Here is a 55,262-nt window from a genome sequence, read left to right on the forward strand (position 1 = left end):
AGATAAAAGAGAGAAAAAAAGAGAAAAAATAAGAGGCGGGGGATTCGGTAAATTCAGCGATAAAGTAGGTAAAGAAGGTCTTCAGTGTGGCAGCGGTGGGTTAATTAAATCATATTGTATGTTGGTCTAGATTTGTAATGTTGGAACTGATATCGGTTATGGCATGGCGTATTTCAACAGGGTAAATTTCTCATGCATAGGAAAAAGCAGATCGGTTTGCTGTCATTTCCTGATGCAGCTGATCGTGGTTTAGGTATTATTAATATCTATTATTAAGCGGGCTAATTATCTGATGAAGTTAAATATTGACGCATGCATTTCCTTTCTGGGCAAGAGTGCTTGGTTTTTTGTTATTGGTACAGCGGTGCTGCAAGTGGTAAGTGTCGCCCTGTTTATTTACTCGCTCTTTACCGGCATGGATATAGACAGACTGATTCTGGCTTCCGCAATCTTGTTTGTTGCGGTAGTGCTGTTTGGTATCTCTAAGTATGCAATTAAAATTCGCGCTCTGGATGACGCGGGTGGACCACAAGCCTATTATGACCAACAGATAGAATGGCCGCTAACACAGTTCTATATCGATCTGATAGAAGAGAGTGATGTGAAACCAGAGTTCGACGCCTGGGTTAAAGACAAAGACAAACCTCTGACGCTCGGCCAATTAGATGACGGGTTAGCTAAAGCGATACAAACAGCATATTCATTACCGATGGGGAAGGATTTACCAGATACCCAGATTATTAAACTCATTGTATATCGACATGGAACGCCTGTCTTAAAGTGGATGAGTATTGGTTTCTTCCTCCTGAGTGGAGTGCTCGGCCTTATCCTGCTTAATCCGCAAAACACACTGGCGGAAGGCATTCCATTCATTATGTTCACGCTACTTCTGGCATTGGTTTTTAGGTTTCTGCGGAGCAAGCTTCAAGCAAAAGCACAGGCTATAGTTCTCAACAGACCCCTCACAGTGGAACAGGTAGCAAGTTTAATGACATTAGCGGCCAGATTGAAAGTCCATTCCGAATTTTGCCAGCTCTTACGCAGCCCAGAATGCCCCTGGCACAGTTAAAGAAGCACATACATGGATAGTTGATCACGCCAAAGTTCTAGTTTCCGAACACACTACGTTCCTCGGTTAATCTCAAACCCCGGCTTCATGTGAAATAACGAATTCTTGCATTCCCGCCTGATAATTGTATAAAGTATGGATATATATACAGCCCCCACCACGGTGGGGGGTTAGCACGTTACCCTTTCTCGGGGATTTATTATTATGAACATCGCACAAACCTTCCATCGCCTGGAAGATGACTTGGCGTTGCTCAATCGAGTGCTGGCGGAGAAGTCTCCGCTATATGCACGCGTTTGCGTTATACCGCCAGTGGCCGATGGTGAAGAAAACCTGCCGGTTGCCCGTATTGAACCGATTCTAATGTATGGCGCTCAAGCCATCGAGCAGGCCCAAAAAGCTTACACCGATCTGCATATTAAGGATGGGCTTTCTCAGAAATCGACGCGTCGAACTGCCGGTGTACTTTGGTACGCGGATGACAACCCAGAATTCTCAGCTGAAGTCATGGCGCTGATCACGGCCATTAACTTTAGTAAGCAGTCTATACAGGACCACATCATCAGTGAGTTCGGTAATCAGAATGCGCGCTTTTCTGCACTACATAATGCGTGTCCTGGTGTTATGACTCTACATCTGTACCGCCAAATCCGTGCCTGGCATAATGCCGACCTTCAATCTGTCCGCTTCTCATGGCAACGCAAATCGCTACTGCGGATCCCAGACAAAACTAAATTGCTGGCATCTATGCAAACGGATGTCATTGACAATAGTGCCGTGAGCTTACCTGTCGGTAATCTTGCCCAGAAAATTGCAAATACCCCTCAGGAAAAGTTGCGCCTGCGTCGGCCAGCCAAAATACAGCCTGTGGCAAACATCGTATTTCGTAATGAAGATGGTGCAGCGACTGCCGCATTGAAAACCGTAACCGCTTTGATGCCCTATATTGTCATTCAAGATCAGCGTCTGGATATTAAGCCACTTCAAAACTATGCACCGCGCGATATCCAGCGTAACAGTGACCGCCTGGCAACTGAGGTCATAGGTACTTATCATGGCGAAACCATCGAAGTGCTGCTTGTGTGAGGTATTTTGCTTGGAACAGCAGAAATCAAATAATCAATAATTCGAGATAATCATCATGTTTTTAAGTAAGCTGAAAAATCATATTATCAAGAACCATATTTTGGATGAACAGCGTAAAATCCAAGAAATGAATTATGAGAAATTCAACAGAATTATTGCTGTGGGGCAGTCAATCGGAGGGAGGTCAATACCGTTGCTAATCAATGCCATCGGAAGAAACATTCAAAGTGACTTACTGATAGCGGTAGCTGAAGAAGGTACGGATGCACGCTCTGATGACTTTGTTAACCCATATAAATTCTTTTTCTCAGATATTTTTGATGTACTTGATTATGATGCTCTACAGTCATGTTTAACCCACGAAACGAGCTATGTTGCTGATCTATCTACATCATTAATATTACCTTGTCCTTGGAACTACAATCGTTATGTATCCGCATTATCTTCCATAGGGTTCCATGCGGGAAACCCTTGGGAGCAGGATGAAATGAACTACCGAGTAATGATTTGGCTTCCCTGGAATATAGCTTTTGTATTCGGTGGAAACCATTCAATTACTGCTGGTGTCCTCGCCAATGAAGGCATGATAATTCCAGATACTGTCTACGACATGTCACCATTATTCTCTCAAGTAAAGACCGATGGAAAATTTTGGTACCGGAATGGCACGGTCTTTGACAAAGTAACATGTCATCGCCGTGCTGCATTGTTTGAGCTTGGTAGGATGCTCACATCAGCAACAGAATGAATATGGCAATACTTACTTCGTAACCTTCTGAATCTGCCTCTTTCTTTTTCAGTCCCAATTTCGTCACCTGACGCCTACCCATTACCATAAGCAAACCTTAGGTAATACAGCCTAAGGCCTTTGGTGAGAAAAAGCATGAATTATTTCGAAAGTACGCTTCGCTTAAGGATTTCGTCCTACGACTTATACCGGATACATCAGCATCTGGATTATTTCATTCAGGAACAGTGCAAGGCAAAACTCCCATACTCGTTTTCCATTCAACCGGGCACCGGCAATGATACCTACATCTTGTTGCGCACAGCACAAGCCGTTGGCGTGCCGGGTGAGGTTAAAAAAAGCGTGTATTTTTCAGAAGGGCAGGAAGTCACAATCACAGGGACTATTGCAGCGGTTCGGCGTGAAGTTTTAAACGGCCGCAAGCGTGAAACTTGCCCCCCATCCGAGGAATTGCCGGATTTTGTAAAATACCGCTTAGATCGTGCTGGCTTGACTCCCCACCATGTCGGGGTAAACAAAATGGATAATTTAATCGTAAAAAAGGCTGACCAACCTACGCAAAAAGGGCACAGGATCCATATCCCTGCCTGGGGTCGTCTCAGAAAACGGAAAATAAAGCACGCTAAGCCGGTGGCAGCGGTCGCAATGGCCTAAACTTCCCCGCACCGACCTTGGCGCTGCTGCGCCATAGGTAATCGCCGGTCAGGTTGATGTGCTCCCACCCCAGCGGCGACAGATATTGCAACAATGTGTCGTCCAGCGCCGTGCCGTTGCCACGCAAAGCACTGGTGGCACGCTCCAGATATACCGTGTTCCACAACACGATGGCCGCCGTCACCAGATTGAGGCCGCTGGCCCGGTAGCGCTGCTGCTCAAAACTGCGGTCGCGGATTTCACCCAATCGGTAGAAGAAGACCGCCCTGGCCAGCGCGTTGCGCGCCTCGCCCTTATTCAGCCCCGCATGGACGCGGCGGCGCAGCTCCACGCTTTGCAGCCAATCCAAAATGAACAGCGTGCGCTCGATGCGCCCCAGCTCGCGCAACGCCACGGCCAAGCCGTTCTGGCGCGGGTAGCTGCCGAGTTTGCGCAGCATCAGCGAAGCCGTTACCGTGCCTTGCTTGATGGAGGTGGCCAGCCGCAGAATTTCATCCCAATGGGCGCGTATTTGCTTGATGTTCAGCCTGTCGCTGCTAATCATCGGCTTGAGCGCGTCATAGGCGGCATCGCCCTTGGGGATGAATAGCTTGGTTTCGCCCAAGTCACGGATACGCGGCGCGAAGCGAAATCCCAGCAAATGCATCAAGCCAAACACGTGATCGGTGAAGCCTGCCGTGTCGGTGTAGTGTTCCTCGATGCGCAAGTCCGACTCGTGGTACAGCAGGCCATCAAGCACGTAAGTTGAATCACGAATGCCCACGTTGACCACCTTGGCACTGAAGGGCGCGTACTGGTCGGAGATATGGGTGTAGAAAGTCCGTCCTGGACTGCTTCCATACTTCGGGTTGATATGACCAGTGCTTTCTGCTTTGCTGCCGGTTCTGAAGTTCTGGCCGTCCGACGATGACGTGGTGCCGTCACCCCAGTTGCCGGCGAAGGGTTGCCGAAACTGCGCATTCACCAGCTCGGCCAGCGCCGTCGAATAGGTTTCATCGCGGATGTGCCAGGCTTGCAGCCAAGACAGCTTGGCGTAGGTGGTGCCAGGGCAGGACTCGGCCATTTTGGTCAGACCCAGGTTGATCGCGTCGGCCAGGATCGTCGTCAACAGCAAGGTTTTGTCCTTGGCCGTGTCGCTGGTCTTCAGGTGTGTGAAGTGGCGGGTGAAGCCCGTCCATTCATCGACCTCCATCAGCAACTCGGTGATTTTGAGGTGCGGCAGCAGCATAGCTGTCTGGTCGATCATGGCTTGCGCGGCGTCTGGTACTGCCGCGTCCAGCGGCGTGATCTTCAGGCCTGACGCGGTGGTGATGATGGCATCCGGTAAGTCGTTGGCCGCAGCCATGCGGTTGACTGTGGCGAGTTGCGCCTCCAACAATTCCAACCGGTCATGCAGGTATTGGTCGCAGTCGGTGGCCACTGCCAGCGGCAATTCGCTGGCCAGCTTCAAAGTGGCGAACTTCTCGACCGGCACCAGGTATTCGTCGAAGTCCTTGAACTGGCGAGAACCCTGCACCCAGACATCACCGGAGCGCAGCGCGTTCTTCAGCTCCGACAGGGCGCATAACTCGTAGTAACGCCGGTCGATGCCGTCGTCGGTCAGAACCAGCTTTGCCCAGCGCGGCTTGATGAATGCGGTTGGCGCATCGGCGGGCACCTTGCGCGCGCTGTCGCTGTTCATGCCGCGCAGCATGTCGATGGCATCGAGCACACCCTTGGCGGCGGGCGCTTATCCATAGTATAATGAATAATAGTAGTTAAAGTAGTTTAGGAGGGGGATATTAGGGAGGTTTTTACTTTAAATAAAAATTAACAAGGTCTATAATTTATAGTAGTTAAAGTGGTTAAAGAGAGGTGGGAGGATGTGAAGGTTCAAAGGATAAAAGTGGAGAATAAGCCATATCCATTGTATTTATTGCTAGATGAAGAATATCAGGTAATAGAACCAGTAATGAGGTTTATAAAATATCTAGATAATACTGGTAAGTCACCAAATACCATTAAAGCATACTGCTATCATTTAAAGTTGCTATATGAGTTTATGGAACAGAGGGGGATTACCCTTAATGATATTAACTTTGAGAAATTAGCAGATTTTGTAGGTTGGTTGAGATACCCAACAGCAGCAAATGTAATTGATCTCTAGTCAAAAGAAGCCATAAGAGAAGAAACGACAGTGAATACAATTTTAAATGCTGTTATGAGTTATCTGGAATATTTAAGTAGATTAGGAGAATTTAAGTCAATTGATGTATTTAAACAAGCAAAGGGGAGAAATTTTAAGGGGTTTTTACATCATATTAATAAGGGTAAATATCAAAAGAATATCTTAAAGTTAAGGGTTAAAAAGAAGCAGATAAGAACACTAACATCAGAGGAAGTTAAGCAAATTATTGATGCTTGTCATACGAAGAGGGATAAATTAATTTTAATGCTTATGTATGAGGGTGGTTTAAGAATCGGTGAAGTGTTATCGCTAAGGCTTGAGGATATTGCCACTTGGGACAATCAAATCCATTTAACACCCAGAGACGTTAATGTTAATGAGGCCTATATTAAATTAAGGAAGGAAAGAACAATACATGTGAGTAAAGAACTTATGGCACTTTATACAGATTATTTGGTATATGAGTATGGTGAGGACTTGGAGCATGATTATGTTTTTATTTCTTTAAAAGAAGGCTATTTTGGAAAACCACTAAAGTACCAAAGTGTTCTTGATCTAGTTAGAAGAATAGTTAAAAGAACTAGAATAGAGTTTACGCCGCATATGCTACGCCACACTCATGCAACGCAGCTAATTAGGGATGGATGGGATGTTGCACACGTTCAAAAGAGGTTGGGCCATGCACATGTTCAAACAACGTTAAATACCTATGTTCATCTTTCAGATCAAGATATGAAAAATGAGTTTAATAAATATCTTGAGAGAAAGGAACATAAGAAATGAATGATTCTAGTAAAAGGAAAATTATCAGTCAGAGTGAGATCAGTAAGAAAATAGCTGCAATGAATGAAGAATTGCAGGGATTTTGGGCTAATAATAGTTGGGATATAAGGAAATGTCCGCATCCTTCTGCCATAGAATTAAGTAAGAACCCTACTTTAAGAAATCGGTGGGTTCGTTTTGAACGTGTTAAAAATCTGTGGTTAAGAACAGAATTGAAATATTTTTATTTTTACCATTTAAATAATGGAATATGGAATGCAAAAACTGTATGGATTAGAAAAGGAACTGTAATTAATAGAATGTTAGATTTTTTAGATTTAAAGTATCCTAACATTACTTCAATTACTGAAGTTCCTATTAAAAAAGCAATGACGGAATATAGGACATATTTGACAGAACAGGGTGTTAGAATTACCACTACTAATTATAAGATTACTGCTAATCAAGAAAAAATAGCTGTAGAAGCTAATTCTTACTATGTTACTAATTTAAAACAATTTATGGAGTTTTATGAGGACTTTTATTTTGATGGGGAGGAGTGGGATAAAGACATTTGGGATAGACGTAAGTTACCTTTGCCAGATGATAAGGTTAATCCGACACAATATGAATATGTAATTAACTTTAAAGGGGTTCGCAATACGTATTTTAAACAACTCGTAAAAAGATATTGTAAATTGAGATTAAATACGGATAGCTTTTCCTATGTATGTGATATCGCCCAAAAACTTAAAGAGTTCTTTAATTTCTTGGACATGAATTTTAAACACGTTCAGAGAATAAACCAATTAACGAGAATGGAAATTGAAGCATATTTAAGCGAATTAAATATGATGGGGATAAAGCCTAGCACAATAACTGGGAGGATCTCTATATTGGAAGGACTATTTAGTACCCTTCTAAGGCTAGAATGGAATGATATTCCTTCCAAGGTGTTAATCTATCCAGAAGACTATCCCAAAATACCGAGAGCAAAACCTCGTTTTATAGATGAATACGTTCTGGAGCAATTGAACAGTCATCTTGATAAATTACCCGAATATATAGCTACGATGACTATGATAGTCCAAGAATGTGGGATGAGGATAAGCGAATTGTGCACCTTGAAAAAAGGTTGTCTATTAGAGGACAAAGATGGAGATTACTTTTTAAAGTATTATCAATGGAAAATGAAAAAGGAGCATATAGTTCCAATATCAAAAGAGGTAGCTTTATTGATTAAAGTTCGGGAAGATAAAGTTTCATGGGAGTTTCCAGATAGTGAATACCTCTTTCCAAGAAAAGATGGATCGCCATTAAAACAAGAAACATTTAGAGACGAGTTAAACAAATTAGCTTATGAGCAAAAAATAGTCGATAAATCAGGCGAGATTTATAGATTCCATGCCCATGCCTTTCGCCATACAGTAGGAACAAGAATGATTAATAACGGAGTACCGCAGCATATTGTACAAAAGTTTTTGGGTCATGAAAGTCCTGAAATGACAAGCAGATATGCTCATATTTTTGATGAAACCCTTAAAGCTGAATTTACAAAATTCAAAGAAAAACTGGTAACTAATAATGGAGATATAATTGAGTTAGATAATGACAATGAAGTCGATGATGTTGATCTTCAATGGTTCAAGAAAAATATTAATGCACAAGTTCTTCCAAATGGTTATTGCCGATTACCAGTAATAGCAGGTTCTTGTCCACACGCCAATGCTTGTTTAGATTGTACTCATTTTTGTACAAGTAAGCAGTTTTTATCGCAGCATGAGGAACAGTTAAATCGTACTGAGGAGTTATTGGCAGTCGCTAAGGAAAAGCAATGGCAAAGGCAAATAGAGACTAATAACCGTGTTAAAGAGCGACTAGAGCAAATAATTGGCAGCCTGAAGGGGATTAGTTAGATGGTTAAACAGGTACGAAATACAGAGGAAATTGTGCGTTTGGCAAAGCAAAAGTCCAGGCGGACTAGAGAAAATGTAGACAAGGTTATCTCTAAACTATCGCTTGAAGGTAAGACTATTAATTTTAACACAGTTGCAAAGGAAGCTAATGTTTCTAAATCATGGCTTTATAAGGAACATGATATTAGGCAAAGGATTGAATCTCTCCGAAAACAGCAAAAAACAGAAAATGTAATATCAAAACCCAAGAAAAGCTCCCGTTCTGAAGAAGTCCTTATTAAAACCTTAAAAACAAGAGTAAAGGAATTAGAAGAGGAAAATATAAGATTAAGGAACCAGATCCAAAAATTATACGGAGATTTGTACATTAGAGAATAGTTAATCTATGAGTTTCACCAACTTGTGCTTTGAACTTTGAAGTGTTAAAATTAATATACTATTAATCGAAAGGAGAGATGGGTGGACAATGAAGAACTAATCTAATTTTTAACAAATGAAATAGTATATTTCAGTTTAAAAACTTAGGATTAGTCTGCCCATTTTTCCATATACTAAATAAATGTAAGACTGAATAGCTAAAAAGGCTAAATAGTTTTATTTGAGTGTCTTAAAAAGTGACATGACTAATCCTTCCAACATTATTTGGGAGGATTTTTTATTTCTCCCTGAATCAAAATAAAGAAAGAAGGAATCGAATTGTTAAAACAAAAGGAACTAATGGCAAGGGTTAAGGAACTTGTCCAGTCAGATGAACGAATATCTGCTTGTATGATGTATGGCTCTTTTACAAAAGGAGAGGGAGATCAATACTCTGATATAGAATATTACGTTTTTCTAAAAGATGATACAATTTCCACCTTTGATTCAGCAAAATGGCTAAATGAAGTCGCTTCCTACACTTTACTCTATCAAAATGAGTACGGTACGGAAGTAGTAATTTTTGAAAATCTAATACGTGGTGAATTTCATTTCCTTTCCGAAAACGAAATGAATATTATTCCTTCATTCAAAGAATCAGGCTACATTCCTGACACAAAAGCAATGTTTATTTATGATGAAACAGGACAACTAGAATTGTATTTATCAGAGTTGGAAGGTCCGGGACCAAATAGACTTACAGAAGAAAACGTAAATTTTTTATTGAATAATTTTTCCAACCTATGGTTAATGGGGATTAATGTTCTTAAAAGAGGGGAAAATGCACGTTCACTGGAACTTTTATCTCAATTACAAAAAAATATACTACAACTCATTCGAATTGCGGAAGAAAATGCCGATAATTGGTTTAATATGACAAAGAATCTTGAAAAAGAAATTAGTCCTGAAAACTATGAAAAGTTTAAAAAGACTACTGCCCGATTAAATGAATTAGAACTATATGAAGCCTATAAGAACTCTTTGCTTCTCGTTATGGAACTTCGAAATCTCGTTGAAAAACAGTATCAATTAACCATTAGCGATGATTTTTTAGGCAAACTGTTTAATTATATGAACGAATAAATAAAAAGCCTGTATCTCAAGTGATAACTAAGATACAGGCTTTAATTGTTATTTACTTTAAATACATGTTCTCAAAGTGAAAGTATTGATTTTAATGGATTTTTAATAGTTTACTCTTGATAAATTTGCAGCCCGCAATTTGAGCACGCCCAGGAACTGCGGCGCGTAGCGGCGTAGCGTGGCATAGCTTTCACCGATGTGGTGCAGGAAATCAAAGTCGGCAGGCCGCGCCAATGTTTGCGCTTCGGTGACGCTGGCGGCGAAGGTGTCCCAGGGCATAACGGCCTCGATGGCGGCGAACGGATCGCTGCCGCTTTGCTTGGCCTCAATCAACGCTTGACCGATGCGCCCATACATCCGCACCTTGTCGTTGATCGCCTTGCCGGAAGCCTGGAACTGCTGCTGATGCTTGTTCTTGGCCGCGTTGAACAGCTTGCCGATGATGCGATCGTGAAGGTCGATGATTTCATCGGTGACGGTGGCCATGCCTTCGATGGCCAGCGCTACCAGCGTGGCATAGCGTCGTTGCACCTCGAACTTTGCCAGATCAGCAGGCGTCATCTGGCCACCTTCACGAGCGATTTTGAGCAGGCGGTTCTGGTGAACCTGCCGCTCGATGCCTGCGGGCAGATCAAGTGCTTGCCAGGATTTCAGGCGCTCAATATGTTCGAGCATGTGGCGAGAGTTCGGTTTGGCAGGCGACTGGCGCAGCCATGCCAGCCACGTCACTTTACTGCCGTCCTTGCGCTTGAGAAGTTCGTCCAGGCGCTGACGGTGGGGTGATAACAAAGAATCGGTCAGCGCCGCGTAAATGCGTCGGTTGGCACGGGTGATGGCCTCGGCGCTTGCGCGCTCGATGGCATTCATGGCGGGCAGGATAATGCTCTGCCGCCGCAGATTCTCGACAAGTGCGCTCGCCAGCACGATGCCTTTGTCGGTCTGCAAGGCCAGCTCGGTCAATGTATGCACGGCTTGCCGATAGTGGCTCATGGTGAAGGGCTTGAACCCAAAAACCGTTTGCAGCTCGACCAAGTGCTCCCGCCGTGTCTGTTCGCGCTGGCCGTACTCGCTCCAACTTTCCACTGGCATCTTGAGTTGCGCGGCCACCATGCGCAACAGGGGCGGAAACGGAGGCTCATCGACGCCCAAAAAGGTGCCAGGGAATCGCAAGTAGCAAAGCTGCACAGCGAAGCCCAATCGATTCGCGGCGCCGCGACGCTGACGGATCACCGACAGGTCGGTTTCGTTGAACGTGTAGTGCCGTATCAGTTCGTCTTTGGCATCTGGCAGTGCCAGCAGGCTTTCGCGCTCGGTGGCGGACAGGATTGAGCGGCGTGGCATGGTCAGTCTTCCCGCAGGTACTGGTACAAGGTTTCGCGGCTGATGCCGAAGTCACGGGCCACCAAGGTTTTTTGGTCGCCTGCCGCAACTCGCCGTTTCAACTCGGCAATTTGTTCGCTGTTCAGCGATTTCTTTCGTCCCCGGTAGGCACCGCGCTGCTTGGCCAGCACGATTCCCTCGCGCTGACGTTCGCGGATCAGGGCGCGCTCGAACTCAGCGAAGGCTCCCATGACCGACAGCATCAGATTGGCCATCGGTGAGTCCTCGCCGGTGAACTTCAGCCCTTCTTTGACGAACTCCATGCGCACGCCCCGTTGTGTCAGCCCTTGGACGATGCGGCGCAGGTCATCAAGGTTGCGTGCCAGCCTGTCCATGCTATGCACCACCACGGTGTCGCCCTCGCGGACGAAGGCCAGCAGCCTTTCCAGCTCGGGACGCTGGGTGTCCTTGCCAGAAGCCTTGTCGGTGAACACCCGCGCCACCTGAACACCCTCCAATTGCCGTTCCGGGTTCTGGTCGAAGCTGCTGACGCGGACATAGCCGATGCGTTGACCTTGCAAGATGCCTCCAAAGGCAAAAGTGTCAGGATGAAATCTATTACCTTTGACGGAATATGTCAATCAATAGGAAATTTAACTCTATTCTGACATCGTTTGCACATGGTGTCGTTTTCAGAAGACGGCTGCACTGAACGTCAGAAGCCGACTGCACTATAGCAGCGGAGGGGTTGGATCCATCAGGCAACGACGGGCTGCTGCCGGCCATCAGCGGACGCAGGGAGGACTTTCCGCAACCGGCCGTTCGATGCGGCACCGATGGCCTTCGCGCAGGGGTAGTGAATCCGCCAGGATTGACTTGCGCTGCCCTACCTCTCACTAGTGAGGGGCGGCAGCGCATCAAGCGGTGAGCGCACTCCGGCACCGCCAACTTTCAGCACATGCGTGTAAATCATCGTCGTAGAGACGTCGGAATGGCCGAGCAGATCCTGCACGGTTCGAATGTCGTAACCGCTGCGGAGCAAGGCCGTCGCGAACGAGTGGCGGAGGGTGTGCGGTGTGGCGGGCTTCGTGATGCCTGCTTGTTCTACGGCACGTTTGAAGGCGCGCTGAAAGGTCTGGTCATACATGTGATGGCGACGCACGACACCGCTCCGTGGATCGGTCGAATGCGTGTGCTGCGCAAAAACCCAGAACCACGGCCAGGAATGCCCGGCGCGCGGATACTTCCGCTCAAGGGCGTCGGGAAGCGCAACGCCGCTGCGGCCCTCGGCCTGGTCCTTCAGCCACCATGCCCGTGCACGCGACAGCTGCTCGCGCAGGCTGGGTGCCAAGCTCTCGGGTAACATCAAGGCCCGATCCTTGGAGCCCTTGCCCTCCCGCACGATGATCGTGCCGTGATCGAAATCCAGATCCTTGACCCGCAGTTGCAAACCCTCACTGATCCGCATGCCCGTTCCATACAGAAGCTGGGCGAACAAACGATGCTCGCCTTCCAGAAAACCGAGGATGCGAACCACTTCATCCGGGGTCAGCACCACCGGCAAGCGCCGCGACGGCCGAGGTCTTCCGATCTCCTGAAGCCAGGGCAGATCCGTGCACAGCACCTTGCCGTAGAAGAACAGCAAGGCCGCCAATGCCTGACGATGCGTGGAGACCGAAACCTTGCGCTCGTTCGCCAGCCAGGACAGAAATGCCTCGACTTCGCTGCTGCCCAAGGTTGCCGGGTGACGCACACCGTGGAAACGGATGAAGGCACGAACCCAGTTGACATAAGCCTGTTCGGTTCGTAAACTGTAATGCAAGTAGCGTATGCGCTCACGCAACTGGTCCAGAACCTTGACCGAACGCAGCGGTGGTAACGGCGCAGTGGCGGTTTTCATGGCTTGTTATGACTGTTTTTTTGTACAGTCTATGCCTCGGGCATCCAAGCAGCAAGCGCGTTACGCCGTGGGTCGATGTTTGATGTTATGGAGCAGCAACGATGTTACGCAGCAGGGCAGTCGCCCTAAAACAAAGTTAGGCCGCATGGACACAACGCAGGTCACATTGATACACAAAATTCTAGCTGCGGCAGATGAGCGAAATCTGCCGCTCTGGATCGGTGGGGGCTGGGCGATCGATGCACGGCTAGGGCGTGTAACACGCAAGCACGATGATATTGATCTGACGTTTCCCGGCGAGAGGCGCGGCGAGCTCGAGGCAATAGTTGAAATGCTCGGCGGGCGCGTCATGGAGGAGTTGGACTATGGATTCTTAGCGGAGATCGGGGATGAGTTACTTGACTGCGAACCTGCTTGGTGGGCAGACGAAGCGTATGAAATCGCGGAGGCTCCGCAGGGCTCGTGCCCAGAGGCGGCTGAGGGCGTCATCGCCGGGCGGCCAGTCCGTTGTAACAGCTGGGAGGCGATCATCTGGGATTACTTTTACTATGCCGATGAAGTACCACCAGTGGACTGGCCTACAAAGCACATAGAGTCCTACAGGCTCGCATGCACCTCACTCGGGGCGGAAAAGGTTGAGGTCTTGCGTGCCGCTTTCAGGTCGCGATATGCGGCCTAACAATTCGTCCAAGCCGACGCCGCTTCGCGGCGCGGCTTAACTCAGGTGTTAGACGGCAAGAAAAGGTTCCACGAACTCTGATGAAAAACTACTTTGACAGCCCTTTCAAAGGGGAGCTTCTTTCTGAGCAAGTGAAAAATCCAAACATCAAAGTAGGCCGTTATAGCTATTACTCTGGCTACTATCACGGCCACTCATTTGATGAATGCGCGCGATACTTGCATCCAGATCGTGATGACGTTGATAAATTGATCATTGGCAGCTTTTGTTCTATAGGAAGCGGGGCTTCCTTCATCATGGCTGGCAATCAGGGGCATCGGCATGACTGGGCATCATCCTTCCCCTTCTTCTATATGCAAGAGGAACCTGCTTTCTCAAGCGCACTCGATGCCTTCCAAAGAGCAGGTGATACCGCCATTGGCAATGATGTCTGGATAGGCTCGGAGGCAATGATTATGCCCGGAATCAAAATTGGAGACGGTGCCGTGATAGGTAGTCGCTCGTTGGTGACAAAAGATGTAGTGCCTTATGCCATCATCGGAGGAAGTCCCGCAAAGCAAATTAAGAAGCGCTTCTCCGATGAGGAAATCTCATTGCTCATGGAGATGGAGTGGTGGAACTGGCCACTGGATAAAATTAAGACAGCAATGCCTCTGCTGTGCTCGTCAAATATTTTTGGTCTGCATAAGTATTGGCGCGAGTTTGTCGTCTAACAATTCATTCAAGCCGACGCCGCTTCGCGGCACGGCTTAATTCTGGCGTTAGCCACCAAGAAGGTGCCATGAAAACATTTGCCGCATATGTAATTATCGCGTGTCTTTCGAGTACGGCATTAGCTGGTTCAATTACAGAAAATACGTCTTGGAACAAAGAGTTCTCTGCCGAAGCCGTCAATGGTGTCTTCGTGCTTTGTAAAAGTAGCAGTAAATCCTGCGCTACCAATGACTTAGCTCGTGCATCAAAGGAATATCTTCCAGCATCAACATTTAAGATCCCCAACGCAATTATCGGCCTAGAAACTGGTGTCATAAAGAATGAGCATCAGGTTTTCAAATGGGACGGAAAGCCAAGAGCCATGAAGCAATGGGAAAGAGACTTGACCTTAAGAGGGGCAATACAAGTTTCAGCTGTTCCCGTATTTCAACAAATCGCCAGAGAAGTTGGCGAAGTAAGAATGCAGAAATACCTTAAAAAATTTTCCTATGGCAACCAGAATATCAGTGGTGGCATTGACAAATTCTGGTTGGAAGGCCAGCTTAGAATTTCCGCAGTTAATCAAGTGGAGTTTCTAGAGTCTCTATATTTAAATAAATTGTCAGCATCTAAAGAAAACCAGCTAATAGTAAAAGAGGCTTTGGTAACGGAGGCGGCACCTGAATATCTAGTGCATTCAAAAACTGGTTTTTCTGGTGTGGGAACTGAGTCAAATCCTGGTGTCGCATGGTGGGTTGGGTGGGTTGAGAAGGAGACAGAGGTTTACTTTTTCGCCTTTAACATGGATATAGACAACGAAAGTAAGTTGCCGCTAAGAAAATCCATTCCCACCAAAATCATGGAAAGTGAGGGCATCATTGGTGGCTAAAACAAAGTTAAACATCATGAGGGAAGCGGTGATCGCCGAAGTATCGACTCAACTATCAGAGGTAGTTGGCGTCATCGAGCGCCATCTCGAACCGACGTTGCTGGCCGTACATTTGTACGGCTCCGCAGTGGATGGCGGCCTGAAGCCACACAGTGATATTGATTTGCTGGTTACGGTGACCGTAAGGCTTGATGAAACAACGCGGCGAGCTTTGATCAACGACCTTTTGGAAACTTCGGCTTCCCCTGGAGAGAGCGAGATTCTCCGCGCTGTAGAAGTCACCATTGTTGTGCACGACGACATCATTCCGTGGCGTTATCCAGCTAAGCGCGAACTGCAATTTGGAGAATGGCAGCGCAATGACATTCTTGCAGGTATCTTCGAGCCAGCCACGATCGACATTGATCTGGCTATCTTGCTGACAAAAGCAAGAGAACATAGCGTTGCCTTGGTAGGTCCAGCGGCGGAGGAACTCTTTGATCCGGTTCCTGAACAGGATCTATTTGAGGCGCTAAATGAAACCTTAACGCTATGGAACTCGCCGCCCGACTGGGCTGGCGATGAGCGAAATGTAGTGCTTACGTTGTCCCGCATTTGGTACAGCGCAGTAACCGGCAAAATCGCGCCGAAGGATGTCGCTGCCGACTGGGCAATGGAGCGCCTGCCGGCCCAGTATCAGCCCGTCATACTTGAAGCTAGACAGGCTTATCTTGGACAAGAAGAAGATCGCTTGGCCTCCCGCGCAGATCAGTTGGAAGAATTTGTTCACTACGTGAAAGGCGAGATCACCAAGGTAGTCGGCAAATAATGTCTAATAAAATGTTAACCTCTGAGGAAGAATTGTGAAACTATCACTAATGGTAGCTATATCGAAGAATGGAGTTATCGGGAATGGCCCTGATATTCCATGGAGTGCCAAAGGTGAACAGCTCCTGTTTAAAGCTATTACCTATAACCAATGGCTGTTGGTTGGACGCAAGACTTTTGAATCAATGGGAGCATTACCCAACCGAAAGTATGCGGTCGTAACACGTTCAAGTTTTACATCTGACAATGAGAACGTAGTGATCTTTCCATCAATTAAAGATGCTTTAACCAACCTAAAGAAAATAACGGATCATGTCATTGTTTCAGGTGGTGGGGAGATATACAAAAGCCTGATCGATCAAGTAGATACACTACATATATCTACAATAGACATCGAGCCGGAAGGTGATGTTTACTTTCCTGAAATCCCCAGCAATTTTAGGCCAGTTTTTACCCAAGACTTCGCCTCTAACATAAATTATAGTTACCAAATCTGGCAAAAGGGTTAATAAAATGTTAGGCATCACAAAGTACAGCATCGTGACCAACAGCAACGATTCCGTCACACTGCGCCTCATGACTGAGCATGACCTTGCGATGCTCTATGAGTGGCTAAATCGATCTCATATCGTCGAGTGGTGGGGCGGAGAAGAAGCACGCCCGACACTTGCTGACGTACAGGAACAGTACTTGCCAAGCGTTTTAGCGCAAGAGTCCGTCACTCCATACATTGCAATGCTGAATGGAGAGCCGATTGGGTATGCCCAGTCGTACGTTGCTCTTGGAGGCGGGGACGGATGGTGGGAAGAAGAAACCGATCCAGGAGTACGCGGAATAGACCAGTTACTGGCGAATGCATCACAACTGGGCAAAGGCTTGGGAACCAAGCTGGTTCGAGCTCTGGTTGAGTTGCTGTTCAATGATCCCGAGGTCACCAAGATCCAAACGGACCCGTCGCCGAGCAACTTGCGAGCGATCCGATGCTACGAGAAAGCGGGGTTTGAGAGGCAAGGTACCGTAACCACCCCAGATGGTCCAGCCGTGTACATGGTTCAAACACGCCAGGCATTCGAGCGAACACGCAGTGATGCCTAACCCTTCCATCGAGGGGGACGTCCAAGGGCTGGCGCCCTTGGCCGCCCCTCATGTCAAACGTTAGATGCACTAAGCACATAATTGCTCACAGCCAAACTATCAGGTCAAGTCTGCTTTTATTATTTTTAAGCGTGCATAATAAGCCCTACACAAATTGGGAGATATATCATGAAAGGCTGGCTTTTTCTTGTTATCGCAATAGTTGGCGAAGTAATCGCAACATCCGCATTAAAATCTAGCGAGGGCTTTACTAAGCTTGCCCCTTCCGCCGTTGTCATAATCGGTTATGGCATCGCATTTTATTTTCTTTCTCTGGTTCTGAAATCCATCCCTGTCGGTGTTGCTTATGCAGTCTGGTCGGGACTCGGCGTCGTCATAATTACAGCCATTGCCTGGTTGCTTCATGGGCAAAAGCTTGATGCGTGGGGCTTTGTAGGTATGGGGCTCATAATTGCTGCCTTTTTGCTCGCCCGATCCCCATCGTGGAAGTCGCTGCGGAGGCCGACGCCATGGTGACGGTGTTCGGCATTCTGAATCTCACCGAGGACTCCTTCTTCGATGAGAGCCGGCGGCTAGACCCCGCCGGCGCTGTCACCGCGGCGATCGAAATGCTGCGAGTCGGATCAGACGTCGTGGATGTCGGACCGGCCGCCAGCCATCCGGACGCGAGGCCTGTATCGCCGGCCGATGAGATCAGACGTATTGCGCCGCTCTTAGACGCCCTGTCCGATCAGATGCACCGTGTTTCAATCGACAGCTTCCAACCGGAAACCCAGCGCTATGCGCTCAAGCGCGGCGTGGGCTACCTGAACGATATCCAAGGATTTCCTGACCCTGCGCTCTATCCCGATATTGCTGAGGCGGACTGCAGGCTGGTGGTTATGCACTCAGCGCAGCGGGATGGCATCGCCACCCGCACCGGTCACCTTCGACCCGAAGACGCGCTCGACGAGATTGTGCGGTTCTTCGAGGCGCGGGTTTCCGCCTTGCGACGGAGCGGGGTCGCTGCCGACCGGCTCATCCTCGATCCGGGGATGGGATTTTTCTTGAGCCCCGCACCGGAAACATCGCTGCACGTGCTGTCGAACCTTCAAAAGCTGAAGTCGGCGTTGGGGCTTCCGCTATTGGTCTCGGTGTCGCGGAAATCCTTCTTGGGCGCCACCGTTGGCCTTCCTGTAAAGGATCTGGGTCCAGCGAGCCTTGCGGCGGAACTTCACGCGATCGGCAATGGCGCTGACTACGTCCGCACCCACGCGCCTGGAGATCTGCGAAGCGCAATCACCTTCTCGGAAACCCTCGCGAAATTTCGCAGTCGCGACGCCAGAGACCGAGGGTTAGATCATGCCTAGCATTCACCTTCCGGCCGCCCGCTAAATATCTCCTTTTGGGTTGTTAATAAAACATCCAATAAGTTGACTGTGCGTGAAAAAGAAAGTTTTGTGTGATGGCGTTGAAGATCGCACCGTTAAGCTCTTATGTGGGATGGTGCAGAGCTCGACGACTACCGATAAAACGCAACCGCCGCAAACAGACAAGAAAAAGCCCCAACTGATAACAGTTGGGGCTTCAGTATTGTGATTGGTGGAGCAATAGCACCCTGAACCCAAAACCTTCTCGCTCAACCGGTAGTGGCTGATAACAACTCGTGAGGGCTATTGCGGGTTAAGCATTTAGCGATGTCTAGGGCCAGACTGGACGTCTGAACGCAAGCCGCTGATACTGTACATAACCACAGTATCAGCGGAGGATACCCATGTCGCTGGCAAGGAACGCCACGGCGAGTCAATCGCCCACTCAAACAAACGGTTACGAACGCCACCAACCCGACCAGACGCTGCTCTACCAGCTGGTTGAGCAGCACTACCCAGCCTTCAAAGCCTCACTCGAAGCCCAAGGTCAACACCTGCCTCGCTACATCCAACAAGAATTCAACGACCTCCTCCAATGTGGCCGTCTGGAGTATGGTTTCATGCGGGTTCGCTGCGAGGATTGTCATCACGAGCGTCTGGTCGCCTTCAGCTGTAAACGACGCGGCTTTTGCCCTAGCTGCGGTGCCCGCCGGATGGCCGAGAGTGCGGCGCTGCTGATAGACGAAGTCTTCCCCAAGGAGCCCATTCGCCAGTGGGTGCTCAGCTTTCCTTTCCAGCTACGCTTTTTGCTGGCTCGCCATCCCCAGCTGATGGGCCAGGTCTTGAGTATCGTCTATCGTACACTCTCAACTCATCTGATCAAAAAAGCCGGTTACACCAAAGCCTCTGCACAAACTGGCTCAGTGACTCTTATCCAACGCTTTGGCTCCGCGCTAAATCTCAATGTCCACTACCACATGCTGTTTCTCGATGGTGTCTATGCCGAAGATGACTATGGCAAGCAACGCTTCCATCGTGTCAAGGCACCCACTTACGATGAGCTGAATACGCTCGCTCACACCCTCAGCCATCGCATCGCTCGCTGCATGGAAAAGCGTGGGATTTTGGAGCGTGATGCCGAGAATACGTGGTTGACACTGGAAGAGGGCGAAGACGATACGCTGACTCAATTACATGGTGCTTCGGTTACGTATCGCATTGCCGTCGGCCCCCAGCAAGGGCGCAAAGTCTTCACCCTGCAAACCTTGCCAGGGCGTGAGGATAAAGCCGACTCAAGCAGTCGAGTAGCCAACCATGCTGGTTTCTCGCTACACGCCGGTGTGATGGCCGAAGCGCATCAGCGGGATAAGCTTGAGCGCTTGTGTCGCTACATTAGTCGGCCAGCGGTTTCAGAAAAACGTCTGGCATTAACCGCCAATGGGCAGGTGCGTTACGAGCTCAAAACTCCGTACCGCAATGGCACCACCCATGTGATCTTCGAGCCGCTGGACTTCATCGCCAAACTCGCTGCGTTGGTACCTAAGCCGCGAGTCAACCTCACACGCTTCCACGGCGTCTTTGCACCGAACAGCAAACACCGAGTTCAAGTAACACCCGCCAAGCGGGGCAAGAAGCCCGACAAATCGGAAGGTCTCGATACTAACTGGCGTGACAAGAGTCCTGCAGAGCGCCACCGCGCCATGACCTGGATGCAACGCCTCAAGCGAGTCTTCAATATTGATATTGAAGTCTGCGAACACTGCGGCGGTCACGTCAAAGTGATTGCCAGCATCGAAGATCCGAAGGTCATTGAGCAGATTCTCAAGCATCTGAAACAGAAAACAGCCAAGGCGAATGCCGCCAAGCAGCGTGAGCTGCCACCAGAACGAGCGCCGCCACTGACTCCCAGCCTGTTCGATCCATCACAGAGTCGTCTCTTTGACTGACGACCCCAAATCCAACACTGCTCAACACTGCCAACTTTTAAACGGGGCGGTGGGGCAGTTTGTATCTCTCGAGCTATCAGGCTAGAGATTTTACCGCCAAATCGAACCTTATTAGAGCGGTTTAGGCTGGACCGGCAGTTAAAATTGGGGCTTGAGCGGTAAACGAGTGAGGGAATTTCAGGTAAGATACTTCGGATGAGGAGCAAAAAGGTGGTTTATACTTCCTATACCCAACGCCAACCCCATGCCGCCGGGCAGCGCGCCTTTGGGGGTCTTGGCGTCGAACAAGATCAAGTCCGCCGCCCCGGCATAGGCTGCGGCGCGTGCGACATCGCTGGCGCTGGCGACGGGCAGCGCCTTCCACACCGGCTTGCCAAACCGCGCGCGCAACTGGGCCACGCGTTCGGGCGATTCCGAACCGTGCAGCTGCAGCGCGTTCAGCTTGGCTGCCACCAGTGCGTCGGCGATGACAGCATCATCCGCATCGACGAACAAACCGACCATGGCGATCTGGCCAGCTGCGCGCGATGTCAAAGCGCCCGCGACATTCGACGTAACCGCACGGGGCGACGCTGGATAGAACACCAACCCGGCATAGTCCGCCCGCGCCGCGATGGTCGCATCGAGCGCCTCGGGTGTGCTGATCCCGCAAATCTTGATTTTCGCGGGCATGCGGTCAGTCGGGGTTCTGGATCAGCCGCACCAGCGTGCAGTCGGGATCGATCAGGTAGCCGATCCTCAGGCCGCTCGCCTCCAGTTGCGGAGCTTTGAAGCGCGGCCAGCCGGTGCTTTTTTCCTCGGCTCCCGCCGCGTTCACCAATGCCACCATGGCATCGAGATCATCCAACCGCAGGCAACAGCCGAACGAGCTCGTAGCTGGGTCGAGGTCAGGATAGGGGAAGAATTCGAGCTGCAAACCGCCGCGCTGCAGGATCATCCAGCCGCGATCCTTCCAACTCGTCGCAAAGCCCAGCTTCGCATAAAACGCCTCTGTCACATCGAAATCGCGCGATGGCAGATTGGGGGTGACGTGGTCAGCCATGGCTCAGCGCAGCTTGTCGGCCATGCGGGCCGTATGAGTGATTGCGGCGCGGCTATCGGGGGCGGAATGGCTCATCACGATCATGCTGGCCTTGGGGAACGCCGCACCAAACGCGCGCGCTGACGCGGCGTAGTGCTCAGTGTCGGCATCACCGAGATTGCCGAGCGACTTGGCCTTGCTGTCCTTGATCAGGCAGCCACCAAAAGCGATGTCGGTGCCGTCGATCCCAACGGTGATATTGTCACTGGTGTGGCCGGGGCCGGGGTAAAATACCTTGAGCGGGCCAAAGTTGGGCGCGGTTGCTGGTTCGACCCAGCCATTGGCGGCGAAAGTCAGGCTGTGTTGCGCCGCAACCATCCCCTCTTGCGGGGCAAGCTGGTTCGACAACGCATTGGCATAAGTCGCAATCCCCGCCGCATGCAGCGCGTCCATACCGCCCATCTTGTCCTGATGCGCGTGAGTCACCACCGCCAGCGCGACCGGCAGGTTGATCTCCTGCTTGATCCAGTTGAGGATCTGGGCGGTCTGGTCATCGGTCCAGGCGGTATCGACCACCAGCACGCGGCCGCCATCCCTGACGATCAAACCGTTGGAAGCGACTGCCCCGAAACCCGGCATGTCGAGATAGGAAGTGTGCTGCCAGACATTCGGTGCGAGCTGGCGGAAAACCAGATCGCCAAACCGTTGGTCGCCAGTTTCCATTTGCTGGCCAATCGTCGGGCGGATTTCACCGGGCATGCACCCGCTCAGCATCAATGCAGCGGCTAATGCGGTGCTCAGCTTCGCGACCGGGTGCATAATATTGGGCAATTCCATCAAGTTTTCCTTTTATTCAGCATTAAAAACCCCGCAAATGCGAGGCCTAGTAAATAGATGATCTTAATTTGGTTCACTGTAGCAAAAATATGGGGCGAATTCAAACATGAGGTGCGACAGTTTCAAAAGCCATATGATAATCAACAAGCTGAGCAAATTTCTCTAATGGTGTAAGCCAATCTAACGCCTTTCTAGGACGAGTATTCAGTGACATGGCAACTTGATTTAAATAATGCTGATCTGCTGGCAATCAGGGGCATCGGTACGACTGGGCATCATCTTTCCCGTTCTTTTATATGCAGGAAGAACCTGCATTCTCAAGCGCACTCGATGCCTTCCAAAAAGCAGGTAATACTGTCATTGGCAATGACGTTTGGATCGGCTCTGAGGCAATGGTCATGCCCGGAATCAAGATCGGGCACGGTGCGGTGATAGGCAGCCGCTCGTTGGTGACAAAAGATGTGGAGCCTTACGCTATCGTTGGCGGCAATCCCGCTAAGAAGATTAAGAAACGCTTCACCGATGAGGAAATTTCATTGCTTCTGGAGATGGAGTGGTGGAATTGGTCACTGGAGAAGATCAAAGCGGCAATGCCCATGCTGTGCTCGTCTAATATTGTTGGCCTGCACAAGTATTGGCTCGAGTTTGCCGTCTAACAATTCAATCAAGCCGATGCCGCTTCGCGGCACGGCTTATTTCAGGCGTTATGCAGCCAAATCCCAACAATTAAGGGTCTTAAAATGGTAAAAGATTGGATTCCCATCTCTCATGATAATTACAAGCAGGTGCAAGGACCGTTCTATCATGGAACCAAAGCCAATTTGGCGATTGGTGACTTGCTAACCACAGGGTTCATCTCTCATTTCGAGGACGGTCGTATTCTTAAGCACATCTACTTTTCAGCCTTGATGGAGCCAGCAGTTTGGGGAGCTGAACTTGCTATGTCACTGTCTGGCCTCGAGGGTCGCGGCTACATATACATAGTTGAGCCAACAGGACCGTTCGAAGACGATCCGAATCTTACGAACAAAAGATTTCCCGGTAATCCAACACAGTCCTATAGAACCTGCGAACCCTTGAGAATTGTTGGCGTTGTTGAAGACTGGGAGGGGCATCCTGTTGAATTAATAAGGGGAATGTTGGATTCGTTGGAGGACTTAAAGCGCCGTGGTTTACACGTCATTGAAGACTAGTCCTTTGCATAACAAAGCCATCAAACCGGACGCCAGAGATTCCGCGCCTGTTGCGCATGGCTTCGCCATTTTATGCGCAATAGGCGCGCCACCCTGTCGCCGTTTATGGCGGCGTTAGATGCACTAAGCACATAATTGCTCACAGCCAAACTATCAGGTCAAGTCTGCTTTTATTATTTTTAAGCGTGCATAATAAGCCCTACACAAATTGGGAGATATATCATGAAAGGCTGGCTTTTTCTTGTTATCGCAATAGTTGGCGAAGTAATCGCAACATCCGCATTAAAATCTAGCGAGGGCTTTACTAAGCTTGCCCCTTCCGCCGTTGTCATAATCGGTTATGGCATCGCATTTTATTTTCTTTCTCTGGTTCTGAAATCCATCCCTGTCGGTGTTGCTTATGCAGTCTGGTCGGGACTCGGCGTCGTCATAATTACAGCCATTGCCTGGTTGCTTCATGGGCAAAAGCTTGATGCGTGGGGCTTTGTAGGTATGGGGCTCATAATTGCTGCCTTTTTGCTCGCCCGATCCCCATCGTGGAAGTCGCTGCGGAGGCCGACGCCATGGTGACGGTGTTCGGCATTCTGAATCTCACCGAGGACTCCTTCTTCGATGAGAGCCGGCGGCTAGACCCCGCCGGCGCTGTCACCGCGGCGATCGAAATGCTGCGAGTCGGATCAGACGTCGTGGATGTCGGACCGGCCGCCAGCCATCCGGACGCGAGGCCTGTATCGCCGGCCGATGAGATCAGACGTATTGCGCCGCTCTTAGACGCCCTGTCCGATCAGATGCACCGTGTTTCAATCGACAGCTTCCAACCGGAAACCCAGCGCTATGCGCTCAAGCGCGGCGTGGGCTACCTGAACGATATCCAAGGATTTCCTGACCCTGCGCTCTATCCCGATATTGCTGAGGCGGACTGCAGGCTGGTGGTTATGCACTCAGCGCAGCGGGATGGCATCGCCACCCGCACCGGTCACCTTCGACCCGAAGACGCGCTCGACGAGATTGTGCGGTTCTTCGAGGCGCGGGTTTCCGCCTTGCGACGGAGCGGGGTCGCTGCCGACCGGCTCATCCTCGATCCGGGGATGGGATTTTTCTTGAGCCCCGCACCGGAAACATCGCTGCACGTGCTGTCGAACCTTCAAAAGCTGAAGTCGGCGTTGGGGCTTCCGCTATTGGTCTCGGTGTCGCGGAAATCCTTCTTGGGCGCCACCGTTGGCCTTCCTGTAAAGGATCTGGGTCCAGCGAGCCTTGCGGCGGAACTTCACGCGATCGGCAATGGCGCTGACTACGTCCGCACCCACGCGCCTGGAGATCTGCGAAGCGCAATCACCTTCTCGGAAACCCTCGCGAAATTTCGCAGTCGCGACGCCAGAGACCGAGGGTTAGATCATGCCTAGCATTCACCTTCCGGCCGCCCGCTAGCGGACCCTGGTCAGGTTCCGCGAAGGTGGGCGCAGACATGCTGGGCTCGTCAGGATCAAACTGCACTATGAGGCGGCGGTTCATACCGCGCCAGGGGAGCGAATGGACAGCGAGGAGCCTCCGAACGTTCGGGTCGCCTGCTCGGGTGATATCGACGAGGTTGTGCGGCTGATGCACGACGCTGCGGCGTGGATGTCCGCCAAGGGAACGCCCGCCTGGGACGTCGCGCGGATCGACCGGACATTCGCGGAGACCTTCGTCCTGAGATCCGAGCTCCTAGTCGCGAGTTGCAGCGACGGCATCGTCGGCTGTTGCACCTTGTCGGCCGAGGATCCCGAGTTCTGGCCCGACGCCCTCAAGGGGGAGGCCGCATATCTGCACAAGCTCGCGGTGCGACGGACACATGCGGGCCGGGGTGTCAGCTCCGCGCTGATCGAGGCTTGCCGCCATGCCGCGCGAACGCAGGGGTGCGCCAAGCTGCGGCTCGACTGCCACCCGAACCTGCGTGGCCTATACGAGCGGCTCGGATTCACCCACGTCGACACTTTCAATCCCGGCTGGGATCCAACCTTCATCGCAGAACGCCTAGAACTCGAAATCTAACGTCCGTTCGGGCATCGAGGTCCATGTCGGGGTGGGACGGGCCCGTGGCTTCAAGATCACTTGCAGTCCGACCGCGATGTCTTGGTTGCGCGAGAGGTTGTCGACAGGCCATGCTGAGTGTGCGATGGTTGATCGCTTCCTCGCCGCTCTCCACGGCGACGATGGCCGCCGCCATCAGCAAGTGCGCCAGTTCCCCTATGGTGCCCTCGCTGCGTGTGAGCAGGTAGCGAGCCATGTCCAGCGTGGCAATTGGGGAAGGCCGGCGCAGCGGGAGCGAAGCGGCGAAGCTGGCCAGCAGTGAGCAGCAATCGTCGTTGGCCTCCCATACCGGCAGCATCATCGGCTCGAAGCGATTTTCCAACTGGTCATCGGAGCGGATGGCTAGGTAGGCGTCGCGCGTGCCTACCCCAACCAACGGGATGCGCAGTTCGTTGCCGAGGAAGCGCAGCAGGTTGAGGAATTCCCGGCGGTTGACGCTGTTGCCGGCCAGCACGTTGTGCAGCTCGTCGATCACCAGCATGCGCACGCCGACCTTGCGCAGCAGTGCCAGAGCCAGTTGCTCCATTTCCGGCAACCGTGGGCGTGGGCGCAGCGGCGCGCCCATCGCGGCGAGCAGCGCGACGTAGAAGCGGATCACGGACGGCTCGGACGGCATCTGCACGACCAACACCGGGATGTGCTCCTGGTCGGCGTCGGAGCTGGCCGGGTGGGTGCGGCGGAACTTCTCGACGATCATCGACTTGCCATTGTTGGTCGGGCCAACCAGCAGCAGGTTGGGCATGCGTTGCTTGTTTGGCCACGCATAAAGGGCTTCCAGCCGGTTCAGCGCCTCGACTGCGCGCGGATAGCCGATCCAGCGGTCGGCGCGAAGGCGCTGGATGCGCTCGTCCGCCGGAAGACGGGCCAAGCCCTGGGCCGCCGGCAGCAGGTGGGACAGGTCGATGATGGGATATTCGTCCACGGCTACCACTCCTCAATCTGGTCGAACGGTTTGGCGGGTGGCAAGTTGTCTGCCTGCGGGTCGGCAATATCCGTATCCGGCGGAACGGGCTTGTCCGGCCGAGCTGATGTCTTGAGGTGCTGGCGGCGATCCGCGTCACGCCGCGCCTTGCGTGTGGCCTTCTGCGCGCTGGTCACAATCTCACGCATCTGGCCGATCATGCGGAACAGCGCCGACTCATCCACCTGTTCGCGCCCTTGCTGCCGCAGTTTCGCCAGCGCCTGCCGTTGTTCCCAGAGGGTGACAGCCGGATGCGACAAGGTACGGTAGGGAATTTCCAGGTAATGCTGTCCCTCCGGTTCCAGGACCCAGATACGGCTGATGTCGCGCGGATCGCGCCGGATCAGAAAGGACGGCCAGCGTTCACGCCGCGCAATCCACGGCTTGAGCGCATCGGCGGGCACTGTTGCAAAGTTAGCGATGAGGCAGCCTTTTGTCTTATTCAAAGGCCTTACATTTCAAAAACTCTGCTTACCAGGCGCATTTCGCCCAGGGGATCACCATAATAAAATGCTGAGGCCTGGCCTTTGCGTAGTGCACGCATCACCTCAATACCTTTGATGGTGGCGTAAGCCGTCTTCATGGATTTAAATCCCAGCGTGGCGCCGATTATCCGTTTCAGTTTGCCATGATCGCATTCAATCACGTTGTTCCGGTACTTAATCTGTCGGTGTTCAACGTCAGACGGGCACCGGCCTTCGCGTTTGAGCAGAGCAAGCGCGCGACCATAGGCGGGCGCTTTATCCGTGTTGATGAATCGCGGGATCTGCCACTTCTTCACGTTGTTGAGGATTTTACCCAGAAACCGGTATGCAGCTTTGCTGTTACGACGGGAGGAGAGATAAAAATCGACAGTGCGGCCCCGGCTGTCGACGGCCCGGTACAGATACGCCCAGCGGCCATTGACCTTCACGTAGGTTTCATCCATGTGCCACGGGCAAAGATCGGAAGGGTTACGCCAGTACCAGCGCAGCCGTTTTTCCATTTCAGGCGCATAACGCTGAACCCAGCGGTAAATCGTGGAGTGATCGACATTCACTCCGCGTTCAGCCAGCATCTCCTGCAGCTCACGGTAACTGATGCCGTATTTGCAGTACCAGCGTACGGCCCACAGAATGATGTCACGCTGAAAATGCCGGCCTTTGAATGGGTTCATGTGCAGCTCCATCAGCAAAAGGGGATGATAAGTTTATCACCACCGACTATTTGCAACAGTGCCTTCAAACCAGTGACAGCATTACTCATTCAATCTTGGAACTCATCAACAATATGTTGATTGATCTTCTGGCAACAATGGCCCGCCTAGACAATGAGAAACGTATAGAACGTATTAAGCAGGGCCTGGCACGTTCGGGTTACAAACCAACAGGCAAGAAGGCAAATGAGGCTAAACATAAACGAATAAAAGAATTGCTAGTAGTTGGCAATATGACTAAGGAAGAAATTGCCAAAGCAGTGAATTGTGGAGTTGCAACTGTCTATCGAGTTGCTAAAGTTATCTAAAAGAGGCTTATCTCAACGCGCCCCCAATGGGGCACCGCTGCATTCAGGTTACTTCACATAAGAAATTTTATGTTAAATGATTGTTAGAAATGCCCCTTGATCGAGGCATTTTCTATAAAGAATACTAAAAACTAATTAAAGCCAACCAAGTTTCAAAACAAGGCAGTTCTCAGCAATCATATTTTTAAATTATATAACTCCCAACTGAGCTTTTGCTCCAACGATAAGGCTTTCATTTTGAGTTTCTAAGGCAAATAAACCATACATCAAAGGAGAGGCCGCTGCTCTTTCTAAAGTCTGTTCATATAGTTTATTCCAAACTTTACCCCCTAGTTTTTCATACTCGATGATTAGAGTTTTGAGGCTTTCTTCTCCAAACAAAGTTACATGCCCAGCAAAATCAATCGCTGGGTCATCTATATGGGCTGTTGACCAATCAATAACGCCTGAAACAGCTCCATCCTTTGAAGCTAGTACATGCCCAGCATATAAATCGCCATGTATAAATTGGGTGAAATCTGCCCATAGAACATCATTATCCAACCATTTTCTGTAGCGGGTTTCCAATTGCTCACTTATACCAATTTCAGATTTTACTAACTGCAAATTGTTTGCTATTTCAGGTCTTAAATCTGAAGGTTTCATAATTTTCAAATCATTTTCCCGAACTTCTTTTTCAGGAATACTATGGATTTCAAATAAGGTTTTTGCCAAAGATGTTATGTATTTCGGGCTATCTTTGTCCATATTCCAAATTATTTCATAGGTTTCAGCATCCAAATTTAAAACAGGATTATCTTTAAGTATGGGATAAGCCACTAATTCTGTAGATGAAATTCTCCAATCAGGAACCTCTACAGAAAGATGTTTTTTTACCAATTCTAAAATGCGTTTTTCTTTCTTGATTTGTTCCCTCATGCCATCACGACGAGGAATACGCAGCAACCATTGTTGCCCCTTTGTATCAAGAGCAAAAACGACCTTAAAATCAATGCCCATTTCATTGAAATTCATTTTGTCCGTAAGCAACAAGCCGTGTGCTTCAGCAAGTGATTGAATATCTTGAATTGTCATTTTTAATTTCCTTTAAAGAGTTCAATAATTAATGTTCGGATTAGATTGGCTATCATTAACAATCTCTCTCAAAAGTCTTGATGATTTTGTGGTCTTTGATCTCGTAGATAATGTCAGCAATATTATCGACCAATTGCTTGTCATGAGATACGAAGATAATAGTTCCTGCATAGGACTTCATCATTGTTTCTAATGCGGCAATACTTTTTAGGTCAAGATAGTTTCCTGGTTCATCCATAAGCAAAATATTATATTTTCCTAAAAGCATTTTGGATAAAAGCAGTTTGATGATTTCACCTCCCGATAAGTCGGATAAGTTTTTTTGAATATCATTCGCTCCGATCCCCATTGAAGCCAATACTGCACGAATTTCCGCAACTGTGTACTCGCACTCTTCCTGCATAAAGGAGAGCACAGATTTATGCGTGTTAAATTTATATCCTGTTTGTGTAAAGTAGCCAATTTCAGCTTTTGGAGATATGGTTAATCCATCAGCACGTTCTGATATCATTTTTAACAAGGACGTTTTCCCTGTTCCATTCGATCCAGTTATAGCGACTTTAGCGCCAAGCGGTATTATAAAGTTAGCGTCATCAAAGATAGTACGGCTACCAAATTTTAAGCTCAGACCATCTGCCGTAATCGGGAACTTATTGTGCAGTTCTAGGGCTGAACTTTGACGAAAACGAATAGAACGCAAATGCTCTGGTGCTTGAATATCTTCTAATGCAGCCAAACGCTTTTCCATACTCTTAGCTGCCTGATACAGTTTTCTTTGCTTGGTGCCAGTCATTTTTGCATGCCCAAGTCGTCCAGCACTTTCGGTAGAGTTTTTGGATTTTTCTCCTTTTTTCTTATTGTCTAATCGATTAGCTTGCTGGCGTTTTTCTTGCACAGCAGATTCTAATCGCTCCCGTTCCTTCATCATCAGCTCATATTCTACGGCTTGGTGTTGTCGCTCTTCTTCTTTTTGACGCAAGTAATCCGAGTAACCACCCCAATATTCCGTAATTTTACCGTCTTTTAACTCCCATATCTTGTCTACAACCATATCAAGAAAATATCGGTCATGACTGATAACAAGTAATGCTCCATCAAATGCTTTAAGTTGACCAATAAGTAGATCTATTCCATTGAGATCAAGGTGGCTGGTTGGTTCATCCGCTAGAATGCCATGTACTTGTTGGGAAAATGCGGCAGCAATTTTTGCACGAGTTTCCTCTCCGCCACTCATTGTGTCGTTTTGTACATTGGAAACACCAAGGCGAGATAACATTGCCCGGTCTTCGACCGTTTCTATTTCGATTCCGCCCAGTTGGCTGATATGTGCAAAATCACCAAAACGCTGTAATGTCGCTTCGGCTAAAACAATTTCGCCATTAAGTACTTTGAGTAAACTACTCTTTCCTGCTCCGTTATCACCCACAAGACCAATACGGTCATAAGAGTGAATTTCCAATTCATCAATATCCAAAACATCACGCCCAGCATAATCCAAGCGTATGTTTCTCGCTTTAATAATTAAACTCATTTTTATTTACTCCTGTTTAGCTCTTGAAATTTTTTATGCAGCAAACAGGATTTAGGTGAAAACAAAAGCTAGCATCACAGTGTCCTCCCAAAAAAAAAGCTATTCATCCACAGGGTGGACAAATAGCTAGTCAATTAAGTTATAACTGGAAACTATGCACTAAAAGCATACTTATAAATTAAGCATACTTTTACTTTATATATCCGCATATATTCTTAAAGACACAACAAAAGCCCACCATTATAAAATAGTGTCACTATGCAAATAGTTGTGTCTTAACGAATGCGGATAGAATGCATAAACTTACCTAAAAAATAAAATTCAGTTTTATGATAACTTTACTGTTAAAAGAAGTCTAGACAACCTTGTTTTATGCTTGGATATAAGGCTTATTTTAGGCACTGTTGCAAAGTTAGCGATGAGGCAGCCTTTTGTCTTATTCAAAGGCCTTACATTTCAAAAACTCTGCTTACCAGGCGCATTTCGCCCAGGGGATCACCATAATAAAATGCTGAGGCCTGGCCTTTGCGTAGTGCACGCATCACCTCAATACCTTTGATGGTGGCGTAAGCCGTCTTCATGGATTTAAATCCCAGCGTGGCGCCGATTATCCGTTTCAGTTTGCCATGATCGCATTCAATCACGTTGTTCCGGTACTTAATCTGTCGGTGTTCAACGTCAGACGGGCACCGGCCTTCGCGTTTGAGCAGAGCAAGCGCGCGACCATAGGCGGGCGCTTTATCCGTGTTGATGAATCGCGGGATCTGCCACTTCTTCACGTTGTTGAGGATTTTACCCAGAAACCGGTATGCAGCTTTGCTGTTACGACGGGAGGAGAGATAAAAATCGACAGTGCGGCCCCGGCTGTCGACGGCCCGGTACAGATACGCCCAGCGGCCATTGACCTTCACGTAGGTTTCATCCATGTGCCACGGGCAAAGATCGGAAGGGTTACGCCAGTACCAGCGCAGCCGTTTTTCCATTTCAGGCGCATAACGCTGAACCCAGCGGTAAATCGTGGAGTGATCGACATTCACTCCGCGTTCAGCCAGCATCTCCTGCAGCTCACGGTAACTGATGCCGTATTTGCAGTACCAGCGTACGGCCCACAGAATGATGTCACGCTGAAAATGCCGGCCTTTGAATGGGTTCATGTGCAGCTCCATCAGCAAAAGGGGATGATAAGTTTATCACCACCGACTATTTGCAACAGTGCCTATTTTTTATAGAGAAAAGTGACATCACGCCCCTCTTGGGGCGGTTTATGAATAGAAAAACAGTTACTTATATCAAATACTGTCTTTTAACGTTCTGGCTTTTTGATGTAGCTCGTTAAATGATTTGTCTTCATTCAAAAGATAGATCACAATATTTCTTAAATATTTCACTTTAACATATTCGGAGTAATCATATAATGACTTAATAAAAACACAATCCTTCATTGTTGTTTTATATTTCAATTCATTTTTTTCTATAACCAAATTAGATCCACAAAAATAATATGATAAAAAACCATGAAACAATAAATTAAAGTTACTGAAAGAATCAGGCTTATTAACGGAGGAAGTAAATTCACGAAATGTATTCTCTTGTCTTTTGATAATCTTTTTGTATTCTTCCTTTTCATTAACTTCGCTCTCTGGCAAAGAAAGCATTAATTTATTAAAATAAGTAGCCCCTGTACAAGTTTCTTTATTTACCATATTCACTAGCTTATCTTTTATTAGTTGAATATCAGGGGCGCAGAATTCAGTTATAGCTTTTTGAAAAGTTTCAGCAATATCCTGGTTCTTATAAACTTTAATTTCATTTCTTAATTCGAATGGATGTGCAAATGAGCCGTCACGCAAATTTTGAAATTCACGTATTGATTTTATGCGTTTTATAAATTCAAAAATCTTCAACTCACTCTCTTCTTTAGAAATTCTTGTTTTCTCGTCTTTGACTACTTTTGTATATTTTATATGTGTTTCTGCTAATTTTTGAAATTGGATAATCAACAAACCAACGAAAGGCTCTAGCTTCATTCTTGAAACACCCTTTGGGTTAGATGATGGGCTTTTAATTCCGCCATCATTGTCAAGTAGCGCTAGGCTAGCATAAATCGAAGATATGTTAATTATGGTGTGATAAATAGAAGTTAAAGATAGGTAATAATTTAATCTGTTTTCATATTTACTAAACTCCATCAATAAGTCATTGCCTTTGTTAGACATCCTTAACAGCTCAGTTATTTGAGAAAACTTAGAGTTTGAATAATTCGCAATCATTAACTCTAATATTTCTTGTTCATCAATATTTTGCATCACTAAAATTCACCTTATTGAATTGACATGCATAATTTCACCTTAATTTGCAACAGCGCCACCATTTTTTTTATGTACTCCTCCTTGACATGCTTAATAAAGATATTTTTATTTATAAATGAACTTGAGAGGCTTTATGCTCAAAGATGCAATCCAATTCTCTTACCATTCGGTAACGTTACATCGATAGAAAGTTCACCGCCTAAAGCTTTAATGTAGCGCTTCAGAGTTGAAAGCTTCGGATCGTTATCAACATTTTCAAGCTTAGCAATAGAAGGTTGCGAAACGCCCAGTGATTGAGCTAGCTCAGTTTGAGAAAGTTTCAGTTCCTCACGAATTTTAGCTAGTGTGATTTCACGCCGGATTTCTTCTGCTCGGTCTTCAATTTTTGCCAGCGTTTCGGGGGATTGTTTTGCAAGTAGTTCATTTAAAGTGGACATGTTATTTCTCCTGCTCTAATAAGTGCGCTGCATATTCCGCATCGGCCATCTTGATTAATTTCTTGTAGAAACGGGTTTCATCTTTTCCTTTCTTATCACCGGCACATAACACAATGCCACGACGAATTGGGTCAAATGCGAAACACGCTCTAATCGGATGACCACCAACCTGAATTCGCAGTTCCTTCATGTTGGGAAACTGTGAGCCCTTCAGGGTGTCAACTTGAGGGCGTCCAAGATTGGGGCCATCCTCACGTAAAATCATTAACACTGCCAACACTTCAATCTGAGTTTCCTCATTTTGCTCTTCGAACCAAGAATCAAAGAGATCTCTCGTTAATATTTCCCACATAAATATATATAACCTCCGAGTTATAATGAATGATATAACCTGGAAGGTATATTGTCAATTTAATTAATGTCCGATATGTTATAATATTTCGGACACTTGAAATTAATAATAAAATAGTGTCTATTAAGTCGATTATTTTAATTAATAGACACTATATGTCCGATAATGAATTAGGAGACACATTTTGCGTCTTTTTGGTTACGCTAGGGTATCCACCAGCCAACAATCGCTTGACATTCAGAAAAAAGCGTTAATTGCTGCTGGGGTTGCAAAGCACCGTTTATTTACCGATAAAGAATCGGGAAGCCATATTAATCGCGAAGGATTACAGTTACTCAAAGTTAAAGTTGAGATGGGTGATATTATCCTAGTGAAAAAGTTAGACCGGCTCGGCCGAGACACCGCAGACATGATCCAACTAATAAAAGAATTTGACTCAATGGGTGTCGCTGTTCGATTTTTGGATGATGGCATAAGCACGGAAGGTTCAATGGGAAAGATGGTGGTCACCATTTTATCAGCAGTTGCTGAAGCGGAAAGACAACGAATCCTTGAACGAACAAACGAGGGGCGGCAAGAAGCATTACTCAAAGGTGTTAAATTTGGACGCAAACGGTCGGTTGACCGTGAACGAGTTTTAGAACTGAAGGCAAGCGGGTTAGGCGGTACTGTCATTGCCAAAGAAATGCAGATTGCGCGTTCAACCGTTTACAAAATTATCAATGAGAAAAGGAGTGGGATAACATAGAGAAATAGATAGCTAAATGACACAAAATAATTTTCCCCACATGAAAACATGTTATAAATGTGTAATATATGGGATTTGATTCTTATCCAATGGGTATTCAATTATCACTAATTACTTTGGAGGTTGTTTTATGGCGTTTCCCCCAAGAGCTGTTCGTCTTAATTTGTTTTTCGAAAAACTTCTAGCTCACCCCCCTGTTGCTGATCGTAAAGAGGCGCTCTCTCTGCTGGTTCGTATAATGGCAGAGGTTGAAGATTTTTATGGTCTTCCTAAAAATGATTTCACTACTCGCATGGGGGTTTTTCGTCCACAAGAAAACAATCCAAATGATTGGAAAGATCTTGATTCCGACCCTTGTTATTGGGATGACTCTCTAACAAAAACTCATCGTACTATAGTGTATAACAACGGCAGAATCATTATTAAAAATATAAAGAGTAATCCAGCTGTTGTGGTGCTAGATAAATCCGGGGCATAGAACGCTTTATATGAATATTTAGTACAGGCCAATATTTAAAATTGATTTGTGATTTGCCGTAGCATCGAGCACAAGTCAGTGCTAGTACAATTTAGATTCTACAAAGAATCTTTTGAATTGCCCCTTAAGTTTTTAATATCCAAGCTAGCGACGTCGTAAAACGAGACGCAATAAAAGGCGCTCGTTTTGTCCTGCTTTTCTCTTCGTCAACTTCCCAACCGATCGTACCATCCTCTCAATTCCGTACAATATTTCAACTATCCGTAGGAGTTGGTCTGATGGCACGCAGGAAGGTTTTATCGAATATCGTTGACCGCCTGGGTAAACAGTATTTGCCCGAGGTGGATGCAGTCAAAATCGCACTTGAGCTTGAGGCAAAACACTTGTACTTACGTGCTGCTAAGCAGTGGGGCGTTGCGATGCAGGAAAACCCCAGTCATGCCGAGTACATCGCGGCTCAACGTTTTCGCTGCATAGAACTATCCAACGCCTACCATGCCAGGCGGATCGAACTTAGCAACATTCACAACGACATTACGTCAATCCATCAGAAAGTCGAAGCGGCGTATGTACGCCTCTGTGTGAAAAGCAACTCTTGCCTGTAACAGATCTGATTTATTTCGTCACCGGGATCACTGCCCGTAAAATTTTTTTATCGCCCAAGGGCGCAACTAACACAACCAGAGAGGTTCTATGTCCACTTTACTAAAAGACTTCGTACTCATGGCGCTGCCGCACCGTGAATGGTCCTGCGAGGCCATTCATTTTCGCGTCAAGCTGTGCCCTGAGCCGGGGAAGTTGGGAAATAAAAATCACACTTACTTCATCCTGGAAGACCTATATGGATTTGACACCAATGAAACGTCGTTTGTCGTGTTCACAAAAATCCTTTTGCAGCGGTTCCCGCACCTGCCACCCAATCGTGTTCACATCCTTATCCATTGCCGAGACATGTCAAAATCTCTGGGCACCAAGGTGTTGCGGTACGATTTAATGCGCGACGAAGATCGCCAAGTCAAGTTGGATAAAAAGCCGGAAGACGTATCGGAGAAGTCGGGCTACGTCTCGATGTGTACCTTCTAACTTTCAACGTTGTATCGGAGGACCTACCTTGGCCGCACCTTATCATCGTTCTGTAGGCTCACCACTATTGATGGGCGCAAAAACCATTCAATTCGGGTCGCATAAAAAAGTGTTTTTCCCTGATTACGATCAGGCATTGATTGTTGCCACCAGCATGACGGCTGAACACCGGTTCCCGATGTGGATTTACAAGGCGCTGCACAATCACCATGCCGGATATTTAATCGCGGGTCACGGGTCGCATACACTGGAAAAACCAGATTCGGCATTACAGTCGAAGCAAATTGACCAGATGCAGTACCGAGATAAATTACCGACACTTTTGGAAAGCAATGCTGTTCGGCCAAGTGCGGTGTCGCGTATTGCCATCCGAAATAACGAGTTTTTGCAGTGCCATGCACGAGTCTCTGAAGCAGACATTATCACCTGGAGCATGATGCAGGCAGATCCGGCGCTGATTTTCAACGTCAACCCAACGAGCAGTCCCGCTGAGGCAAAAAAAATCAGCAATCGCATTAAAGCAATGCTGCAAAATGCCTTGTACTGTCAAACAGCTGTCCGCTGGCTTAACAATTATAACTTCGTGGTAGCAATGCGTTGGGCGGATGATGACGGGTTGAGCCCAAGGCATAAAGTCGAAAATGGCTGGTGGATCCTGAGTGCGCAAGAGCAGGGCTCGCACGGGGTTTCGCCCAAATGTGAAGATGTACAGAAAAAAGCAAACGACCGTTAACCGAAGAGGACAACATGAAAACTGAACAAATTGACATCAAATTGTACCTACAACGTCAAAGCTCCTGTGGGTTGTTGAAGTTCACACGTCTGATGGACTGCATCCTCACACCACCGCTTATCTCCTTCCTTATCATGGCGTTGCTGTTTTCTATCGCTCACCTGATCATCATGCCGAAAATTGTGGATGAGCTCTTATTCATCCCGTTGTGCTTCTTTACCGGGGGCTGTGTCTGCTTGCTGGCCTTTGTGCATTTGTACTATTCGTGTGTGTTTCCACGCCTGTGCCCGCTGCTGGAAGTAAGTGAAATCGAGGCGCTTTGTTCCAAAACGTTCAGCGTATACCAAGAAATGGGGTGTTCAGAGTCAATACAAAAGTCGGGTATTGATTACCTCGACACTCTGATCAGGGAAGGGATCCCAATGAATTATCGCCACCGGCGAAAAATTAACGCATTGGTCGAGGCGGATGAACGTGATTCCAAGCTGAACGCCTTGAGCCAGACATTCGAATCTGCCATTGAAAAAACAAAACGGTCGTATAGCCGCCCCTAAATATCGTAACGCTCAGACCGTCTAACACGAACGGTTTGAGCGCTCAAAGAGAGCATGATGAATATGGATAAGACAGACATTCAACTGTACCTGCAACGGCAGAGTAATAGCCGTATGCTGAAGGTCACTGTGTTTATTGAAAATATCCTCTTGTCGGCTGTGCTGACGCCAATGTTATTTTTTGTGGTCTTGTATGGCTTTACTTATTTATGTACCCATCTGGTCGGTTTCGGTGACTCAGAATTTCACCGTGTAATGGATCTGGCGGGGTACTACGCGCTGGGTTGTGGTAGCATCCTGGTCTTAACTCGTCTGTTCTTCTATGGGGCTTTGCCTAAGTTCAAGGCTCTGTTAACAGTCAGTGAAATTGAATTGCTTTATACGGTGTCTAAGGATGCCTACGACAAATTGGGCTATGGGCCAGAGGACGAGCGTCCCGCCATTGACTATCTCAATGCAGTTGTCATGTCCGGCGTGCCGATGAGCGCGGTGCATACCCGAGCCGTGGATGCCATGCTTTTCCGGGCAAAAAAAGAAAAAGACAATCACGATGCTCGCCTTAAGATGGAAAAAAATATTAATTCGCTGACTGACAGTATTGCAAAAACGGGTCTGACTCAGGATACACCTTCGTTAGAACACCCAGACCACTAACATTGCGAAAAAGGTGCTAACGTAGTCAGTGTGCTTTTAAAGACTTCGCATTTGACTAACGTCTTAACTCAGCCCCAGGGCAACTGTGTCATGAATATCAGTGAGATTTCGGGTAAAATAGCGCTGTAAACAAAAGAGAAATATAGGCAATACTTGACGTTATGAACCAAACAAAGACGACCTTAAACCAAATGAGCGCGCACCTTGCCTGGTGTGCGCTTACCGCATTGGGTATTGCCAAAAGAGATGGCCGTGCTAACGGAAATATACAAGAGCACCTTTTTCTCTTCGAATGGTTGAAGCAGGCAATGCGTCAAAAGCGTTTTCACAAGGACGTTGCCCCTGACTTGCGCTGGCTTATCAGCCAAGGTGAGAATCACCCCACCAATGCCAAGCTGAAGGAAAAGCTTCAATACTTGTACGACAGCGGGACTGGCAAGCTGACCACTCAAAACGACTTGTATCGGCTGACAACGATCTTGGGTACCCTGTCTCAAATGGGCTGGCCGTACTCACTGTTAACGGAAGTGGAATGGCTGAAGATGGACGCGGCACGATTAAATGCAAATACGGACTACCTACGGATCAGAAAAGCCTCATTAGACTCCGGTTTCAATAACGACGGCACACAAACCGACCCAGTCGAAGTGGTGTTAACAGGGAGGGTGGACAAAGTGGAGTCGCTGCTGGCTTCTTGCTGTTGGGGCCTATCCAATACGGAATTGGCGCAAAAGCCGTTTTATCACCTGCTCGCGTTACCGGATTAGCGCTAAGCGCTGCACCATTTTCACAAAAGAGAGCCTCAATAAAAGGCTCTTTTTTTGTCTTAAAACCCCCTCATTCTGCTGCCCTTTTAATTTCGTCAGTCAGTGCCTCAGGGTTAACCTGTCAGTAATACAAGCACAGGGGGCACTATGTCCAAATTTAGAGGCAGTATTACACCCGGCACCGAGTACAACGAGTCCCTTTCGCATTTCCTTGAACAGGAAGCGAGAGCGGGTCATATCTCGTTAGAGGGCATGCGCCGCGTTACCATGAAGCGTAATTTGGCCGGAACAACTGCACTGATCACGGGAATGACGATGGTGAGCGCTGGGGCCAGTTTTATAGCGATGGGTGGTGTAATGCCATTGTTGACACTGATAGGCGCAGCTTCCGCTGTGATGGTCTCAATGATCGCATTAGCGCGTTATCCTGGTGGACTGTTTTACCAAATCTCCGCGATTGAAACCCCGTTTACGCATGCAGCTTTGCTTCGGTTCGCGGCCAGTGGTGCGCCAGAAGACGTCATTCGTGAACTCATTGTACTGCTGAACAAGCAAGAACACGTCTCTTATGCACAAGTTCATGATGTGACTTGGTTCTGTAGTCGCCAGGCCAGTGGAATTGCAGAAAGCCACCTTTTCCATGACCGTTACACACTGATCCGGAATCGACTGGCTTTGGAAAGCCGGAGGGCAGGCTGATGCGGAGCTTGTTTATTCTTCCGTTTGCTGAGCTTCAACACATTGCGGCATGCGCACTGCGTTACCCGCTCATCTCTCGACGTAGTCTTTTGTGCTGCCTTAGCGTGATGTGCGTTTTCTGCCTTTGCTGGTTCTCTCTGGCCGGGTTTGAGGAAACCTCGTTGACACAGTCAACGCTATTGGGTGTCGGCTATATTTGTGGGGCTACATCCGCTATCGGTTGGGGCTTGAAAACCTCTGAAATGTCACACAATGCTCTGCGTATTGGCTTCGGTGTTTTCGCGATCATTGTTCTCTTGCTGAACATTGCGGATAACGGGTTTATTCGTGCCGTACACCTGCTTGCGGAAGGGCAATTATATTCACAGACCAACCGAGCTTCAGTGATGATGGCGCTGCGGGATATGTTACTGATTAACGCCGCTGCCAGTCTTAGCCCGTATGTCTTTTGGATCGGGTTGATGTGGATTGAGTTTCGCAACTTCCGCCATAATGCAACCTTTCGGACACATGCGCTATTGCGTATGGTCGCCAACTACAAGCTGGTGCTTTATCAGATTTTCATTGTGGCAGGGGCATCGTTGAGCCTGCTCCTATTGACCACCTGGACAGTGTTGCCGTTCATGCTTTCGCCGCTTATGACTGTCTGGGTTGCGCTATTTGTCTTCTTATCCATCTATCGCATTGAAAACGGATCCCCTCCAGAGTTTATCTTGCACGGCATTGCCACTGTAGGGCAGGTGCGCCGATGAAACTACCCTCGTCATTCTGCGCGCGCCTGCGTGTTTTCATTCAACTCGGTAAAGCGATCTGCACGAAAGGAGTGCTGAATATCATGTTTGACTCTCAATCATTTTCACCAATGGCGGATGACGCCAACCACAATCCAATTCCTACTGCGAACGTTTGTTGGCATCCCGTGGGCACCAAGGGGGAAGGGTTACCAAGCACTCCCGGCGTGTATCGCTTCCGTGTCCCGATGGAATCCAAGCCGGAGGAAACAGTTGAATTTCTGGCGCAGTTACGCTGGCGTAAACACGGTGTGCATCACGTCTTGATGCCAACCTTTGAATACGTACTGGACGATGAATTCATCACCTTGCCAGAAGGCACCCACTGGCGTCATCGCATGCCGGGTGATCCGGAAATGTTAGGTGCTACACAATTCCCGATCGCGCCAGAAATGGCAGACGGTGCAGCGGCATGCCCGTTCTGCCACCAACACCCCGTCATTGCCGGTGAAAAAATCAAAGAAGATGACGGCGATCGGTATTACACCCACATCCCCTACAAATTTAACCGATTCTGGTTCACCTGCTGCGAGTGGATAGGCAAAGCCCCGCGCCCAAGCATATCTGCACTGAAGCACGACTGGAGCCAACGTTAAGATGAAATACGCCAACCAGTATCTGGAGAAGAGCGTGCGTCCTCACTGGGCTAACGCCACTTTCACACAAAAAGTCTATCTGACGCTCTTCATGTTGTGGTTCAAAATCATGATGGCGCGAAATGGTGCGAAGCAGCAATATCGAAAACGTGGGTTACTGTCTGTTGCACTCTGGGCCAGTGCCGTCGGGTTTGTTGTGCGGGTCATCACCACTGATGTAGACAGCTGGCATTCACTGGCCGCGTTGTTCCTGTCGTGCATGATGTTATGCCTGATTGCGTTTGCAACACTTTGGACGCTATTCACAGCATTTATTCTACTGTTCAATTACACGTTAAGCTGGTGGGCTGGCTGGGTATATCCCACCAGCCATACCGAAGCTTTCATAACTATAGCGCAGGTGGAAGACGAGAACGCTCGTGCCGCTGCGCAGGCATATATCATGGCGTTTAGCCATCGCACAGTCACCCAGGTCACTATCGCGTTATCAATGATGTTTGCGGCAGATCAGGAGGTCAATGCCCAATGAGTCACTATGCTGACCACATGATTAAACACAACCGACGTTTCGGTACGCATGATGGTGTGGAATGTAGCTTTACCACTTACCTGCCTCACCAGCCTGAGTTCGCTTCGCCTGACAGCAACGATATGACGGAAGCTGAAATTGCCGCGTGCGTTGAAGCCTGGATGAAGTGGCTGCATTGGGAGGTCTATCCCGAAGTACATTTAAAACACCACGGAAAGCGTCCTGATTTTGTTGCCACGAAAGGTCCTTTTGTACAGGTCATTGAGTGCAAAAAAGCGATCGGTTTGCCGGTACTGGAACAAGCTATGGCCTGGTTCTATCCATATCGCAATAACAAGGTAGGCCTTCCCCATCTCATCTATGTGGCCTGTAAGAAGTCGTCTGCCCGCCGAGACTTTCCATTGTTACTCATGCGTCAGTGGGGTATCGGTTTGCTGGAAGTTGAGAAGTCGCCTTCACGAAAACTGCGTTATGACGGAGTCACCGAAAAGATCAGTGAAGCCCATTACTCTCTCAGGGTTCAGCTTGAACCTCGCATGGTTCCTGGCTCTCGTCATCAAGGGAAAATCTTGCGGGCTCAGCTTCACGACGATATGCGGATCGCCGTTGCGGGCACCACAGGCACGGGACAATTTATGACCGACTGGAAACGCACCATGATCCGTATTGAAACGTTGATGGGGGATGGTAAACAAAGGCATGTTGCTGAGATTGTTGACTGGTTAAACGTCAACGGTGGCTATCACTGGGCGAGCCGGAGTAGTGCGGTCAGCGGCATAAACACGTCATTGATGCGCCAAGGCTACGAATGTGAAGCCTATGGTTTTGAAGGTCGCGGCCATCGGTGGAAATTCGTTGAAGGAGTAACCCAAAAGGTCCTGAAAACTTCGTCACCCGAATGACTCGTGATTAACTCTCTACATACGAACTAACACTATCGTTGAGGTATCTCATGACATTTTGGCTGCTCAGTATTATCACACTACTGGTGCAACTCAGTTGGATTGCCATTTCTCCAGACAGCTATCATTCCTGGGCTTATATCCCTTGGATTGCTGCTGATTTGGGCATTGTCGCCTGGTACTTTTTTCGTCCCCATTCTGCGGACGTTTAATGCTGAGCGTCCTGCGTAATTTTTGTATCCTTCATCCGACCACCTGAGAGGTTGCTCATTTGCTAACGTTCATTGCTGCATTGCTGAGCATTACCTGCCTGACATTTTTGGGGCTGTCACTTATGCCTTATTTGTGCAGTCGGGCAGATGGCCTTGTCATGCGCAGGCGTGAAAAAGAGTGGTCATTTCTCTGTGGCTTAATTGCTCTGCTATCCGGCACCGGGGCCTACAAGTTGGCCGCTTACGTTTTTATGATCGGTTAGATGTTTTAAGGGGGTTACAGTGGTTTGGATTTGGGTGGGACTGGGCGCACTTTTTGGCATTATTGAGCTGTTCACATTGACTTTTTTTGGCCTATGGATGGCGCTGGCCGCGATAATTCCAGCAGCTATCACGCTGATTGCTCCTGATGTGAGTTTGCAGTGGCAGATTAGCATTTGGTGCATTGCAACGGTGTGTTGTGCGTTTTTCTGGGTGAAGTTCTCACGCAATAAGCCGAAGCGATACGTGGAAGAACCATTGATCGGCGAGGTCGGTCAATTGGCATTTGCGTTACCGGAAGGTGGGGAAAGTGTGATTTTGCTGACAAAGCCGGTTCAGGGTAACCAGCAATGGCCGTGTAAATCACAAGAGGTGCTGCCACGCGACGCTCGTGTCAGAATTGTGAGTGTTGGTAGTGGTGTTGTTTTAGTCGCCGCAGTGACTGCGGAATAACGTTGATTGGATAGGAAAAAAACATGATTGGACTTATCAGTCTTGCTGTTGTTGTTGTGTTTCTCGGTATCACGCTGTACCAGTGTGTGCGCATCGTGCCTCAGGCGGACCAATGGGTGGTCGAGCGCCTGGGTAAATACCATACGACGTTAAATCCCGGACTGAACATCCTGATCCCGTTTTTGGATAACATCGCCTACCGTATGTCGGCGAAAGATCAGATGATCGAAGTGAAAGGCATTGAAGCCATCACAAAAGATAACGCCATGACGCAGGTTAATGCGATTTGTTTCATTCGCGTCGCAGATCCGAAAAAAGCTGCCTACGGGGTTGATAACTTCAACACCGCCGTGCGTAATCTGGTCATGACCACGATCCGCAACGCCGTTGGTGGGATGGAGCTCGATGAGACGCTGACCAACCGTGACGAACTGGCCGCACGTTTACGTCAGAGTATGGACGTGCAGATGGTTGATTGGGGCCTAAGCCTGCGTACTGTGGATATTCAGGATATTACACCTTCCGACTCAATGCTGAAGTCAATGGAAAAGCAAGCTGCTGCGGTTCGTGAACGCAAAGCGACCGAAGAGCTCGCGGCCGGTAATAAAAATGCTGCCATTATGGAGGCGCAAGGCAAGAAGGAAGCCATGATCCTGGATGCAGAGGCGAAGCAGCAATCGGCTGTTCGCGAAGCTACTGCGCTGGAAACGCTGGCTAATGGGCAATTCAAAGCTTCGTCGAAATTGGCTGAAGCACTCACGATTGAGGGGGGGCGCGAAGCAATGAGTTTCCAGTTAGCGAACAACTATATTGAGACTCTCTCTGTGCTGGCAACCAGCCCTAACGCGAAAGTGGTGGCTATGCCCGCTGATTTGGCGCAAAGCGTTGGTGGTCTCATCAATGCAGGTTCCCTGATGTCTGTCGGTTCTGCTGTGTCCAAATAACCTCAATCGGCCATCACTTTGGTGGCCTTATCAGAAACGAAAGCCCGAGTCTGGTTCTCAAAATCTGTAAAACGAAACACAGACTCTGGCTCTGAAAATGGCGTAACCACATGAATAAATTAATCATTTTACCTCTGGCTTTTTTTCTGGCAGGATGTTCAACCACGTTTGGGTTATCACTTGATGAACGCTACCAATCTGCCTATGAAGAGGTGGTTACGGATCCCAGTTCTGACAACATGACTCGATATATGCAGCTGAGCAAAGAAGTCGCCGAGCGTGACATGCGAAAAGCAACTGCGGCCGCTGAATCTGCAACGCGTGAAAGCGATAAAGGCTTCACTGAATATTTCAAACAATATGGAAGCGAAAGCTTCAAGCGACAAAAAAGATAAGGACTCCCATGACTACACTAACTTCAAATGAATTCAACGCTGGCGCTCTGTGGGCTGCTTATATTTTGATGTCCACGACCCGCGACACCGCCAGTGCGGCTGAAATTTTAAGCCGCATCCCAAACCTTCATTATCTGGCAACACAAACCGCTGAGAAAGAACTCGTGTCGCTACGTGAGTTTGTCCTTAACGAATTGCCTCTGGGAACAGGGCACGGCTTTATCCGCATTGCTTACGGTGCCGAAGGTATCGGTAACGAAATCATTGATCTTCCGGCGAGCGGCGATGTCGATGAGCTGGTTGCAGCGCCTGGCGATACGCTACGATGGGTGGTGTACGGAGTCAGTGCTGACGGCGCTAAGCATGCGCTTATCTCTGCCATCGATATTCCTGATATTGCTCAAAAACATGCTGCGGAATTGGCATCACAACTCCTATAGCAATTGCGCCTCACCAGGGAATGCAATACAGTTAGCCAGCACCACTATTAAATATAAAAAAAGTGTTTTACCTCGTTAGACATAACGATCACCATGCCCGGCTTCCGGGCTTTTTTTATTTTCCTTTCCCTAAGAATGTTTCTGGAAAAGCACCCCATTTTGTCCCCCTTAAAGGTTTGTCATCTGACGCACATCCGTAAAATAAAGATGGTAATTCAGTCAACCATCAATACCAGAAGGATAGTCGTATGGCACAACGTGGTGTTAACAAAGTCATCATTGTCGGGAATCTCGGCCAAGATCCCGAACTCCGTGCAATGCAAAATGGTGGCTCTGTAGCCAATATTTCAATCGCAACATCTGAAACCTGGCGTGACAAGCAGACGGGTGAGCAACGAGAAAAAACAGAGTGGCATCGCGTTGTTTTCTTTGGAAAATTAGCCGATGTTGTTGGTGAGTACCTGCACAAAGGCTCGCAAATATATATCGAAGGACAACTTTCCACGCGTAAGTGGCAAGACCAAAGCGGCACGGATCGCTACACGACTGAGATCGTAGTCAATCCGGCTTCTGGTGGCACTATGCAAATGCTCGGTTCAGCCCCTGCCAGCGGGCAGCAACAGAACCAGCAAAACCCCCGCCAGGCAAATAATCAACCGAATAATGCACCTGGCGGCCAGCAAGGAGGATGGGGTGCTCCGCAACAAAATTCGCAACAGCACAGCCAAGGCGGTTGGGGTGCGCCAAATACCGACGACCCACCATTCTAACATCCACCATCGTTCCGTTATGCAGCCTTCCGGGCTGCATTACTGTTTCTATCTCTCGGAGTCTGACATGAACGAAATACAGGCATCACTGAATGCCATTCTCAACAACGGTAGTATCGGCCAGGCACTCAGTTACGCGGGGATTGCTGTGGCAGGCTTTGCTGTTGCGTCATTGCTGTTTCGTAGTGTGATGATGGTCATGCTGGGGGCGGTTGCTACATTCTATGTATTCTTCCTGAATACCCCTGAAGCGGCACTGGATAAGGCTACCGCAGCATCTTCCCAGCTGGTTACGCAAATGGCGCAGGCCAGTGAATGTGCGGCAGGCAAGATTGAGCATATCCGTAACATTGGTGTTGTGATCCGCAATGGTGACGTTTTAACCATTGCCGGAGATTGTGGATTGTTGCCGAGATAAGGTGTTTCGACAGCGGTTAAACCGGTGGTAGCATTCTTGTGTTACCACTTTTCACTCGCAGATATCACTGATTAAGAAATAAATTCTGCCGTAAATCAGAGAGGCTAAATTGAAAGCGTTCTTCAAAAAATTAATTTCATCGTTGTCTTGGGGAAACAAAAACAATAACACGATGGATGCCAAACAGCACCGCGATACCCTGTACCACATGCGACATGGCCGCGCGCCAGTGCATACGCATCCCGCTGATATGGAAAATCAGCATGATTGACCCAAAAACAACTAAAGCCCTGAATGAACTCGCGATGGGCGCTCAACACCATGAACATACCCTCCTGGCTGAAAATAGCCATTTAATGGAGGTTTTTATCTCGGATCCCCTGGAGAGAGGCTTTACCAAGTTCTTTTGGCGTCCCGAGTTTGGAAGCGACCGAACAAGAAGGGGAACGCTTCTTGGCTTGCGTGAGTGAGGCTTGGGCAACTCGGTATAACGCGAAAGCCCAAGAAACACTGTCAAAAAAAATCGCCGATAACAGTTCGACTGAGAATGACAACCTGTATCTGCTGACAATGTTCTATGCGCTACGCGGCCTGCTGGATAACCTGCTGCCGTTCATTGACTTACACAACTACCAACAATTTGAGCCAGAAGGCGCATTGGCACTTAACGAAATCGTTAATGGATTTGAGGCTGTCACCAATGGTGTTATCACCACTGAAAAGGTGAAGACTGACGTGTTTAGTGCTGGTGTTGAAAATGCCATCATGGCGCTGAATGAGCAAAAGCACATCCTTGCCAATAAAGGGCAAGATACCCGTGGCATTGAGCAATCCATAGGGATTATCAAAGCCTCACTACGTGGAGACAGATCGAATCCAATGCCAGGCCAACGTATCAATTAGCCCCTTGGGCGTAACAAGTGGAGAAATAACGTGAAAAACGGACAGTCTACGCACTCAATGACGACTAAAAAGCTACGCCGGAAGCTGTCCGGATACGGCCTTCGTGGTCAGTTTCTGAAACAACGGGTCCGCGATATCATCGCTGGGCCTCAATCTGGTAGTGGTGGTGATCGTGAATTTGCCTTCGGCTGGTCGCGTGACCAAATGGACAGACACATGCGGCGAGCGCTGATAGGGAAGGGCTACCGCGTGAAGTTTCAAGTCGATAATGCCGAGCGTGTAATTGATAAGCAAGCAGCTTTATTACCAGCTCGTCGTCGCAGTGTTATTTCCATTAGCCGTCGTTATTTAGGTTAGCCTTTGAACCGGCACGCCCTGTGCCGGTCTTCTTTTCCTCATTCGTCCTCGCGCCCTTTGCGGATAGTCTCTGCCAATTCAATGCCAATCTCGCTTAATGTGTACGCGACTTTTAGTGAGCGTGGGTCACGGTACTTGAGCAACAGCCTTCGCTCCACCAACGTTCTACAAGATATGCGCAAATTGGGGCGTTCTACCTCACAGGAACGGCCTTTGTTAAGGATCGAGAAGATGGCTGTGAAAGGAATTGGATTGCTGTTACGCGCCCTAATTTTAAGCAATACGTACATTACGTCTTGTTGTAACGATGAGTTCCGGTGTTGCGTGGTGTTTTCCATGTTTACGCCTAATCATATACGATATGAATAAGCTATCTTTAGCCTGGCTCCATGTCATCGTTTTTAGTCCTCGTTTTGTTGGCCTTTTCGGGCGAGTGGAAATCATGTCCGTAGTAGGATCGAGCTACCCGTCTGGGTGAACATTAACAAGGTGAAAAAACATGTTTAAACGTATCCGTGGCGTACCATTTCTGGCCGGAGCCATTGCCGCATTGTGTATGACCAGTGCCTTTGCTGAAATTCCTACCAATGCGAGTGGGCGACCTGTTGCCGGAAAATCAATGGCAGAATTCCAATCCTACAAAGCCAGCTGCCCTGAGTGCTTACAGGTTGCTCAGGACATTATTAAAATGCGCACCCAGCATTGTCAGCAAGCTGGTGATGTGGATCAGACTATCTTGCAGGACCCGATTTATCCCTACCTCAACGGCATCCGCGTCATGCTTGCCAATCGTGGGGGGTACAACAGCCCCATGTACACATCCGCACGCCAGGTATTCGAAGCCAACGTTAACTGTGAAAACAGCAGCGACTGGGTTGAACGCAGTCAGAAAGTTATCGAAAACACCTTTAGTGGCCCCAAGTAACCCAGCCAGATCATCAACCCGCTAAACCAGCGGGTTTTCTACGCAAAAATTTCGTGAGCCATATCACCCACGTTATGCTATCTCAAATTATCCAGAAGGACACACCATGAAAGACCCATGCTTATTGAACCTGCGGCAGTTGTTCATACAGGATCTGCAATCGCGCTTAAACATCAACCACGCCACGGCCGCTGAGCTAGTAGCCGCAGGCTTTGTCGATGATGATGATGACTCTGAACGTATCGACCTCAACGTGGAATGGAATGCCTGGGTCCGCTGCCACCATGCTCGCCTGAAACAACCGGCATCGCAATTGCTGACACCCGAAACGCATTCCGCTATCGCTACGATGCGTGCGTTGGCTGACGAATTTCGCGAGCACTTCGAAGAGCATGGCGAACATCACCATGCCGTCATCGCCCTGTATGACCGGGCAGACAGTGATTTTGGCTATGAGAATGTCACGCACCTAATTGCGGCGCTGGATCGTCTGGTGGAGCACATCAACCAACCCGTCGATTTATCTTCTGACAGGGTCTATACCGCACAGGTCGCGGGGGCAGTTGCCGCCTATCGTCAAACCGTTATCGCCGCATTAGATGCGGTGGGTAAACCTTGGTCAGCATAATGCTCGCGTAGGTGAGTGAACTTTTTTCAACATCAGCAACCGGAGTAATTCATCATGAACATGAAGTCGATTTTGAACCAAACACTTGAGACGCTGAAAGAGAAAGGGGTCTGTGCTGACAATCTGCGAAAAGTCACGGCCCCCTCAGAGCTCATCACACAGCTGATCTCAACGCTGGCTAACCTGTCCGGTGATTACAAAGGCAGCTATTCCCCGGCTCCTGACTATCAAGGTTTGTTGCGCCAATTTAATGCCCTCCAGCAACTGAACGTCTCATTCGGCAAGCAACTGACTTTCTACCGTGAAAAAGCCAAGCAAGACAGAGACAATCCGGCTGAACTCAAGCGACTTCAAGATGAAGTTAACTCTGAGCGTGGGGCTAACGAGCAGTTGACAGCTGAAAATGAGCGCCTTCGTGCTGAACGACTGGAAGCGGATGCGGAAACGGAAAGACTCAAGGCGTTGGTGCTGACGCTGGGAGGGAACCCAGAGGCATGGGAAAGGAATGCACTATGACCGTTAATTCAGCGGCTGATCTGGCAATTACATTGAACGTCAGTGAAGCCGAAGCAACTCAGTTTGCACTCACTACTTGCCATCTTATGTTACAGCAGCCTGAATTACTGGCCGGGGATATTCTGCATTTTGCACAGCACGGAGCCTGGCTGGAGAATACAGATAAGCCCCTGCTCAAAGGTGAACCCGATACAGAAAGTGTGTTGATGGGGATGCGCGTTCTGATCTACAAATTGGGTAAGCACGAAGGTCCTAACGGTAAAGCCCGCCAGATGTACGACATGATGCGGCGGCTCGGATATTTTACTATGGCGGATTGTCTGCGTTAACAGAAGGCGATGGGGTCAAGTGACCCCATTTATTTTGTGAAGCCATAATACTTCACTTATCCTAAATAATTCGCTGTTTTGCTATTCGTCACCAGTTTGGGTCGAGGTAGTCTAATTATGACTACTTACTAAATTATAGGGATCCGACATGACCACAACTCTGAATCAGCAAGCGGCACCAAAGAAGCGTACCTTCAAAGATCTGCCAGGCTTCGACATCTCTGCAAATGACATGCTGCGTATCATCGATGCGCCTTGCATGATCATTAAGCGTGGTAACGTTCAGTTCAAAGTATTGGAAATGTTGACCCTGACCCTGGTAGGGGACAACCTGAGCGCGCTCGGTGTTGATTACAATACCGGGCAAGTGATCTCCCGTGGAGTGGTCCATAAAGCCAACGGTGATATGGTGGCCTCTGTACCTGCAACCCATATCAGCACCTTGTTCCGTAACATGAAAGGTGAAGAAACCGTGAATGTACGATGCGACCAAGACCGAAATCGCCTCATCATTCGTACCGGCAAAAATGCTTACAACATTCCTCTGTGTATGGACACAATCCCGGTTGTAGACGAGTCCGATTTGACAGCCAAGTACAGCATCACTTTCCCTGCCAATATGCTGCATCGAACCTTGCAACGTGTCATGCACTCTGCGGGTAAGAATGACGTTCGCCATTACATGAATGGGGTTTTCCTGAGTCTGGATAAAAATACCTTCAACGCCGTCGCGACCGATGGGCACCGAATGTCTGTAATGACTCAAGACGTACTGTTTACGAACGAATCACAAGAAGAGATCGTGACACCAGTAGCCCCTGCATCTCTGTCTGGGACTTCTTCTGGGGTCATCCTGCCGATCGAAGTATGTCCTATCCTCATGAAGTTGCTGGGTGCAAACCAAGGAAATTTCCGTATTGACTACAGCGAAAGTTACCTGACCTTTAACCTGGGTGATGTCACCTTGGTCTCCAATCTGATTAATGGCAGCTATCCCGATTGGCATCGTGTTGCAGGTGTTGTTAAGCACAATACAGAGAAGTTCAGCATAAATGCCTTGGTGCTCCGTGACGCATTAAGCCGTGCGCTGCCGCTCATCAATGCAGGCGCAGTCAGTAAGAATGCGAACAGTACAGGCGTATTCGTTTTCAAAAGTAATGCGCTGATGATTAAGTCCCCTAATCAAAACCTGATCGAGTGCAAGGAAGTGCTGGATATCGAAAAAGTGGCAGGGGAGCAGGAAGACAAAATTGAAATCGGCATCAACTGCGAATACCTGCTTCGCGCACTGAATAGCTTGATCTCACATTCAGACGAAGAAACAGAAATAACTGTTGCCCTGAAAGACACGGTAACAGGGTTGGAAATCGGCTTCGGCGATGACTGCTGCGACATCATCATGCCAGTCAGATTCTAACAAGTCGCACTAACTGTTTGTTTTGTTAACCAAAAGCAATCGCACGTCAATCGTGCAAAGCTGCTGGCATTTCCCACTGAAAAACAACGACAAATTGACCGCCTTTTCGAAGGGAATGGGAAACGTCAACGGTTATGATGAGAGCACTTTCTCCCGCATGGGTAACATTTATTTTTCAAAAGTTACCTCTTGCTCCACCAGCAATAAAGAAACTTGAGGATTTTACGTGGAACTGAAGCAATACCATGAAGAAGCCCTTCGCACCGAATCGGTGATCCCTAACATCAGCGGCGTGAGTGTGCCTCACCTGTATCTGTTGTTGTCAGCGGCTCACTCACTGGGTGAAATGCTGGACCAGTTTAAAAAAGGTATTTTTTACCGTAAACCGATTGACATTAATCGCTTTAAAAAAGGCCTGGCCGACCTGCAAGACCTGATCGGCACGCTTTCGCCGGAGTCCATTTCCGCTGATGAGCTGCATGACGACACCAACACCATGATGATGACTGGTTTTGACGGCAAAGCACACAATATCGGCCTCGGTTCCCTGGGTGCAATCGACTCGCGCATTCTGCATGCCTCTCTGGGTGTGTTTACTGAATCCGCAGAAATCTGCAAAGCGCTGGTGAACACGATTGAAGGACAGTCGCTGGACCTGGTTAACCTGTCTGAAGAGTTCGGCGACCTGAACTGGTATAGCCTGGGTGTTTTCCCATCGGCCTCCGGTATCCATTATGGCCGTATTCTGGAAACCAATATCGTCAAGCTGGCCGTCCGTTATCCAGAGAAGTTTGAAGCGTTCCTGGCACACGATGAGAACCGTAATCTCGTCGAAGAGCGCAAAGCGTTGGTAAACGGCATCAAGTAAGCCTTATCCATTCATGTGGGCAACGTGGGGTTGCCCGCTTTCTATGGTGAAATAATGAATACAGTTCTGAAGTGGGTTGGGGGTAAGCAAGGCGTCATGGCTCAGCTGAAGTTGGCGCTGCCAAAGGGTGCCCGTCTGATCGAACCTTTCTGTGGTTCGGGTGCAGTGATGATGAATACCGCGTATTCAAACTACGTACTGGCTGACATCAACGCCGACGTAATCAACACTTACGACACCATCCGCAACGCTGCTGAAAGCGTTATTGCTGCACTGTCTGAACTCTATGCTACGTGCCGTACTCGCGAACACTACGATGCGATCCGTAAAGAATTTAACGAACGTACAGCTGAGCCAGTCCGTATGGCCGCGATGTTCATCTACATGAACCGCCACGGGTATCGTGGTCTGTGCCGGTACAACAAGCGTAAAGGGGAGTTTAACGTACCCTGGGGCGATTACCGCAAACCCTATCTGCCAGAGAAAGAAATCCGCTACATGGCTGACCGCCTTGCAAATGTGGATCTGCTTTGCGCAGGCTATGAAGAAACGCTGAAACTGGCCGGTGAAGGTGACGTGGTCTACTGTGACCCGCCTTATGTCAATCCGGGCAAATTTACAGGTTATCACGCAAGCGGATTCTCTGAAGCCCAACAACGCGAGCTGGTGGGCATTTTGAATACTCTGCCGGAGGAAGGGGTGCATGTGGTGGCTTCCAGCCATGATGCCGAGAACATCCGCGAGATGTATGCCGGATTCGCAGTTAAAGGGTTTTCTGCCCCACGCAGTGTTTATAACGGAACGGGGGAAGGGAAAAAGGCGAATGAAATTATCGCTATCCGTCGGGCTGTATCTTCCGGCAAGACCTCAGCATGACCGTGCCGGTGTTTGAAATTCCACCGCTCAAGGATCCTCTAACTGAGCGATTCTGCGATGAAATTGCCATCATTCACCGGTATGACCCTGCTGAAGCTAGTCGCCAATACCTTGAATTTATCAAAGACAACAATGTGGTGTATTGGGTGCAATTGGCTATTCGTGACCGCATCCAGTACCTGTCAAAACAAAAATCAAAGGGCAAGCCCCTTCTGATTAAAAATCATAGTGAGGGAGCTATGCCTCTTTTTCGTCCCAAAAGTGTCGTGGTGTACCGCATCACCCGCCAGATTGACTTCAGTAACATCACAGAACAACTGAAACCCTTCATGTTTCAGCCGTGCGGCCCGCAGGATATGGCGCGCACTGGTTGGGTCAGCCCGCTGGGTGAAGAGTACGAAGAGCTTACTCACCAGGCGAATGGCCTCATTCTGCTGACTCAGCGTAACGAGAGCAAAATCATTCCTCCGGCCACGGTAAAAGAGCTCGTGCGCCAGCGTGTGACCAAGCTGGAAAAAGAGCAAAATCGTCGTCTGAAACGCACAGAAATTTCAGCGCTGAACGACCTGGTGCTAGGGGAATTGCTACCCAAAGCACTGAGTAAATACGCCAACATGAACATGTGGATTGATCCCAAATCCCGGCTGATCATAGTGGATACCACCAGCTTTAAACGCGCTGAAGACGCGGCAGCGCTCCTGCGTAAAACACTGGGCACTCTGCCTATCATACCTTTCACGTTAGAAACTCCGGTTGAGCTGAAGCTGACCGAGTGGGTTCGCTCTTCCGAGCTGCCTCCAGGCCTGGCGTTGTGCGATGAAGCGACCCTGGAAGCTATTCTGGAAGACGGTGGCGTTGTGACGACAAAACGACAAGATCTGGTTTGCGATGAGATTGCTAACCACATCGAAGCTGGCAAGTTGGTCACTAAGCTGGCGATGAGCTGGATGGAGCAACTTAATTTCGTCATCAACGACAGCTTTGTCATCTCAAGGCTGAACTTTGCTGACGCCCTCATTGAGCAAAACGATGATATTGATCGTGAAGATGAAGTGCAGAGGTTTGATGCAGACTTCGTTTTGTTTACCGGAGTCATTATGGAGCTCCTTGATCAGTTAATTGCTGCGTTCGGCGGGGAAGCTAAGTCCTCAACTGAAGCTGACGGGGGTGACAAAGAGGAAGGCGATGAAAGTGGTGAGGCGGCCGATAACAGCGAGCTGGATGACGACGAATAACGTGTAACCATACCGGGTATGAATTAGGTAATCGAAACCGAAGGTAACGTCTAATGCTTCGTTGGACTGAAGAACAGCAACGCGAATACGAACAGAGAATGGGCCGGAGCGCGAGTTCAAAATCGGTACCAAAGAAAGACGTGCAGCCTGTAACGCCCATCCAGCAAAGCCTTGAGTCTGCACCCGCAGAGTTGACAGCAAAGCTACGGACCCAAGCGCTGGGGCGGTTGCGAACGGGCACAATGAATAAAACAGAAGCACGCTACGCCGAACATCTGAAATGGCGTATGCATGCTGGTGAAGTCGCCTGGTTCAAGTTCGAATCAATCAAACTGCGCCTTGCCGACAAAACAACGTATACAGCGGACTTTTTCGTCATGCTGACCTCGGGTGATCTGGAGGTGCATGAAGTGAAAGGGCATTGGGAAGAGGACGCGAGAGTCAAGATAAAGCTTGCAGCAGAACACTATCCCTTCCGTTTTCTGGCCGTGAAATGGCTCAAAGATGAGGGAGGTTGGAATTTTGAAGACTTCTCTCCGTGGTACAACAAGGAAAATCCATGAGCGTAACTGATAGCGTGGTAAAGCAATTTTTCGAAACCTGGTTCTTATCCACGGAGCGCAAGAAGCGCAATGACGATACTTGGCAACCGCCCGTCGAGGGGCAAATGGATCCCTCCATGTATCACGTTCGCAAGGATGCGGCCTATGAAGCGTGGTTTGCCCGCAGCGATTACCCGCTGTTGAGTGCCAAAGCCATGACTTTGCCGGAAGAGATGTATCGATATTTGCAGAATGTCCGCAAAGCGCGTGAAGCCGAAATTAATAAAGAGCGCCCGCCTGCGGTACTGCGGGACTTGGGCGTTTCTTCACTTAGGGACCTGGCTGACTACCTGATCCGCAACGACATTGCG

65 protein-coding genes and 7 pseudogenes (2 of these 72 cut by a window edge) are annotated in these 55,262 nt (G+C 48.6%); 55 read left to right on the forward strand and 17 right to left on the reverse strand.

Translation table 11 applies throughout. The features are described from left to right. The 5 genes from LG402_RS20905 to LG402_RS20925 form a co-directional block, all read left to right on the forward strand. Window positions 1-130, forward strand: the 3' portion of a protein-coding gene (locus LG402_RS20905; protein ID WP_196738640.1) for a hypothetical protein. Its footprint begins 77 nt before the window's first position; the window shows 130 of its 207 coding nt (coding positions 78-207); its start codon lies off the left edge, out of view; its stop codon occupies window positions 128-130. Window positions 131-292: 162 nt separating this feature from the next. Beyond that, the gene (locus tag LG402_RS20910) at window positions 293-1,069 is read left to right on the forward strand and encodes a hypothetical protein (RefSeq protein WP_191901246.1); all 777 of its coding nucleotides are present in this window, start codon (window positions 293-295) and stop codon (window positions 1,067-1,069) included. Between the two features lie 204 nt (window positions 1,070-1,273). After that, window positions 1,274-2,155: a DNA replication terminus site-binding protein gene (locus LG402_RS20915; protein WP_042849106.1), complete on the forward strand. Its 882-nt coding sequence runs from the start codon at window positions 1,274-1,276 to the stop codon at window positions 2,153-2,155. A gap of 55 nt (window positions 2,156-2,210) precedes the next feature. Beyond that, window positions 2,211-2,903, forward strand: coding sequence for a DUF6710 family protein (locus LG402_RS20920; RefSeq protein WP_191901247.1), 693 nt, complete (start codon window positions 2,211-2,213; stop codon window positions 2,901-2,903). Between the two features lie 135 nt (window positions 2,904-3,038). Further along, window positions 3,039-3,557 carry a type I-E CRISPR-associated protein Cas6/Cse3/CasE gene (locus tag LG402_RS20925; protein ID WP_166268350.1) on the forward strand — a complete coding sequence of 173 codons (519 nt, stop codon included), beginning with the start codon at window positions 3,039-3,041 and terminating at the stop codon, window positions 3,555-3,557. Here LG402_RS20925 and LG402_RS20930 read toward each other — a convergent pair. Continuing rightward, window positions 3,526-5,286, reverse strand: a pseudogene (locus tag LG402_RS20930) (Tn3 family transposase); the annotation flags it as partial. The gene LG402_RS20925 and the pseudogene LG402_RS20930 sit on opposite strands and share 32 nt — an antisense overlap. A 135-nt stretch (window positions 5,287-5,421) precedes the next feature. Here LG402_RS20930 and LG402_RS20935 point away from each other — a divergent pair. The 4 genes and pseudogenes from LG402_RS20935 (at window position 5,422) to lnu(G) (ending at window position 9,902) form a co-directional block, all read left to right on the forward strand. Continuing rightward, window positions 5,422-6,507: pseudogene (locus LG402_RS20935) on the forward strand (tyrosine-type recombinase/integrase). Then, on the forward strand, window positions 6,504-8,402 hold the full coding sequence (locus tag LG402_RS20940) for a tyrosine-type recombinase/integrase (protein WP_031911636.1): 1,899 nt from the start codon (window positions 6,504-6,506) through the stop codon (window positions 8,400-8,402). The pseudogene LG402_RS20935 and the gene LG402_RS20940 overlap by 4 nt, the downstream one beginning before the upstream one ends. Then, a complete protein-coding gene (locus tag LG402_RS20945; protein WP_002333497.1) occupies window positions 8,403-8,780 on the forward strand; it encodes a DUF6262 family protein in 378 nt (125 codons plus the stop codon). Window positions 8,781-9,098: 318 nt separating this feature from the next. Beyond that, on the forward strand, window positions 9,099-9,902 hold the full coding sequence (gene lnu(G) / locus LG402_RS20950) for a lincosamide nucleotidyltransferase Lnu(G) (protein WP_002333496.1): 804 nt from the start codon (window positions 9,099-9,101) through the stop codon (window positions 9,900-9,902). A 126-nt stretch (window positions 9,903-10,028) separates the two neighbouring features. On the opposite strand, the pseudogene LG402_RS20955 reads toward lnu(G), so the two are convergent. The 3 genes and pseudogenes from LG402_RS20955 to intI1 form a co-directional block, all read right to left on the reverse strand. Beyond that, window positions 10,029-11,243: pseudogene (locus LG402_RS20955) on the reverse strand (DUF4158 domain-containing protein); the annotation flags it as partial. 2 nt (window positions 11,244-11,245) lie between these two features. Further along, window positions 11,246-11,803 carry a recombinase family protein gene (locus tag LG402_RS20960; protein WP_001162012.1) on the reverse strand — a complete coding sequence of 186 codons (558 nt, stop codon included), beginning with the start codon at window positions 11,801-11,803 and terminating at the stop codon, window positions 11,246-11,248. Between the two features lie 305 nt (window positions 11,804-12,108). Beyond that, on the reverse strand, window positions 12,109-13,122 hold the full coding sequence (intI1, locus tag LG402_RS20965; protein WP_000845054.1) for a class 1 integron integrase IntI1: 1,014 nt from the start codon (window positions 13,120-13,122) through the stop codon (window positions 12,109-12,111). A gap of 145 nt (window positions 13,123-13,267) precedes the next feature. Here intI1 and aadB point away from each other — a divergent pair, with 145 nt between their 5' ends. The 9 genes from aadB (at window position 13,268) to LG402_RS21010 (ending at window position 20,580) form a co-directional block, all read left to right on the forward strand. After that, window positions 13,268-13,801, forward strand: a complete 534-nt coding sequence (gene aadB / locus LG402_RS20970) for an aminoglycoside nucleotidyltransferase ANT(2'')-Ia (protein ID WP_000381802.1) — start codon at window positions 13,268-13,270, stop codon at window positions 13,799-13,801. A gap of 80 nt (window positions 13,802-13,881) precedes the next feature. Next, window positions 13,882-14,514 (forward strand): type B-3 chloramphenicol O-acetyltransferase CatB8, encoded by a 633-nt coding sequence (locus LG402_RS20975; RefSeq protein ID WP_048608591.1) that lies wholly within the window; start codon window positions 13,882-13,884, stop codon window positions 14,512-14,514. A 68-nt stretch (window positions 14,515-14,582) separates the two neighbouring features. Continuing rightward, window positions 14,583-15,383, forward strand: a complete 801-nt coding sequence (locus LG402_RS20980) for an oxacillin-hydrolyzing class D beta-lactamase OXA-10 (RefSeq protein ID WP_000846390.1) — start codon at window positions 14,583-14,585, stop codon at window positions 15,381-15,383. Window positions 15,384-15,399: 16 nt separating this feature from the next. After that, window positions 15,400-16,191, forward strand: coding sequence for an ANT(3'')-Ia family aminoglycoside nucleotidyltransferase AadA1 (gene aadA1 / locus LG402_RS20985; RefSeq protein WP_001206316.1), 792 nt, complete (start codon window positions 15,400-15,402; stop codon window positions 16,189-16,191). Between the two features lie 34 nt (window positions 16,192-16,225). Then, window positions 16,226-16,699, forward strand: coding sequence for a trimethoprim-resistant dihydrofolate reductase DfrA1 (gene dfrA1 / locus LG402_RS20990; RefSeq protein ID WP_000777555.1), 474 nt, complete (start codon window positions 16,226-16,228; stop codon window positions 16,697-16,699). Window positions 16,700-16,703: 4 nt separating this feature from the next. After that, a complete protein-coding gene (aac(6')-Ib, locus tag LG402_RS20995) occupies window positions 16,704-17,285 on the forward strand; it encodes an AAC(6')-Ib family aminoglycoside 6'-N-acetyltransferase (RefSeq protein WP_137022591.1) in 582 nt (193 codons plus the stop codon). A gap of 168 nt (window positions 17,286-17,453) precedes the next feature. After that, on the forward strand, window positions 17,454-17,801 hold the full coding sequence (locus LG402_RS21000; RefSeq protein WP_000679427.1) for a quaternary ammonium compound efflux SMR transporter QacE delta 1: 348 nt from the start codon (window positions 17,454-17,456) through the stop codon (window positions 17,799-17,801). Then, window positions 17,795-18,634 (forward strand): sulfonamide-resistant dihydropteroate synthase Sul1, encoded by an 840-nt coding sequence (gene sul1 / locus LG402_RS21005; protein WP_000259031.1) that lies wholly within the window; start codon window positions 17,795-17,797, stop codon window positions 18,632-18,634. Before LG402_RS21000 ends, sul1 (LG402_RS21005) begins: the two co-directional genes overlap by 7 nt. Before the next feature lie 404 nt (window positions 18,635-19,038). Then, window positions 19,039-20,580: an IS91-like element ISCR1 family transposase gene (locus tag LG402_RS21010; RefSeq protein WP_000050481.1), complete on the forward strand. Its 1,542-nt coding sequence runs from the start codon at window positions 19,039-19,041 to the stop codon at window positions 20,578-20,580. 177 nt (window positions 20,581-20,757) lie between these two features. Here LG402_RS21010 and LG402_RS21015 read toward each other — a convergent pair whose 3' ends face one another. The 4 genes and pseudogenes from LG402_RS21015 to LG402_RS21030 form a co-directional block, all read right to left on the reverse strand. After that, window positions 20,758-21,252 carry a phosphoribosylanthranilate isomerase gene (locus LG402_RS21015; RefSeq protein WP_223231887.1) on the reverse strand — a complete coding sequence of 165 codons (495 nt, stop codon included), beginning with the start codon at window positions 21,250-21,252 and terminating at the stop codon, window positions 20,758-20,760. 4 nt (window positions 21,253-21,256) lie between these two features. Further along, complete coding sequence (ble, locus tag LG402_RS21020) at window positions 21,257-21,622, reverse strand: bleomycin binding protein Ble-MBL (protein WP_004201167.1); 366 nt, start codon at window positions 21,620-21,622, stop codon at window positions 21,257-21,259. 3 nt (window positions 21,623-21,625) lie between these two features. Further along, window positions 21,626-22,438 carry a subclass B1 metallo-beta-lactamase NDM-1 gene (locus LG402_RS21025; protein WP_004201164.1) on the reverse strand — a complete coding sequence of 271 codons (813 nt, stop codon included), beginning with the start codon at window positions 22,436-22,438 and terminating at the stop codon, window positions 21,626-21,628. 100 nt (window positions 22,439-22,538) lie between these two features. Further along, window positions 22,539-22,682 (reverse strand): annotated as a pseudogene (locus tag LG402_RS21030) (IS30 family transposase); the annotation flags it as partial. Between LG402_RS21030 and LG402_RS21035 the strand changes: the two are divergent. The 5 genes and pseudogenes from LG402_RS21035 to LG402_RS21055 form a co-directional block, all read left to right on the forward strand. Next, a pseudogene (locus LG402_RS21035) lies at window positions 22,681-23,094 on the forward strand (CatB-related O-acetyltransferase); the annotation flags it as partial. The pseudogenes LG402_RS21030 and LG402_RS21035 overlap by 2 nt on opposite strands. A gap of 84 nt (window positions 23,095-23,178) precedes the next feature. Then, the gene (locus LG402_RS21040) at window positions 23,179-23,631 is read left to right on the forward strand and encodes an NAD(+)--rifampin ADP-ribosyltransferase Arr-3 (RefSeq protein ID WP_001749986.1); all 453 of its coding nucleotides are present in this window, start codon (window positions 23,179-23,181) and stop codon (window positions 23,629-23,631) included. A gap of 222 nt (window positions 23,632-23,853) precedes the next feature. Continuing rightward, complete coding sequence (locus LG402_RS21045; protein WP_000679427.1) at window positions 23,854-24,201, forward strand: quaternary ammonium compound efflux SMR transporter QacE delta 1; 348 nt, start codon at window positions 23,854-23,856, stop codon at window positions 24,199-24,201. Further along, complete coding sequence (gene sul1, locus LG402_RS21050) at window positions 24,195-25,034, forward strand: sulfonamide-resistant dihydropteroate synthase Sul1 (RefSeq protein WP_000259031.1); 840 nt, start codon at window positions 24,195-24,197, stop codon at window positions 25,032-25,034. The genes LG402_RS21045 and sul1 (LG402_RS21050) overlap by 7 nt, the downstream gene beginning before the upstream one ends. A 127-nt stretch (window positions 25,035-25,161) precedes the next feature. After that, complete coding sequence (locus tag LG402_RS21055; RefSeq protein ID WP_000376623.1) at window positions 25,162-25,662, forward strand: GNAT family N-acetyltransferase; 501 nt, start codon at window positions 25,162-25,164, stop codon at window positions 25,660-25,662. On the opposite strand, the gene LG402_RS21060 is transcribed toward LG402_RS21055, so the two are convergent. The 3 genes and pseudogenes from LG402_RS21060 to LG402_RS21070 all read right to left on the reverse strand — a co-directional run bounded on the left by LG402_RS21060 (window position 25,631) and on the right by LG402_RS21070 (window position 27,818). After that, window positions 25,631-26,623 carry a TniB family NTP-binding protein gene (locus tag LG402_RS21060; protein ID WP_001381192.1) on the reverse strand — a complete coding sequence of 331 codons (993 nt, stop codon included), beginning with the start codon at window positions 26,621-26,623 and terminating at the stop codon, window positions 25,631-25,633. The two genes, LG402_RS21055 and LG402_RS21060, sit on opposite strands and share 32 nt — an antisense overlap. Window positions 26,624-26,625: 2 nt before the next feature. Further along, a pseudogene (locus tag LG402_RS21065) lies at window positions 26,626-27,060 on the reverse strand (Mu transposase C-terminal domain-containing protein); the annotation flags it as partial. A gap of 53 nt (window positions 27,061-27,113) precedes the next feature. Further along, entirely contained in the window at window positions 27,114-27,818 is a 705-nt protein-coding gene (locus tag LG402_RS21070; RefSeq protein WP_001067855.1) for an IS6-like element IS26 family transposase, read from the reverse strand. Between the two features lie 56 nt (window positions 27,819-27,874). On the opposite strand from LG402_RS21070, the pseudogene LG402_RS21075 reads away from it, so the two are divergent. Next, window positions 27,875-28,165, forward strand: a pseudogene (locus LG402_RS21075) (helix-turn-helix domain-containing protein); the annotation flags it as partial. 189 nt (window positions 28,166-28,354) lie between these two features. Here LG402_RS21075 and LG402_RS21080 read toward each other — a convergent pair. The 6 genes from LG402_RS21080 to LG402_RS21105 form a co-directional block, all read right to left on the reverse strand. After that, the gene (locus tag LG402_RS21080) at window positions 28,355-29,239 is read right to left on the reverse strand and encodes an Mph(E) family macrolide 2'-phosphotransferase (RefSeq protein ID WP_000155092.1); all 885 of its coding nucleotides are present in this window, start codon (window positions 29,237-29,239) and stop codon (window positions 28,355-28,357) included. A 55-nt stretch (window positions 29,240-29,294) separates the two neighbouring features. After that, on the reverse strand, window positions 29,295-30,770 hold the full coding sequence (gene msr(E), locus LG402_RS21085; RefSeq protein WP_000052512.1) for an ABC-F type ribosomal protection protein Msr(E): 1,476 nt from the start codon (window positions 30,768-30,770) through the stop codon (window positions 29,295-29,297). A 449-nt stretch (window positions 30,771-31,219) separates the two neighbouring features. Next, entirely contained in the window at window positions 31,220-31,924 is a 705-nt protein-coding gene (locus LG402_RS21090; RefSeq protein WP_001067855.1) for an IS6-like element IS26 family transposase, read from the reverse strand. A gap of 135 nt (window positions 31,925-32,059) precedes the next feature. Continuing rightward, window positions 32,060-33,076, reverse strand: coding sequence for a hypothetical protein (locus tag LG402_RS21095; protein WP_042847391.1), 1,017 nt, complete (start codon window positions 33,074-33,076; stop codon window positions 32,060-32,062). 140 nt (window positions 33,077-33,216) lie between these two features. Beyond that, window positions 33,217-33,516 carry a helix-turn-helix domain-containing protein gene (locus tag LG402_RS21100; protein WP_042847390.1) on the reverse strand — a complete coding sequence of 100 codons (300 nt, stop codon included), beginning with the start codon at window positions 33,514-33,516 and terminating at the stop codon, window positions 33,217-33,219. A gap of 1 nt (window position 33,517) precedes the next feature. Beyond that, a complete protein-coding gene (locus LG402_RS21105) occupies window positions 33,518-33,868 on the reverse strand; it encodes a type II toxin-antitoxin system RelE/ParE family toxin (RefSeq protein WP_042847389.1) in 351 nt (116 codons plus the stop codon). A 184-nt stretch (window positions 33,869-34,052) separates the two neighbouring features. On the opposite strand from LG402_RS21105, the gene LG402_RS21110 reads away from it, so the two are divergent. The 31 genes from LG402_RS21110 to LG402_RS21260 all read left to right on the forward strand — a co-directional run. Next, window positions 34,053-34,616: a recombinase family protein gene (locus LG402_RS21110; RefSeq protein WP_227336994.1), complete on the forward strand. Its 564-nt coding sequence runs from the start codon at window positions 34,053-34,055 to the stop codon at window positions 34,614-34,616. Between the two features lie 130 nt (window positions 34,617-34,746). Further along, window positions 34,747-35,094 (forward strand): hypothetical protein, encoded by a 348-nt coding sequence (locus LG402_RS21115; protein ID WP_042847387.1) that lies wholly within the window; start codon window positions 34,747-34,749, stop codon window positions 35,092-35,094. A 278-nt stretch (window positions 35,095-35,372) separates the two neighbouring features. Next, complete coding sequence (locus LG402_RS21120; protein WP_042847386.1) at window positions 35,373-35,699, forward strand: PerC family transcriptional regulator; 327 nt, start codon at window positions 35,373-35,375, stop codon at window positions 35,697-35,699. Window positions 35,700-35,787: 88 nt separating this feature from the next. Further along, complete coding sequence (locus LG402_RS21125; RefSeq protein ID WP_042847385.1) at window positions 35,788-36,177, forward strand: hypothetical protein; 390 nt, start codon at window positions 35,788-35,790, stop codon at window positions 36,175-36,177. A 28-nt stretch (window positions 36,178-36,205) separates the two neighbouring features. Further along, window positions 36,206-36,910 (forward strand): hypothetical protein, encoded by a 705-nt coding sequence (locus LG402_RS21130; RefSeq protein ID WP_042847384.1) that lies wholly within the window; start codon window positions 36,206-36,208, stop codon window positions 36,908-36,910. Window positions 36,911-36,924: 14 nt separating this feature from the next. Beyond that, complete coding sequence (locus tag LG402_RS21135) at window positions 36,925-37,464, forward strand: hypothetical protein (RefSeq protein ID WP_042847383.1); 540 nt, start codon at window positions 36,925-36,927, stop codon at window positions 37,462-37,464. A 63-nt stretch (window positions 37,465-37,527) separates the two neighbouring features. Next, complete coding sequence (locus LG402_RS21140) at window positions 37,528-38,118, forward strand: hypothetical protein (RefSeq protein WP_166268309.1); 591 nt, start codon at window positions 37,528-37,530, stop codon at window positions 38,116-38,118. 161 nt (window positions 38,119-38,279) lie between these two features. After that, window positions 38,280-38,885, forward strand: coding sequence for a DUF2913 family protein (locus tag LG402_RS21145; RefSeq protein ID WP_042847377.1), 606 nt, complete (start codon window positions 38,280-38,282; stop codon window positions 38,883-38,885). Between the two features lie 315 nt (window positions 38,886-39,200). Further along, window positions 39,201-39,584, forward strand: a complete 384-nt coding sequence (locus LG402_RS21150) for a hypothetical protein (RefSeq protein ID WP_196738634.1) — start codon at window positions 39,201-39,203, stop codon at window positions 39,582-39,584. Window positions 39,585-39,745: 161 nt separating this feature from the next. Further along, window positions 39,746-40,336, forward strand: coding sequence for a hypothetical protein (locus LG402_RS21155; protein WP_042847373.1), 591 nt, complete (start codon window positions 39,746-39,748; stop codon window positions 40,334-40,336). Further along, window positions 40,333-40,971: a hypothetical protein gene (locus tag LG402_RS21160; RefSeq protein ID WP_113767330.1), complete on the forward strand. Its 639-nt coding sequence runs from the start codon at window positions 40,333-40,335 to the stop codon at window positions 40,969-40,971. Before LG402_RS21155 ends, LG402_RS21160 begins: the two co-directional genes overlap by 4 nt. 1 nt (window position 40,972) lies before the next feature. Then, a complete protein-coding gene (locus LG402_RS21165; protein ID WP_042847371.1) occupies window positions 40,973-41,500 on the forward strand; it encodes a hypothetical protein in 528 nt (175 codons plus the stop codon). Then, a complete protein-coding gene (locus tag LG402_RS21170; RefSeq protein WP_042847368.1) occupies window positions 41,497-42,402 on the forward strand; it encodes a hypothetical protein in 906 nt (301 codons plus the stop codon). The genes LG402_RS21165 and LG402_RS21170 overlap by 4 nt, the downstream gene beginning before the upstream one ends. 50 nt (window positions 42,403-42,452) lie before the next feature. Next, complete coding sequence (locus LG402_RS21175) at window positions 42,453-42,614, forward strand: hypothetical protein (protein WP_162762211.1); 162 nt, start codon at window positions 42,453-42,455, stop codon at window positions 42,612-42,614. A 282-nt stretch (window positions 42,615-42,896) separates the two neighbouring features. Further along, window positions 42,897-43,328: an NfeD family protein gene (locus tag LG402_RS21180; protein ID WP_042847366.1), complete on the forward strand. Its 432-nt coding sequence runs from the start codon at window positions 42,897-42,899 to the stop codon at window positions 43,326-43,328. Between the two features lie 23 nt (window positions 43,329-43,351). Then, window positions 43,352-44,272, forward strand: a complete 921-nt coding sequence (locus tag LG402_RS21185) for an SPFH domain-containing protein (RefSeq protein ID WP_042847363.1) — start codon at window positions 43,352-43,354, stop codon at window positions 44,270-44,272. 110 nt (window positions 44,273-44,382) lie between these two features. After that, the gene (locus tag LG402_RS21190) at window positions 44,383-44,667 is read left to right on the forward strand and encodes a hypothetical protein (RefSeq protein ID WP_042847360.1); all 285 of its coding nucleotides are present in this window, start codon (window positions 44,383-44,385) and stop codon (window positions 44,665-44,667) included. 8 nt (window positions 44,668-44,675) lie between these two features. Continuing rightward, the gene (locus LG402_RS21195; protein ID WP_042847357.1) at window positions 44,676-45,107 is read left to right on the forward strand and encodes a hypothetical protein; all 432 of its coding nucleotides are present in this window, start codon (window positions 44,676-44,678) and stop codon (window positions 45,105-45,107) included. 248 nt (window positions 45,108-45,355) lie between these two features. Beyond that, on the forward strand, window positions 45,356-45,877 hold the full coding sequence (gene ssb / locus LG402_RS21200; RefSeq protein ID WP_052219401.1) for a single-stranded DNA-binding protein: 522 nt from the start codon (window positions 45,356-45,358) through the stop codon (window positions 45,875-45,877). Between the two features lie 67 nt (window positions 45,878-45,944). Then, on the forward strand, window positions 45,945-46,295 hold the full coding sequence (locus LG402_RS21205) for a hypothetical protein (RefSeq protein WP_042847355.1): 351 nt from the start codon (window positions 45,945-45,947) through the stop codon (window positions 46,293-46,295). 420 nt (window positions 46,296-46,715) lie between these two features. Beyond that, a complete protein-coding gene (locus LG402_RS21210; protein WP_162762209.1) occupies window positions 46,716-47,198 on the forward strand; it encodes a hypothetical protein in 483 nt (160 codons plus the stop codon). A gap of 856 nt (window positions 47,199-48,054) precedes the next feature. Further along, entirely contained in the window at window positions 48,055-48,480 is a 426-nt protein-coding gene (locus LG402_RS21215) for a hypothetical protein (protein WP_042847343.1), read from the forward strand. A 106-nt stretch (window positions 48,481-48,586) separates the two neighbouring features. Further along, the gene (locus LG402_RS21220; RefSeq protein ID WP_042847341.1) at window positions 48,587-49,108 is read left to right on the forward strand and encodes a hypothetical protein; all 522 of its coding nucleotides are present in this window, start codon (window positions 48,587-48,589) and stop codon (window positions 49,106-49,108) included. 54 nt (window positions 49,109-49,162) lie between these two features. Continuing rightward, on the forward strand, window positions 49,163-49,624 hold the full coding sequence (locus tag LG402_RS21225) for a hypothetical protein (RefSeq protein ID WP_042847339.1): 462 nt from the start codon (window positions 49,163-49,165) through the stop codon (window positions 49,622-49,624). Further along, the gene (locus LG402_RS21230; protein ID WP_166267808.1) at window positions 49,621-49,953 is read left to right on the forward strand and encodes a hypothetical protein; all 333 of its coding nucleotides are present in this window, start codon (window positions 49,621-49,623) and stop codon (window positions 49,951-49,953) included. Before LG402_RS21225 ends, LG402_RS21230 begins: the two co-directional genes overlap by 4 nt. A gap of 148 nt (window positions 49,954-50,101) precedes the next feature. Continuing rightward, window positions 50,102-51,370: a DNA polymerase III subunit beta gene (locus LG402_RS21235; protein ID WP_227336995.1), complete on the forward strand. Its 1,269-nt coding sequence runs from the start codon at window positions 50,102-50,104 to the stop codon at window positions 51,368-51,370. A 226-nt stretch (window positions 51,371-51,596) separates the two neighbouring features. Next, window positions 51,597-52,238: a nucleoside triphosphate pyrophosphohydrolase family protein gene (locus tag LG402_RS21240; protein WP_052219399.1), complete on the forward strand. Its 642-nt coding sequence runs from the start codon at window positions 51,597-51,599 to the stop codon at window positions 52,236-52,238. Window positions 52,239-52,292: 54 nt separating this feature from the next. Then, window positions 52,293-53,114 carry a DNA adenine methylase gene (locus LG402_RS21245; RefSeq protein ID WP_166267806.1) on the forward strand — a complete coding sequence of 274 codons (822 nt, stop codon included), beginning with the start codon at window positions 52,293-52,295 and terminating at the stop codon, window positions 53,112-53,114. 239 nt (window positions 53,115-53,353) lie between these two features. Continuing rightward, a complete protein-coding gene (gene rdgC, locus LG402_RS21250; protein WP_042847513.1) occupies window positions 53,354-54,349 on the forward strand; it encodes a recombination-associated protein RdgC in 996 nt (331 codons plus the stop codon). Window positions 54,350-54,591: 242 nt separating this feature from the next. Then, window positions 54,592-54,912, forward strand: a complete 321-nt coding sequence (locus tag LG402_RS21255) for a DUF1064 domain-containing protein (RefSeq protein WP_052219416.1) — start codon at window positions 54,592-54,594, stop codon at window positions 54,910-54,912. Then, window positions 54,909-55,262, forward strand: the 5' portion of a protein-coding gene (locus LG402_RS21260) for a hypothetical protein (RefSeq protein ID WP_042847335.1). It continues 15 nt past the right edge of the window; 354 of the gene's 369 nt are visible here — the first part of the coding sequence; its start codon is at window positions 54,909-54,911; the stop codon falls past the right edge of the window. The genes LG402_RS21255 and LG402_RS21260 overlap by 4 nt, the downstream gene beginning before the upstream one ends.

The sequence above is a fragment of the Proteus sp. NMG38-2 genome, assembly GCF_020640995.1.
GTDB lineage: Bacteria > Pseudomonadota > Gammaproteobacteria > Enterobacterales > Enterobacteriaceae > Proteus.

Bases quoted from the DNA above. Each gene is read 5' to 3' on its own strand.
- aadA1 (WP_001206316.1), top strand. From the start codon at position 15,400: ATGAGGGAAGCGGTGATCGCCGAAGTATCGACTCAACTATCAGAGGTA.
- intI1 (WP_000845054.1), bottom strand. From the start codon at position 13,122: ATGAAAACCGCCACTGCGCCGTTACCACCGCTGCGTTCGGTCAAGGTT.
- LG402_RS20920 (WP_191901247.1), top strand. From the start codon at position 2,211: ATGTTTTTAAGTAAGCTGAAAAATCATATTATCAAGAACCATATTTTG.
- ble (WP_004201167.1), bottom strand. From the start codon at position 21,622: ATGGCTGACCACGTCACCCCCAATCTGCCATCGCGCGATTTCGATGTG.
- LG402_RS21245 (WP_166267806.1), top strand. From the start codon at position 52,293: ATGAATACAGTTCTGAAGTGGGTTGGGGGTAAGCAAGGCGTCATGGCT.
- LG402_RS20915 (WP_042849106.1), top strand. From the start codon at position 1,274: ATGAACATCGCACAAACCTTCCATCGCCTGGAAGATGACTTGGCGTTG.
- LG402_RS21055 (WP_000376623.1), top strand. From the start codon at position 25,162: ATGGACAGCGAGGAGCCTCCGAACGTTCGGGTCGCCTGCTCGGGTGAT.
- LG402_RS21205 (WP_042847355.1), top strand. From the start codon at position 45,945: ATGAACGAAATACAGGCATCACTGAATGCCATTCTCAACAACGGTAGT.
- sul1 (WP_000259031.1), top strand. From the start codon at position 17,795: ATGGTGACGGTGTTCGGCATTCTGAATCTCACCGAGGACTCCTTCTTC.
- LG402_RS20945 (WP_002333497.1), top strand. From the start codon at position 8,403: ATGGTTAAACAGGTACGAAATACAGAGGAAATTGTGCGTTTGGCAAAG.
- LG402_RS21115 (WP_042847387.1), top strand. From the start codon at position 34,747: ATGGCGTTTCCCCCAAGAGCTGTTCGTCTTAATTTGTTTTTCGAAAAA.
- LG402_RS21140 (WP_166268309.1), top strand. From the start codon at position 37,528: ATGGATAAGACAGACATTCAACTGTACCTGCAACGGCAGAGTAATAGC.
- LG402_RS21215 (WP_042847343.1), top strand. From the start codon at position 48,055: ATGTTTAAACGTATCCGTGGCGTACCATTTCTGGCCGGAGCCATTGCC.
- LG402_RS21105 (WP_042847389.1), bottom strand. From the start codon at position 33,868: ATGTGGGAAATATTAACGAGAGATCTCTTTGATTCTTGGTTCGAAGAG.
- aadB (WP_000381802.1), top strand. From the start codon at position 13,268: ATGGACACAACGCAGGTCACATTGATACACAAAATTCTAGCTGCGGCA.
- LG402_RS20925 (WP_166268350.1), top strand. From the start codon at position 3,039: ATGAATTATTTCGAAAGTACGCTTCGCTTAAGGATTTCGTCCTACGAC.
- LG402_RS21040 (WP_001749986.1), top strand. From the start codon at position 23,179: ATGGTAAAAGATTGGATTCCCATCTCTCATGATAATTACAAGCAGGTG.
- LG402_RS21190 (WP_042847360.1), top strand. From the start codon at position 44,383: ATGAATAAATTAATCATTTTACCTCTGGCTTTTTTTCTGGCAGGATGT.
- LG402_RS21070 (WP_001067855.1), bottom strand. From the start codon at position 27,818: ATGAACCCATTCAAAGGCCGGCATTTTCAGCGTGACATCATTCTGTGG.
- ssb (WP_052219401.1), top strand. From the start codon at position 45,356: ATGGCACAACGTGGTGTTAACAAAGTCATCATTGTCGGGAATCTCGGC.
- LG402_RS20975 (WP_048608591.1), top strand. From the start codon at position 13,882: ATGAAAAACTACTTTGACAGCCCTTTCAAAGGGGAGCTTCTTTCTGAG.
- LG402_RS21135 (WP_042847383.1), top strand. From the start codon at position 36,925: ATGAAAACTGAACAAATTGACATCAAATTGTACCTACAACGTCAAAGC.
- LG402_RS21160 (WP_113767330.1), top strand. From the start codon at position 40,333: ATGAAACTACCCTCGTCATTCTGCGCGCGCCTGCGTGTTTTCATTCAA.
- LG402_RS21235 (WP_227336995.1), top strand. From the start codon at position 50,102: ATGACCACAACTCTGAATCAGCAAGCGGCACCAAAGAAGCGTACCTTC.
- LG402_RS21220 (WP_042847341.1), top strand. From the start codon at position 48,587: ATGAAAGACCCATGCTTATTGAACCTGCGGCAGTTGTTCATACAGGAT.
- LG402_RS20980 (WP_000846390.1), top strand. From the start codon at position 14,583: ATGAAAACATTTGCCGCATATGTAATTATCGCGTGTCTTTCGAGTACG.
- LG402_RS20940 (WP_031911636.1), top strand. From the start codon at position 6,504: ATGAATGATTCTAGTAAAAGGAAAATTATCAGTCAGAGTGAGATCAGT.
- LG402_RS21185 (WP_042847363.1), top strand. From the start codon at position 43,352: ATGATTGGACTTATCAGTCTTGCTGTTGTTGTTGTGTTTCTCGGTATC.
- LG402_RS21170 (WP_042847368.1), top strand. From the start codon at position 41,497: ATGAGTCACTATGCTGACCACATGATTAAACACAACCGACGTTTCGGT.
- LG402_RS21255 (WP_052219416.1), top strand. From the start codon at position 54,592: ATGAATAAAACAGAAGCACGCTACGCCGAACATCTGAAATGGCGTATG.
- LG402_RS21145 (WP_042847377.1), top strand. From the start codon at position 38,280: ATGAACCAAACAAAGACGACCTTAAACCAAATGAGCGCGCACCTTGCC.
- LG402_RS21165 (WP_042847371.1), top strand. From the start codon at position 40,973: ATGAAATACGCCAACCAGTATCTGGAGAAGAGCGTGCGTCCTCACTGG.
- LG402_RS21120 (WP_042847386.1), top strand. From the start codon at position 35,373: ATGGCACGCAGGAAGGTTTTATCGAATATCGTTGACCGCCTGGGTAAA.
- LG402_RS21015 (WP_223231887.1), bottom strand. From the start codon at position 21,252: ATGCCCGCGAAAATCAAGATTTGCGGGATCAGCACACCCGAGGCGCTC.
- LG402_RS21080 (WP_000155092.1), bottom strand. From the start codon at position 29,239: ATGACAATTCAAGATATTCAATCACTTGCTGAAGCACACGGCTTGTTG.
- LG402_RS21125 (WP_042847385.1), top strand. From the start codon at position 35,788: ATGTCCACTTTACTAAAAGACTTCGTACTCATGGCGCTGCCGCACCGT.
- LG402_RS21090 (WP_001067855.1), bottom strand. From the start codon at position 31,924: ATGAACCCATTCAAAGGCCGGCATTTTCAGCGTGACATCATTCTGTGG.
- LG402_RS21225 (WP_042847339.1), top strand. From the start codon at position 49,163: ATGAACATGAAGTCGATTTTGAACCAAACACTTGAGACGCTGAAAGAG.
- LG402_RS21150 (WP_196738634.1), top strand. From the start codon at position 39,201: ATGGTGAGCGCTGGGGCCAGTTTTATAGCGATGGGTGGTGTAATGCCA.
- LG402_RS21195 (WP_042847357.1), top strand. From the start codon at position 44,676: ATGACTACACTAACTTCAAATGAATTCAACGCTGGCGCTCTGTGGGCT.
- LG402_RS21045 (WP_000679427.1), top strand. From the start codon at position 23,854: ATGAAAGGCTGGCTTTTTCTTGTTATCGCAATAGTTGGCGAAGTAATC.
- LG402_RS20910 (WP_191901246.1), top strand. From the start codon at position 293: ATGAAGTTAAATATTGACGCATGCATTTCCTTTCTGGGCAAGAGTGCT.
- sul1 (WP_000259031.1), top strand. From the start codon at position 24,195: ATGGTGACGGTGTTCGGCATTCTGAATCTCACCGAGGACTCCTTCTTC.
- LG402_RS21010 (WP_000050481.1), top strand. From the start codon at position 19,039: ATGTCGCTGGCAAGGAACGCCACGGCGAGTCAATCGCCCACTCAAACA.
- LG402_RS21000 (WP_000679427.1), top strand. From the start codon at position 17,454: ATGAAAGGCTGGCTTTTTCTTGTTATCGCAATAGTTGGCGAAGTAATC.
- LG402_RS21095 (WP_042847391.1), bottom strand. From the start codon at position 33,076: ATGCAAAATATTGATGAACAAGAAATATTAGAGTTAATGATTGCGAAT.
- LG402_RS21100 (WP_042847390.1), bottom strand. From the start codon at position 33,516: ATGTCCACTTTAAATGAACTACTTGCAAAACAATCCCCCGAAACGCTG.
- LG402_RS21175 (WP_162762211.1), top strand. From the start codon at position 42,453: ATGACATTTTGGCTGCTCAGTATTATCACACTACTGGTGCAACTCAGT.
- LG402_RS21230 (WP_166267808.1), top strand. From the start codon at position 49,621: ATGACCGTTAATTCAGCGGCTGATCTGGCAATTACATTGAACGTCAGT.
- rdgC (WP_042847513.1), top strand. From the start codon at position 53,354: ATGCCTCTTTTTCGTCCCAAAAGTGTCGTGGTGTACCGCATCACCCGC.
- LG402_RS21025 (WP_004201164.1), bottom strand. From the start codon at position 22,438: ATGGAATTGCCCAATATTATGCACCCGGTCGCGAAGCTGAGCACCGCA.